57 protein-coding genes and 1 pseudogene (1 of these 58 cut by a window edge) are annotated in these 57,037 nt (G+C 59.5%); 25 read left to right on the plus strand and 33 right to left on the minus strand.

Going from position 1 to position 57,037, the window contains the following annotated elements; genetic code table 11:
* Positions 1-299: 299 nt before the first annotated feature.
* The gene (uraH, locus tag V0R60_RS21775) at positions 300-653 is read right to left on the minus strand and encodes a hydroxyisourate hydrolase (protein ID WP_038613230.1); all 354 of its coding nucleotides are present in this window, start codon (positions 651-653) and stop codon (positions 300-302) included.
* Positions 654-1,036: 383 nt separating this feature from the next.
* Here uraH and puuE point away from each other — a divergent pair, with 383 nt between their 5' ends.
* The 7 genes from puuE to V0R60_RS21810 all read left to right on the plus strand — a co-directional run bounded on the left by puuE (position 1,037) and on the right by V0R60_RS21810 (position 7,952).
* Positions 1,037-1,963, plus strand: coding sequence for an allantoinase PuuE (puuE, locus tag V0R60_RS21780; RefSeq protein ID WP_136477452.1), 927 nt, complete (start codon positions 1,037-1,039; stop codon positions 1,961-1,963).
* Positions 1,963-2,478, plus strand: coding sequence for a 2-oxo-4-hydroxy-4-carboxy-5-ureidoimidazoline decarboxylase (gene uraD, locus V0R60_RS21785; RefSeq protein WP_203475702.1), 516 nt, complete (start codon positions 1,963-1,965; stop codon positions 2,476-2,478). Before puuE ends, uraD begins: the two co-directional genes overlap by 1 nt.
* A gap of 48 nt (positions 2,479-2,526) precedes the next feature.
* The gene (locus tag V0R60_RS21790; protein ID WP_136477454.1) at positions 2,527-3,030 is read left to right on the plus strand and encodes an ureidoglycolate lyase; all 504 of its coding nucleotides are present in this window, start codon (positions 2,527-2,529) and stop codon (positions 3,028-3,030) included.
* A 50-nt stretch (positions 3,031-3,080) separates the two neighbouring features.
* On the plus strand, positions 3,081-4,406 hold the full coding sequence (locus V0R60_RS21795) for a urate hydroxylase PuuD (RefSeq protein WP_330079315.1): 1,326 nt from the start codon (positions 3,081-3,083) through the stop codon (positions 4,404-4,406).
* A gap of 119 nt (positions 4,407-4,525) precedes the next feature.
* Positions 4,526-5,881: a nucleobase:cation symporter-2 family protein gene (locus V0R60_RS21800; RefSeq protein ID WP_330079314.1), complete on the plus strand. Its 1,356-nt coding sequence runs from the start codon at positions 4,526-4,528 to the stop codon at positions 5,879-5,881.
* 134 nt (positions 5,882-6,015) lie between these two features.
* Entirely contained in the window at positions 6,016-6,801 is a 786-nt protein-coding gene (locus tag V0R60_RS21805) for an outer membrane protein OmpK (protein ID WP_136477457.1), read from the plus strand.
* A gap of 362 nt (positions 6,802-7,163) precedes the next feature.
* A complete protein-coding gene (locus tag V0R60_RS21810; protein WP_136477458.1) occupies positions 7,164-7,952 on the plus strand; it encodes an outer membrane protein OmpK in 789 nt (262 codons plus the stop codon).
* An 82-nt stretch (positions 7,953-8,034) separates the two neighbouring features.
* On the opposite strand, the gene V0R60_RS21815 is transcribed toward V0R60_RS21810, so the two are convergent.
* Positions 8,035-8,943, minus strand: coding sequence for a DUF808 domain-containing protein (locus V0R60_RS21815; protein ID WP_330079313.1), 909 nt, complete (start codon positions 8,941-8,943; stop codon positions 8,035-8,037).
* A gap of 144 nt (positions 8,944-9,087) precedes the next feature.
* On the opposite strand from V0R60_RS21815, the gene V0R60_RS21820 reads away from it, so the two are divergent.
* Entirely contained in the window at positions 9,088-9,696 is a 609-nt protein-coding gene (locus V0R60_RS21820; protein WP_136477460.1) for a TetR/AcrR family transcriptional regulator, read from the plus strand.
* 60 nt (positions 9,697-9,756) lie between these two features.
* On the opposite strand, the gene V0R60_RS21825 is transcribed toward V0R60_RS21820, so the two are convergent.
* Positions 9,757-10,197, minus strand: a complete 441-nt coding sequence (locus V0R60_RS21825; RefSeq protein ID WP_136477461.1) for a GlcG/HbpS family heme-binding protein — start codon at positions 10,195-10,197, stop codon at positions 9,757-9,759.
* Between the two features lie 256 nt (positions 10,198-10,453).
* On the opposite strand from V0R60_RS21825, the gene gcl reads away from it, so the two are divergent.
* The 12 genes from gcl (at position 10,454) to V0R60_RS21885 (ending at position 26,256) form a co-directional block, all read left to right on the plus strand.
* A complete protein-coding gene (gene gcl / locus V0R60_RS21830) occupies positions 10,454-12,229 on the plus strand; it encodes a glyoxylate carboligase (protein ID WP_136477462.1) in 1,776 nt (591 codons plus the stop codon).
* Between the two features lie 57 nt (positions 12,230-12,286).
* Positions 12,287-13,069: a hydroxypyruvate isomerase gene (gene hyi, locus V0R60_RS21835; RefSeq protein ID WP_136477463.1), complete on the plus strand. Its 783-nt coding sequence runs from the start codon at positions 12,287-12,289 to the stop codon at positions 13,067-13,069.
* A 52-nt stretch (positions 13,070-13,121) separates the two neighbouring features.
* Positions 13,122-14,015: a 2-hydroxy-3-oxopropionate reductase gene (locus V0R60_RS21840; protein ID WP_045200397.1), complete on the plus strand. Its 894-nt coding sequence runs from the start codon at positions 13,122-13,124 to the stop codon at positions 14,013-14,015.
* Positions 14,016-14,192: 177 nt separating this feature from the next.
* Entirely contained in the window at positions 14,193-15,467 is a 1,275-nt protein-coding gene (locus V0R60_RS21845; RefSeq protein WP_136477464.1) for a glycerate kinase type-2 family protein, read from the plus strand.
* Positions 15,464-16,879, plus strand: a complete 1,416-nt coding sequence (gene pyk, locus V0R60_RS21850; RefSeq protein WP_136477465.1) for a pyruvate kinase — start codon at positions 15,464-15,466, stop codon at positions 16,877-16,879. The genes V0R60_RS21845 and pyk overlap by 4 nt, the downstream gene beginning before the upstream one ends.
* A 153-nt stretch (positions 16,880-17,032) precedes the next feature.
* Positions 17,033-17,920 (plus strand): urea transporter, encoded by an 888-nt coding sequence (locus V0R60_RS21855; RefSeq protein ID WP_136477466.1) that lies wholly within the window; start codon positions 17,033-17,035, stop codon positions 17,918-17,920.
* A 44-nt stretch (positions 17,921-17,964) separates the two neighbouring features.
* Positions 17,965-18,789: an ion transporter gene (locus tag V0R60_RS21860; protein WP_136477467.1), complete on the plus strand. Its 825-nt coding sequence runs from the start codon at positions 17,965-17,967 to the stop codon at positions 18,787-18,789.
* A gap of 93 nt (positions 18,790-18,882) precedes the next feature.
* Positions 18,883-19,881 (plus strand): sulfate ABC transporter substrate-binding protein, encoded by a 999-nt coding sequence (locus V0R60_RS21865; RefSeq protein ID WP_330079312.1) that lies wholly within the window; start codon positions 18,883-18,885, stop codon positions 19,879-19,881.
* A 145-nt stretch (positions 19,882-20,026) separates the two neighbouring features.
* Positions 20,027-22,066: a mechanosensitive ion channel family protein gene (locus V0R60_RS21870; RefSeq protein WP_330079311.1), complete on the plus strand. Its 2,040-nt coding sequence runs from the start codon at positions 20,027-20,029 to the stop codon at positions 22,064-22,066.
* A gap of 43 nt (positions 22,067-22,109) precedes the next feature.
* Positions 22,110-22,496 carry a DUF2946 domain-containing protein gene (locus tag V0R60_RS21875; protein ID WP_136477470.1) on the plus strand — a complete coding sequence of 129 codons (387 nt, stop codon included), beginning with the start codon at positions 22,110-22,112 and terminating at the stop codon, positions 22,494-22,496.
* A gap of 87 nt (positions 22,497-22,583) precedes the next feature.
* Positions 22,584-24,752 carry a TonB-dependent receptor gene (locus tag V0R60_RS21880; protein WP_330079310.1) on the plus strand — a complete coding sequence of 723 codons (2,169 nt, stop codon included), beginning with the start codon at positions 22,584-22,586 and terminating at the stop codon, positions 24,750-24,752.
* 10 nt (positions 24,753-24,762) lie between these two features.
* Complete coding sequence (locus V0R60_RS21885) at positions 24,763-26,256, plus strand: PepSY-associated TM helix domain-containing protein (RefSeq protein ID WP_136477472.1); 1,494 nt, start codon at positions 24,763-24,765, stop codon at positions 26,254-26,256.
* 46 nt (positions 26,257-26,302) lie between these two features.
* Here V0R60_RS21885 and V0R60_RS21890 read toward each other — a convergent pair whose 3' ends face one another.
* A complete protein-coding gene (locus V0R60_RS21890; protein WP_330079309.1) occupies positions 26,303-27,226 on the minus strand; it encodes a class I SAM-dependent methyltransferase in 924 nt (307 codons plus the stop codon).
* 168 nt (positions 27,227-27,394) lie between these two features.
* A complete protein-coding gene (locus V0R60_RS21895) occupies positions 27,395-28,300 on the minus strand; it encodes a DMT family transporter (protein WP_330079308.1) in 906 nt (301 codons plus the stop codon).
* Positions 28,301-28,430: 130 nt separating this feature from the next.
* Here V0R60_RS21895 and V0R60_RS21900 point away from each other — a divergent pair, with 130 nt between their 5' ends.
* Positions 28,431-28,868 (plus strand): Lrp/AsnC family transcriptional regulator, encoded by a 438-nt coding sequence (locus tag V0R60_RS21900; protein ID WP_330079307.1) that lies wholly within the window; start codon positions 28,431-28,433, stop codon positions 28,866-28,868.
* 11 nt (positions 28,869-28,879) lie between these two features.
* Here V0R60_RS21900 and V0R60_RS21905 read toward each other — a convergent pair whose 3' ends face one another.
* From V0R60_RS21905 to V0R60_RS21915, 3 genes are all read right to left on the minus strand, one after another.
* Positions 28,880-29,542 carry a histidine phosphatase family protein gene (locus V0R60_RS21905; protein ID WP_330079306.1) on the minus strand — a complete coding sequence of 221 codons (663 nt, stop codon included), beginning with the start codon at positions 29,540-29,542 and terminating at the stop codon, positions 28,880-28,882.
* A gap of 212 nt (positions 29,543-29,754) precedes the next feature.
* A complete protein-coding gene (locus V0R60_RS21910; RefSeq protein ID WP_136477477.1) occupies positions 29,755-30,093 on the minus strand; it encodes an FKBP-type peptidyl-prolyl cis-trans isomerase in 339 nt (112 codons plus the stop codon).
* Positions 30,094-30,139: 46 nt separating this feature from the next.
* Positions 30,140-31,081 (minus strand): DMT family transporter, encoded by a 942-nt coding sequence (locus tag V0R60_RS21915; RefSeq protein WP_330079305.1) that lies wholly within the window; start codon positions 31,079-31,081, stop codon positions 30,140-30,142.
* A gap of 154 nt (positions 31,082-31,235) precedes the next feature.
* Between V0R60_RS21915 and V0R60_RS21920 the strand changes: the two genes are divergently transcribed.
* Positions 31,236-32,129 carry a LysR substrate-binding domain-containing protein gene (locus V0R60_RS21920; protein ID WP_330079304.1) on the plus strand — a complete coding sequence of 298 codons (894 nt, stop codon included), beginning with the start codon at positions 31,236-31,238 and terminating at the stop codon, positions 32,127-32,129.
* Here V0R60_RS21920 and V0R60_RS21925 read toward each other — a convergent pair.
* The 12 genes from V0R60_RS21925 to ccmA all read right to left on the minus strand — a co-directional run bounded on the left by V0R60_RS21925 (position 32,122) and on the right by ccmA (position 40,972).
* The gene (locus V0R60_RS21925; RefSeq protein WP_136477480.1) at positions 32,122-32,529 is read right to left on the minus strand and encodes a GFA family protein; all 408 of its coding nucleotides are present in this window, start codon (positions 32,527-32,529) and stop codon (positions 32,122-32,124) included. The two genes, V0R60_RS21920 and V0R60_RS21925, sit on opposite strands and share 8 nt — an antisense overlap.
* 88 nt (positions 32,530-32,617) lie before the next feature.
* Positions 32,618-33,556 carry a 2-hydroxyacid dehydrogenase gene (locus V0R60_RS21930; RefSeq protein ID WP_330079303.1) on the minus strand — a complete coding sequence of 313 codons (939 nt, stop codon included), beginning with the start codon at positions 33,554-33,556 and terminating at the stop codon, positions 32,618-32,620.
* A 45-nt stretch (positions 33,557-33,601) separates the two neighbouring features.
* Positions 33,602-34,018: a superantigen-like protein SSL4 gene (locus V0R60_RS21935; protein WP_136477482.1), complete on the minus strand. Its 417-nt coding sequence runs from the start codon at positions 34,016-34,018 to the stop codon at positions 33,602-33,604.
* A gap of 10 nt (positions 34,019-34,028) precedes the next feature.
* On the minus strand, positions 34,029-35,246 hold the full coding sequence (gene ccmI / locus V0R60_RS21940; RefSeq protein ID WP_330079302.1) for a c-type cytochrome biogenesis protein CcmI: 1,218 nt from the start codon (positions 35,244-35,246) through the stop codon (positions 34,029-34,031).
* Entirely contained in the window at positions 35,239-35,715 is a 477-nt protein-coding gene (locus V0R60_RS21945; protein WP_330079301.1) for a cytochrome c-type biogenesis protein, read from the minus strand. The genes ccmI and V0R60_RS21945 overlap by 8 nt, the downstream gene beginning before the upstream one ends.
* A complete protein-coding gene (locus V0R60_RS21950; protein ID WP_330079300.1) occupies positions 35,712-36,248 on the minus strand; it encodes a DsbE family thiol:disulfide interchange protein in 537 nt (178 codons plus the stop codon). The genes V0R60_RS21945 and V0R60_RS21950 overlap by 4 nt, the downstream gene beginning before the upstream one ends.
* Positions 36,245-38,218: a heme lyase CcmF/NrfE family subunit gene (locus V0R60_RS21955; protein ID WP_330079387.1), complete on the minus strand. Its 1,974-nt coding sequence runs from the start codon at positions 38,216-38,218 to the stop codon at positions 36,245-36,247. Before V0R60_RS21955 ends, V0R60_RS21950 begins: the two co-directional genes overlap by 4 nt.
* Before the next feature lie 11 nt (positions 38,219-38,229).
* Complete coding sequence (gene ccmE / locus V0R60_RS21960; protein WP_136477487.1) at positions 38,230-38,685, minus strand: cytochrome c maturation protein CcmE; 456 nt, start codon at positions 38,683-38,685, stop codon at positions 38,230-38,232.
* Entirely contained in the window at positions 38,682-38,858 is a 177-nt protein-coding gene (gene ccmD, locus V0R60_RS21965) for a heme exporter protein CcmD (RefSeq protein WP_136477488.1), read from the minus strand. Before ccmD ends, ccmE begins: the two co-directional genes overlap by 4 nt.
* The gene (locus V0R60_RS21970; protein ID WP_136477489.1) at positions 38,855-39,631 is read right to left on the minus strand and encodes a heme ABC transporter permease; all 777 of its coding nucleotides are present in this window, start codon (positions 39,629-39,631) and stop codon (positions 38,855-38,857) included. The genes ccmD and V0R60_RS21970 overlap by 4 nt, the downstream gene beginning before the upstream one ends.
* Before the next feature lie 43 nt (positions 39,632-39,674).
* Positions 39,675-40,343, minus strand: coding sequence for a heme exporter protein CcmB (gene ccmB, locus V0R60_RS21975; protein ID WP_136477490.1), 669 nt, complete (start codon positions 40,341-40,343; stop codon positions 39,675-39,677).
* Entirely contained in the window at positions 40,340-40,972 is a 633-nt protein-coding gene (gene ccmA / locus V0R60_RS21980) for a cytochrome c biogenesis heme-transporting ATPase CcmA (protein WP_203543928.1), read from the minus strand. Before ccmA ends, ccmB begins: the two co-directional genes overlap by 4 nt.
* 163 nt (positions 40,973-41,135) lie before the next feature.
* Between ccmA and fliK the strand changes: the two genes are divergently transcribed.
* From fliK to V0R60_RS21995, 3 genes are all read left to right on the plus strand, one after another.
* The gene (gene fliK, locus V0R60_RS21985; RefSeq protein WP_330079299.1) at positions 41,136-42,704 is read left to right on the plus strand and encodes a flagellar hook-length control protein FliK; all 1,569 of its coding nucleotides are present in this window, start codon (positions 41,136-41,138) and stop codon (positions 42,702-42,704) included.
* The gene (locus V0R60_RS21990) at positions 42,701-43,033 is read left to right on the plus strand and encodes an EscU/YscU/HrcU family type III secretion system export apparatus switch protein (RefSeq protein WP_136477493.1); all 333 of its coding nucleotides are present in this window, start codon (positions 42,701-42,703) and stop codon (positions 43,031-43,033) included. The genes fliK and V0R60_RS21990 overlap by 4 nt, the downstream gene beginning before the upstream one ends.
* 68 nt (positions 43,034-43,101) lie before the next feature.
* Entirely contained in the window at positions 43,102-45,873 is a 2,772-nt protein-coding gene (locus V0R60_RS21995; protein WP_330079298.1) for a dermonecrotic toxin domain-containing protein, read from the plus strand.
* Positions 45,874-45,911: 38 nt separating this feature from the next.
* Here V0R60_RS21995 and V0R60_RS22000 read toward each other — a convergent pair whose 3' ends face one another.
* The 13 genes and pseudogenes from V0R60_RS22000 to flhF form a co-directional block, all read right to left on the minus strand.
* A complete protein-coding gene (locus V0R60_RS22000) occupies positions 45,912-46,307 on the minus strand; it encodes a DUF2802 domain-containing protein (protein ID WP_136477495.1) in 396 nt (131 codons plus the stop codon).
* Between the two features lies 1 nt (position 46,308).
* Positions 46,309-46,788 (minus strand): chemotaxis protein CheW, encoded by a 480-nt coding sequence (locus V0R60_RS22005; protein ID WP_028945467.1) that lies wholly within the window; start codon positions 46,786-46,788, stop codon positions 46,309-46,311.
* A gap of 61 nt (positions 46,789-46,849) precedes the next feature.
* Positions 46,850-47,398, minus strand: a pseudogene (locus tag V0R60_RS27075) (CheW domain-containing protein); the annotation flags it as partial.
* Positions 47,399-47,715: 317 nt separating this feature from the next.
* Positions 47,716-48,504 carry a ParA family protein gene (locus tag V0R60_RS22015; protein ID WP_136477497.1) on the minus strand — a complete coding sequence of 263 codons (789 nt, stop codon included), beginning with the start codon at positions 48,502-48,504 and terminating at the stop codon, positions 47,716-47,718.
* A gap of 44 nt (positions 48,505-48,548) precedes the next feature.
* Entirely contained in the window at positions 48,549-49,436 is an 888-nt protein-coding gene (gene motD / locus V0R60_RS22020; protein ID WP_330079297.1) for a flagellar motor protein MotD, read from the minus strand.
* 3 nt (positions 49,437-49,439) lie between these two features.
* Entirely contained in the window at positions 49,440-50,180 is a 741-nt protein-coding gene (locus V0R60_RS22025) for a flagellar motor protein (protein ID WP_136477499.1), read from the minus strand.
* Positions 50,180-51,292, minus strand: a complete 1,113-nt coding sequence (locus tag V0R60_RS22030) for a protein-glutamate methylesterase/protein-glutamine glutaminase (RefSeq protein ID WP_136477500.1) — start codon at positions 51,290-51,292, stop codon at positions 50,180-50,182. Before V0R60_RS22030 ends, V0R60_RS22025 begins: the two co-directional genes overlap by 1 nt.
* A 45-nt stretch (positions 51,293-51,337) precedes the next feature.
* Complete coding sequence (locus tag V0R60_RS22035; protein ID WP_330079296.1) at positions 51,338-53,560, minus strand: chemotaxis protein CheA; 2,223 nt, start codon at positions 53,558-53,560, stop codon at positions 51,338-51,340.
* A 12-nt stretch (positions 53,561-53,572) separates the two neighbouring features.
* Positions 53,573-54,361 carry a protein phosphatase CheZ gene (locus V0R60_RS22040; RefSeq protein ID WP_136477502.1) on the minus strand — a complete coding sequence of 263 codons (789 nt, stop codon included), beginning with the start codon at positions 54,359-54,361 and terminating at the stop codon, positions 53,573-53,575.
* A 19-nt stretch (positions 54,362-54,380) separates the two neighbouring features.
* Complete coding sequence (locus tag V0R60_RS22045; protein WP_036990294.1) at positions 54,381-54,755, minus strand: chemotaxis response regulator CheY; 375 nt, start codon at positions 54,753-54,755, stop codon at positions 54,381-54,383.
* Positions 54,756-54,859: 104 nt separating this feature from the next.
* Positions 54,860-55,600, minus strand: coding sequence for an RNA polymerase sigma factor FliA (gene fliA / locus V0R60_RS22050; protein WP_136477503.1), 741 nt, complete (start codon positions 55,598-55,600; stop codon positions 54,860-54,862).
* Positions 55,597-56,430 (minus strand): flagellar synthesis regulator FleN, encoded by an 834-nt coding sequence (fleN, locus tag V0R60_RS22055; RefSeq protein WP_136477504.1) that lies wholly within the window; start codon positions 56,428-56,430, stop codon positions 55,597-55,599. Before fleN ends, fliA begins: the two co-directional genes overlap by 4 nt.
* Positions 56,431-56,549: 119 nt before the next feature.
* Positions 56,550-57,037: the 3' end of a flagellar biosynthesis protein FlhF gene (flhF, locus tag V0R60_RS22060; protein ID WP_136477505.1), read on the minus strand. 823 nt of this gene lie beyond the right edge of the window; 488 of the gene's 1,311 nt are visible here — the last part of the coding sequence; its start codon lies beyond the right edge, outside the window; its stop codon occupies positions 56,550-56,552.

Genomic DNA, 57,037 nt, shown 5'->3' on the forward strand with positions numbered 1-57,037 from the left:
GGCGCGGTCCCCGCGGGAGCAAGGGTGGAATGAGGGAACCCGGAGCGCAGCGTAGGGCCGAATGCAGGGACAGGGGGGTTTGCCCACTTTACACCCCGACAAAAGTGGGTCGCCGTAAAGGCGAAACCAGCCAGTGGTGCCACCACATCAAACGGATATGCCCATCGACACACGAGCCATACTCCGGTGCTCGCCCGCCAGCAGGCCCCGGTGCGTAGTTCCCGGAATTCCGTGAACAACCAAAAAAAAGCCCGCAGTGTGAGCGGGCAAGGACCTACGAAGATTCTTCTAGCGACCAACTAGCTTCCACGATAGGTCGAGTAACTGTACGGCGAGATCAACAGCGGAACGTGGTAGTGATCCTGCTCGGCGCTGATGCCAAAGCGCAGTACCACTACGTCCAGGAAGGCATGCTCCGGCAGTTGTACGCCACGGGCGCGGTAGTAGTCGCCGGCATTGAACTGCAGTTGGTAAACGCCACTGCGATAATCATCACCCTGCAGCAGAGGCGCGTCGCAACGGCCATCGCTGTTGGTCAGGGTGGTGTGCACCAACTCAAGCTGCTGGCCTTCAACCCGGTACAGCTCGACCTTGATCGAGCTGCCAGGGCAGCCATGAGCGGCATCCAGTACATGCGTGGTCAAACGTCCCATTGCTTGCGCGCCTCTGTTCTATCTATGGGCAAAAAACCCGAACGGCACCGGCAGAAGGCTCGGCAGCGTACGGCTGTCGGATTATTAAGACATTTTAATGTAAAATTGTACACAATAATTCGGTATTCTTTCCTGACACGCTCTCCACCCCCTGTAAATACGCCATCAGTCGCAAAACCACGCTACTGGCCGACGTCCGCGTCATTAACTGACCAAACAGGCAGGTTTCTTGCAAAGCCGTTGTGGGTCGAAAAGAGTGAGAAATTGAAAAAAACAGGCTTACAAACCGCAAACAAAGTTGTATACAATCAATCCATCGTCGTGGGCATTACCCTTCGCGGGCGCCACGCCATCCGTTTACACGTATAAGAAGGAAGACTGCAGTGAGCGCTGATTATCCTCGCGACCTGATCGGTTACGGCAACACCCCACCACATCCGCGCTGGCCGGGGAATGCCCGCATCGCTTTGTCTTTCGTGCTCAATTACGAAGAAGGCGGTGAACGCAACATTCTTCACGGGGACAAGGAATCGGAGGCCTTCCTCTCGGAAATGGTCGCCGCCCAGCCTCTGCAGGGTGCTCGCAACATGAGCATGGAATCGCTGTACGAGTATGGCAGCCGTGCTGGCGTATGGCGCCTGCTCAAGCTGTTCAAGGACACCGGCGTTCCGCTGACCATCTTCGCCGTGGCCATGGCCGCCCAGCGTCACCCGGATGTAATCCGCGCCATGGTCGAAGCCGGCCATGAGATCTGCAGCCACGGCTACCGCTGGATCGACTACCAGAACATGGACGAGGCGCAGGAGCGCGAGCATATGCTCGAAGCCATCCGCATCCTCACCGAACTGACGGGCGAACGTCCACTGGGTTGGTACACCGGCCGTACCGGGCTGAACACTCGCCGCCTGGTGATGGAAGAAGGTGGTTTCCTCTACGACAGCGACACCTACGACGACGACCTGCCTTACTGGGAACCCAACAACCCGACTGGCAAGGCGCACCTGGTGATCCCGTACACCCTCGACACCAATGACATGCGTTTCACCCAGGTGCAGGGCTTCAATTGTGGCGAACAGTTCTTCCAGTACCTCAAGGACGCGTTCGACGTGCTGTACGAAGAAGGCGCCGAAGCACCGAAGATGCTCTCCATCGGCCTGCACTGCCGCCTGATCGGCCGCCCTGCCCGCCTGGCTGCACTGAAGCGCTTCATCGAATACGCCAAGAGCCACGAGCAAGTATGGTTCACCCGGCGCGTGGACATCGCCCGTCACTGGCATGCCACCCACCCTTACAAAGCCGAGAACGCCTAATGACCGCTTTCAAAACCCTCAAGCCTTCGTCCCTGGAGCGCAGTGCGTTCGTTGAAGCCTTTGCCGATATCTACGAGCACTCGCCATGGGTAGCCGAGAAGGCCTACGACGTGGGCCAATTGCAGGAAGTCGATCAGATCGAGGCCCTGCACCAGCGCATGAGCGACATTCTCTTGAGCGCCGACCACGCCGCTCAACTGGCACTGATCAACGCTCACCCGGACCTCGCCGGCAAGGCCGCTGTCCAGGGTGAACTGACCGAATCGAGCACCAACGAACAGGCCGGCGCCGGTATCCACCAATGCACCGCCGAAGAGTTCGAGCGTTTCACTACGCTCAACGAAGCCTATAAAGAGAAGTTCAAGTTCCCGTTCATCATGGCGGTAAAAGGCAGCAATCGACACCAGATCCTCGCCTCTTTCGAGAAACGCATCCACAACTCGGTCGAGGCCGAGTTCAAGGAAGCCCTGGCGCAGATCAACCTGATTGCCTTGTTCCGCCTGCTGCAACTTTAAGGGAAGGCCCGGCCTTACCCTCCACAACACAGAATAAAGAGAATCCGCATGCGCACTTTAGTGATTGAGCCATTGACCAAAGAAGCCTTCGCCCCTTTCGGTGACGTGATCGAAACCGACGGCAGCGACCACTTCATGATCAACAACGGTTCGACCATGCGCTTCCACAAGCTGGCAACGGTTGAAACCGCCCAGCCCGAGGACAACGCGATCATCAGCATCTTCCGCGCCGACGCGCAGGACATGCCGCTGACCGTTCGCATGCTGGAGCGCCATCCGCTGGGCAGCCAGGCGTTTATTCCGCTGCTCGGCAACCCCTTTCTGATCGTGGTCGCGCCCGTTGGCGATGCACCTGTATCAGGTCTTGTCCGCGCCTTCATCAGCAATGGAAGGCAGGGCATCAATTACCATCGCGGCGTCTGGCACCATCCGGTGCTGACGATCGAAAAGCGGGATGACTTCCTGGTGGTTGATCGCAGTGGCACTGGCAATAACTGCGATGAGCATTTCTTCAATGAGGATGAGCAACTGATCCTCGCCCCCCACCAATAAGAGAAGGCCCGAGCACCCGGCTACAGGGTGCCAGGGTAGAGGTAAAGACTGTGGAAGCACATCTGTTGGAATGGCTGAACCTGAGCGTGCGTTGGGTTCACATGATCACTGGCGTGGCATGGATTGGCGCGTCGTTCTATTTCGTATGGCTGGAAAACAACCTCAACCGCGCCAACCCGCGCGATGGTCTATCCGGCGATCTCTGGGCGATTCACGGTGGCGGGATCTACCACCTGGAGAAATACAAGCTGGCTCCGCCGAAAATGCCGGAGAACCTGCACTGGTTCAAATGGGAAGCCTACTTCACCTGGATGTCGGGGATTGCCTTGCTGTGCCTGGTGTTCTACTGGAACCCAACCCTGTATCTGCTGGCCCCAGGCAGCTCTCTGAGCGGTGCTGAAGGAATCGCTATTGGTGTTGGCTCACTGATCGCAGGCTGGTTCATTTACGACTTCCTGTGCGACTCGCCACTGGGCAAGCGTCCTGGCCTTCTCGGCCTGGTGCTGTTCGTGCTGGTTATCGCTGCCTGCTACGGTTTCAGCCAAGTGTTCAGCGGCCGCGGTGCTTACCTGCACACCGGCGCGATCATCGGCACCATCATGGTCGGTAACGTGTTCCGCATCATCATGCCGGCCCAGCGACAACTGGTAGCCGCTATCGAAGCCAACCAGACGCCTGACCCGCTGCTTCCAGCCAAAGGCCTGTTGCGTTCGCGCCACAACAACTACTTCACCCTGCCGGTGCTGTTCATCATGATCAGCAACCACTTTCCGAGCACCTACGGCAGCCAGTACAACTGGTTGATCCTCGCTGGTATCGCAGTGGCTGCAGTCTTGGTTCGTCATTACTTCAACACCCGTCACGACAGCAACAAGTATGCATGGACCCTGCCGGTCGGTGCCCTGTCGATGATCTGCCTGGCTTACGTCACTGGCCCTGCGCCAATGCCAACCGCACCTGAGCAGGCCGCTGCCAAAGTCGAGTACCAACCACTGCCGGAAACCGCACTGGGTGGCAAGACCGCTGCCGAAAAAGCTGCAGAGAAAGCCGCCGAGCCTGCCCAGGCTGCTGCGCCTGTCGAAGCCCCCGCTGCTAACGTTGCCCAACTCGACGATGCCGGGTTCAACAAGATCCACAGCGTGATCCAGGAACGTTGCGCCGTGTGCCATTCGGCCAAGCCGACCAGCCCACTGTTCAGCGCTGCACCTGCCGGGGTAATGCTCGACACCCCGCAGCAGATCCAACAGCAAGCTGCGCGCATTCAGGCACAGGCTGTCGCTACCCAGATCATGCCCCTGGGCAACATCACACAGATGACCCAGCAGGAACGTGAACTGATTGGCGCGTGGATCGCCAAGGGTGCACCAACGAACTAAGCAACAGGTTCCAAGCAACAAGCTACAAACTGCAAGCCAGGCGCGTATTCCTGCTTCTACTCGAAGCCTGGCGCTTGAGCTTGCAGCTCTAAAGAATAAAAACAAAACCGAGGTGTTGCATGTCCGAGTCACGCAAGGCGTACATCCCTGTTGCGCCCCCACGACAGCCACTACCAATGTTCCAACTGTTCCTGGTGGGTCTACAACATGTCTTGCTGATGTACGGGGGTGCGATTGCCGTACCGCTGATCATCGGCCAGGCCGCCGGCCTTTCTCGTGAAGAAGTCGCTTTCCTGATCAATGCCGACCTGCTGGTCGCTGGTGTCGCCACCATCGTCCAGTCGTTCGGCATTGGCGCAGTCGGCATTCGTATGCCGGTGATGATGGGCGCAAGTTTTGCTGCAGTCGGCAGCATGGTAGCCATGGCCGGTATGCCCGGTGTCGGCCTGCAAGGCATCTTTGGTGCAACCATTGCCGCCGGCTTCTTCGGCATGCTGATCGCCCCGTTCATGTCCAAAGTAGTGCGCTTCTTCCCGCCGCTGGTGACCGGCACGGTCATCACCTCGATTGGTCTTTCGCTGTTTCCGGTAGCAGTCAATTGGGCCGGTGGCGGCGCTGAAGCGGAAACCTTCGGCTCCCCTATCTACTTGCTCGTAGCCGCGCTGGTGTTGATCACCATCCTTCTGGTCAATCGTTTCATGCGCGGCTTCTGGGTCAATGTCTCGGTGCTCATCGGCATGGGCCTGGGCTACATACTGGCTGGCTCTATCGGCATGGTCGATCTCTCCGGCCTCAACGAAGCACCTTGGGTACAAGTCGTGACGCCGCTGCACTTCGGCATGCCGACCTTCAGCCTCGCGCCGATTCTGTCCATGTGTCTTGTCGTAGTCATCATCTTCGTCGAGTCCACCGGCATGTTCCTGGCACTGGGCAAGGTTACCGACCGTGAGGTCACCCCTGGCATGTTGCGCCGCGGCCTGATGTGCGATGCCGGTGCCTCCTTCGTCGCTGGCTTTTTCAACACCTTTACCCACTCCTCCTTCGCCCAGAACATCGGTCTGGTGCAAATGACCGGCGTGCGTTGCCGTTACGTCACCGTCGTTGCCGGGGGCTTCCTGATTCTGCTCAGCCTGCTGCCTAAGGCTGCCTTCCTGATCGCATCAATTCCGCCTGCAGTGCTGGGCGGGGCGTCGATTGCCATGTTCGGCATGGTCGCAGCCACCGGGATCAAGATCCTCCAGGAAGCGGACATCGCCGACCGCCGCAACCAGTTGCTGGTTGCCGTCAGCGTAGGCATGGGCCTGATTCCGGTGGTCCGTCCGGAGTTCTTCGCGCAAATGCCACAGTGGATGGAGCCGATCACCCATAGCGGCATCGCCATGGCGACGGTCAGCGCGCTGATCCTCAACCTGTTGTTCAACATCCTCGGCGGCGCCGAGCGTGCGGCGCATAACGACGCCGCCCACCAGCACTGAGCCTTTGGGCGGCGCTTGCCGCCCGGTTTCACCCGAGCAACACGCAGGACCGTCGATTCGTAGGAGCGAGTCGACCGGGGCGCCTAGCGCCGAAACAACCCAAAACCAACAATAACAATGCCGGGAATCACAACATGAAAGGCATCACCACTTCCCTCCTGTTGGGTAGCAGTCTGCTGGCCGCTTTGCCAGCCACCGCAGGAGACCTGCTGCTCTGGCACACCGAAAGTCTGACGTATCTCTACGGCAAAGACTTCAAGGTCAACCCTGCCATCCAGCAGACCGTGACCTTCGAGCACGCCAACAAGTGGAAATACGGCGACACCTTCCTGTTCATCGACAAGATCTTCTACAACGGCGGTACCGACCGCAACAAGGGCAGTAACACCTACTACGGTGAGTTCAGCCCACGTTTGTCGCTCGGTAAGATCTTCGATCGCAAATTCGAGTTCGGCCCGATCAAGGACGTGTTGATTGCCATGACCTACGAGTCTGGCGAAGGCGACAACGAGGCCTACCTGATCGGCCCCGGCTTTGATCTGGCGATTCCCGGCTTCAACTACTTCACCCTCAACATCATGCAACGCAACACCGAGGGCAGCCGCCCAGGTGACGGCGTTTGGCAGATTACTCCGACTTTTTCCTACACCATTCCAATGGGCAAATCCGACATCCTGTTCGATGGCTACATTGATTGGGTAGTGGACAACGACGAGAGCCGACGGGGCACCTACCACGCCAACCTGCACTTCAACCCTCAGGTCAAATACGACCTGGGCAAGGCCTTGGACTTCGGTGCCAAGCAGTTGTACGTAGGTATCGAGTACAGCTATTGGAAAGATAAATACGGCATTGAAAACAATGGGCGCCTCGACACCAATCAGAACGTGACCAGCGCCCTGGTTAAGTTTCATTTCTAAAACCTGACCAAACGCACAGTTTTAGCTATACCTGCTCCATGACGGAGCACTTGAGGACCAGCGCGCAAGCCAGTAATCTGCGCGCCCTCTCGATCAGGGCAAGAGGGATCTTGCCTGCGTTTGCTGACCGCTCAGTCAATGAATTCGGGCGGTTGGCAAGCGTTACGCCAGCCTGAAACACCCTTTTCATCTGTTCAGAACGAAGTCGAGCAGGATTGTTGCGCCGTACGCGGAGAGTTGGCGCAGCTCTTGCCAAATAGCTGTGGGTAATCGAAAAAAACTGACTCAAAAGACAAGTATTTGGCCCAACGGTGCCACTCAGAGTACCGACCAACAGATTCAATCAAGGGAGCAACACAGCGATGCGCATGACCAATAGCCTGATTCTTGCCGGCAGCTTGCTGGCGGCCAGCACGGCCGCCACCGCCGGTGATCTGCTGCAATGGCAGAACAACAGCCTGACCTATCTGTGGGGCAAGAACTTTGCCGTCAACCCGGAAGTTCAGCAGACCGTGACCTTCGAGCACGCCGATGGCTGGAAATACGGTGACAACTTCTTCTTCGTCGACAAGATCTTCTACAACGGTGACAAGGACTTCAACAACGGTCCCAACACCTACTACGGCGAATTCAGCCCACGCCTGTCGTTCGGCAAGATCTTCGATCAGAAACTCGAATTTGGTCCAATCAAGGACGTGCTGCTGGCCATGACCTACGAGTTTGGCGAAGGCGATACCGAGTCCTACCTGATCGGCCCTGGTTTCGACCTGGCAATCCCGGGCTTCGATTACTTCCAGCTGAACTTCTACCAGCGCAATACCGAAGGCAGCCGTGCCGGTGACAATGTCTGGCAGATCACCCCGGTATGGTCCTACACCATTCCTGTGGGCAAATCCGACATTCTCATCGATGGTTTCATGGACTGGGTCGTCGACAACGATGCCACCAGCCGCCGTGGCACCTACCACGCCAACCTGCACTTCAACCCACAGGTCAAGTATGACCTGGGTAAAGCGCTGAACTGGGGTGAGAAGCAACTGTACGTCGGTTTTGAATACGACTACTGGAAGAACAAGTACGGGATCAAAGATAGCGACGCCTTCGATACCGATCAGAACACCGCCAGCTTCCTGGTCAAAGTGCATTTCTGATAGTTGTAATCGCGGGGCTAGCCCCGCTCCCACACTGAACCAACCGTTCTGTGTGAGAGCGGGCTTGCCCCGCGATAGGCGATCAGCCCTTCAGCGCTCGCCAGAGCTTGCCGACAACTGCGACCACCGCCAGCACCGCGGCACCCGCGACGATCCCTATGCCGGCATTGAGCAAGGCCCCGGTCAAGGCCCCGCCCCGCCCTTCACTGAATGCTTCGATGGCATGATGCAAGGGTGCAACGCCGTGCACCAGAATCCCACCGCCGACCAGAAACATCGCTGCAGTACCAATCACTGACAGACTTTTCATCATGTACGGTGCCGCGCGCAGGATGCCGTTGCCCAATGCCTTGGCCGCAACGGAAGTTTTCCGGGTCAGCCACAAGCCCAGGTCATCGAGCTTGACGATACCGGCGACCAGGCCATAGACACCTATGGTCATGACTATGGCAATGCCCGACAGCACGATGATCTGCTGTGTCAACGGCGCGTCAGCCACGGTTCCCAGAGTAATTGCGATGATTTCTGCCGAGAGGATGAAATCGGTGCGAATGGCGCCTTTGATCTTGCTCTGCTCGAACGCCACAAGATCGACCGCAGGATCAGCCACTGCCTCGACCAAAGCGGTGTGTTCGGCCTGATCCTGTTCCTTGCTGTGAAGAAACTTGTGCGCCAGTTTTTCAAAGCCTTCAAAACACAGGAAGGCGCCACCGACCATCAACAGCGGCGTGACCGCCCAGGGAATGAAGGCACTGATCAGCAGCGCTGCCGGCACCAGAATCAGCTTGTTCAGGAATGATCCCTTGGCCACCGCCCAGACCACCGGAATTTCCCGCTCGGCGCGCACCCCGGTCACTTGCTGGGCGTTCAGGGCCAGGTCGTCGCCCAGTACACCTGCGGTCTTTTTCGCTGCGACCTTGGTCATCACCGAAACATCATCGAGTACCGTGGCGATGTCATCGATCAACACCAAAAGACTGCTTCCTGCCATGTTTGCTTGATTCCAGCGGGTTGAGAGGGGTCAGTCTAGCTCAAAGTCGCCACCTTGAGCCCTTCACAAACGCGGTGCTACCATGCGCAACCGCCTTACAGGCCCGGCGCCGCCTACGGCCCGACACGAGGAACAGCGTCAACCATGAGCAGCATTCGCGAGCGCAATAAAGAACTGATCCTGCGTGCGGCCAGTGAAGAGTTCGCCGACAAGGGCTTCGCCGCCACCAAGACCAGCGATATCGCGGCCAAGGCCGGGCTGCCCAAGCCAAACGTGTACTACTACTTCAAATCCAAGGAAAACCTCTATCGCGAGGTGCTCGAAAGCATCATCGAACCGATCATGCAGGCGTCCACGCCGTTCAATGCCGCCGGCGATCCGAAAGAAGTCTTGAGTTCCTACATCCGCTCGAAAGTGCGTATCTCCCGCGACTTGCCCTTCGCCTCGAAAGTGTTCGCCAGCGAGATCATGCACGGCGCCCCGCACCTGAGCCCTAGTCAGGTGGAACAGCTCAACGTGCAGGCTCGGCACAACATCGACTGTATCCAGGCCTGGATCGACCGTGGACAGATTGCCTCAGTCGACCCGCACCACCTGATGTTCAGCATCTGGGCGGCGACCCAGACCTACGCTGATTTCGATTGGCAGATATCGGTGGTCACGGGCAAGGCCAAGCTTGAGGACAGCGACTATGAGGCTGCTACGCAGACCATTATTCGTCTGGTGCTCAAGGGGTGTGAGCCGGATTTGTAGTGTTTTATCGCGAGGCAAACCCACTCCCATGCTGGCGGTGGGCTTGCCTGGTGATGGGTTTTAAGCCGCTACACCGGCATCCGCCGTCAACCCCGCCTCTTCGATCGCACTGATCGCGCACTGCTCATCGATATCCGATGTGTCGCCACTGATACCAATCGCCCCCAACACCACGCCCTGTTGATTGCGAATCAGCACGCCACCGGGCGCCGGCACTACCGGGCTCTGACCCAGGCCATTGAGCGCAGCGAAAAACGCTGGGCGCTGCTGTGCGTCCAGCGCCAGCAGGCGTGAGCCCTTGCCCAGGGCGATAGCACCCCAGGCTTTGCCCATTGCCACTTGCGGACGCAATAGGCTGGCGCCGTCTTCGCGTTGCAGCGCCAACAGGTGGCCACCGTTGTCGAGCACCGCCACCGTCAACGGTGCGGCGGAGATCTTGCGACCCGCTGCCAGCGCGGTGTTCACCAGGCTGACAGCAACTTTCAGGGTCAATGCGTTCATGGAAAGGTCCTCTTATTGTTAGAAGCCCTGAGGGCAGGTGTGAAAGCAATAGAACAAATAGAACACAATGGCGAATATTTTTGTATACAATATTTACATCGCGACAAACCAATTCTGACGAAATGCCTTTTTTAAGGCGTTCCCGACGAAAGCACCTGCCGCTGATGAAAATGGATTGACCAGAGTCGCTTGGCGTGAATACACTCTGACGAAAAGCCACTTGTATACAATTACAAAATCAATGAGGCACAAAACCATGAGCAAAATGAGAGCAATTGATGCAGCCGTTCTGGTGATGCGCCGCGAAGGTGTTGAAACCGCGTTTGGTATTCCGGGTGCTGCAATCAACCCGCTGTACTCGGCACTGAAGAAAGTCGGCGGTATCGATCACGTCCTCGCTCGTCACGTTGAAGGCGCCTCGCACATGGCCGAGGGCTACACCCGCACCAAGGCCGGCAACATCGGCGTGTGCATCGGCACTTCCGGCCCTGCCGGCACTGACATGGTCACCGGCCTGTACAGTGCTAGCGCCGACTCCATCCCAATCCTGTGCATCACCGGCCAAGCGCCGCGTGCCCGTATGCACAAGGAAGATTTCCAGGCCGTCGACATCACCAGCATTGTCAAGCCGGTGACCAAGTGGGCGACAACCGTTCTGGAACCAGGCCAAGTGCCTTACGCCTTCCAGAAAGCGTTCTATGAAATGCGCTCCGGTCGTCCAGGCCCTGTATTGATCGACCTGCCGTTCGACGTACAGATGGCCGAGATCGAATTCGACATCGATGCCTACCAGCCGCTGCCCGTGCAAAAGCCTGCGGCCAACCGTGTGCAGGTCGAGAAGGCCCTGGCCATGCTCGACACCGCCGAGCGTCCACTGCTGGTCGCCGGTGGCGGCATCATCAACGCCGACGCTTGCGACAAGCTGGTCGAGTTCGCCGAACTGACCGGTATTCCAGTCATCCCTACCCTGATGGGCTGGGGCATCATTCCTGACGATCACCCCCTGATGGTCGGTATGGTCGGTCTGCAGACTTCGCACCGCTACGGCAACGCCACCATGCTCAAGTCGGACGTGGTCCTGGGTATCGGTAACCGTTGGGCCAACCGCCACACCGGTTCTGTCGATGTCTACACCGAAGGTCGTCGCTTCATTCACGTCGACATCGAGCCAACCCAGATCGGCCGGGTGTTCACCCCTGACCTGGGTATCGTTTCCGATGCCGGTGCGGCGCTGGATGTGTTCCTGGAAGTGGCGCGCGAGTGGAAAGCTGCTGGCAAGCTCAAGGATCGCGGCGCCTGGCTGGAGGATTGCCAACAGCGCAAGTCCAGCCTGCAGCGCAAGACTCACTTCGACAACGTGCCAGTCAAGCCACAGCGCGTTTACGAAGAAATGAACCAGGTATTCGGCAAAGACACCTGCTACGTCAGCACCATTGGCCTGTCGCAGATTGCCGGCGCCCAGTTCCTGCATGTGTACAAGCCGCGCCACTGGATCAACTGTGGTCAGGCCGGCCCGCTGGGCTGGACCATTCCTGCTGCCCTGGGCGTAGTCAAGGCCGACCCAAGCCGCAAAGTCGTGGCGCTGTCGGGCGACTATGACTTCCAGTTCATGATCGAAGAGCTGGCCGTAGGCGCGCAGTTCAATCTGCCGTACATCCACGTACTGGTGAACAACTCGTACCTGGGGCTGATCCGCCAGGCTCAACGTGGCTTCGAGATGGACTACTGTGTGCAACTGGCGTTCGAGAACGTCAACGCACCGGAACTCAACGGTTATGGTGTCGACCACGTTGCTGTCGTCGAAGGCCTGGGTTGCAAGGCCCTGCGCGTGACCGAACCAAGCGAAATCGCCCCGGCCCTGCTCAAGGCGCAGAAGCTGGCCGAAGAGTTCAAGGTTCCGGTGGTGGTCGAGGTTATCCTCGAGCGCGTGACCAACATTTCCATGGGCACTGAAATCAACGCGGTCAACGAATTCGAAGACCTCGCTCTGGTCGGCAATGACGCGCCAACCGCAATTTCCATGCTCGACTGATCGCAGCAAAGGCCCTGTCGCGACATGCACAGGGCCCACTTTTGCAAGGAGACAACCATGCCACGTTTCGCCGCTAACCTGTCCATGCTGTTCACCGAGCAGGACTTTCTCGCCCGTTTCAAGGCTGCAGCCGACGCCGGCTTCAGCGGTGTCGAATACCTGTTCCCGTACGACTTCAGCTCGGCTGAAATCAAGCAGCAGCTCGATGCCCACGGCCTGACCCAGGTGCTGTTCAACCTGCCTGCCGGTGACTGGGCCAACGGTGATCGCGGCATCGCGTGCGATCCGGCTCGCGTCGAGCAGTTCCGTGCTGGCGTCGACCTGGCCATTGCCTACGCCCAGGTGCTGGGCAACACCCAGGTCAACTGCCTGGCGGGTATTCGTCCTCAAGGCCCGGATTGCGCCACCGTACGCAAGACCTTCGTCGACAACCTCAAGTACGCTGCCGACAAACTGCAAGCCGCCGGGATCAAGCTGGTCATGGAAATGATCAACACCCGTGACATCCCAGGCTTCTACCTGAACACCACCAAGCAGGCCCTGGAGATCCAGGCCGAAGTTGGCAGCAGCAACCTGTTCCTGCAGTACGACATCTACCACATGCAAATCATGGAAGGGGATCTGGCTCGCACCATGGAAGGCAACCTGGCCAAGATCAACCACATCCAGCTTGCTGACAACCCAGGCCGTAACGAGCCGGGTACTGGCGAAATCAACTACCGCTTCCTCTTCGAACACCTGGACCGCATTGGCTACCAGGGCTGGGTGGGCTGTGAATACAAGCCGCTGACCACCACCGAAGCAGGCCTGGGCTGGTTGAAAACGCACAACGCGATCTAAGTACCCGCTCGCATCGGGTCACCCTATCGAACAATTACAAGAGGCATCTCTCATGGCTAAAATCGGATTTATCGGCACCGGCATCATGGGCCGCCCAATGGCGCAGAACCTGCAGAAAGCCGGTCACAGCCTGTTCCTGTCCACCCATCACGATGCAGCCCCGGCTGACCTGGTCGCCGCAGGCGCCGTCGCCCTGGCCAACCCGAAGGAAGTGGCTCAGGAAGCTGAATTCATCATCGTCATGGTGCCCGATACCCCACAGGTTGAAGCGGTACTGTTTGGTGACAACGGTGTTGCCCAGGGCGTGGGCCCGAACAAGGTCGTGATCGACATGAGCTCGATCTCCCCTACCGCCACCAAAGCCTTTGCCGAGAAGATCAAGGCTACCGGCGCTACCTACCTGGACGCCCCTGTTTCCGGTGGTGAAGTCGGTGCCAAAGCCGCGACCCTGAGCATCATGGTCGGTGGTTGCCCGAATGCCTTCGAGCGCGCACTGCCGCTGTTCCAGGTCATGGGCAAGAACATCACCCGCGTGGGTGGTAGCGGCGACGGCCAGACCGCCAAGGTTGCCAACCAGATCATCGTCGCCCTTAACATTCAGGCCGTAGCCGAAGCTCTGCTGTTTGCCGCCAAGAACGGCGCAGACCCTGCCAAGGTTCGTGAAGCACTGATGGGTGGCTTCGCTTCTTCGAAGATCCTCGAAGTACACGGCGAGCGCATGATCAAGGGCACCTTCGATCCAGGTTTCCGCATCAGCCTGCACCAGAAGGACCTGAACCTGGCCCTGCAAGGCGCCAAAGAGCTGAACATCAACCTGCCCAACACCGCCAACGCCCAGCAAGTGTTCAGCACCTGCGCAGCTATCGGTGGCGCCAACTGGGACCACTCGGCGCTGATCAAAGGCCTCGAGCACATGGCGAACTTCTCCATTCGCGGCGAAGAGTAAGTAAAAACAGTAAGTAGCAAGCTTCAAGCGGCAAGAAGAGGCAGGCCGCGCATCGATCTGCCGCTCTTGCAGCTTGGAACTTGACGCTAAAGCGCACCACCGCCCCTGGGTATGCCTGCACGGAGGTCTGCCCAGGGGCGTTTTCGGTTTTGAAGAATAATAAGATTGGAGCCTGCCATGTCGGTCGATCCGCAACACTTTCTGCGCGAGTTGTTCGCCACGGCCATCGATGCCGCACACCCTCGCCAGGTGCTTGAAGCACACCTGCCCAGCGACCGCAGTGGTCGCGTCATAGTCATCGGCGCCGGCAAGGCCGCAGCGGCCATGGCTGAAGTGGTCGAACGCAATTGGCAAGGCCCGGTTTCCGGCCTGGTTGTGACCCGCTACGGGCACGGCGCCAGTTGCTCGAAGATCGAAGTAGTCGAAGCGGCGCACCCGGTTCCCGATGCCGCAGGCCTGGCGGTCGCCAAGCGTGTGCTGGAGATGGTCAGCAACCTCAGCGCTGACGACCGGGTCATTTTCCTGCTCTCCGGTGGTGGCTCTGCGCTGCTGGCACTGCCCGCCGAAGGCCTGACCCTGGCCGATAAGCAGCAGATCAACAAAGCGCTACTCAAGTCCGGCGCCACCATCGGCGAGATGAACTGTGTGCGCAAGCACCTCTCGGCGATCAAGGGCGGCCGCCTGGCCAAGGCCTGCTGGCCTGCCACGGTCTACACCTATGCAATTTCCGATGTACCTGGCGACCTGGCCACGGTCATCGCCTCCGGCCCTACCGTGGCCGACCCGAGCACTTCAGCCGAAGCGTTGGCAATCCTCAAGCGCTACAACATTGAAGCTCCTGCTGCAGTCACCGCCTGGTTGAACAACCCAGCCTCGGAAACCGTCAAGGCGGATGACCCTGCATTGGCGCGCAGCCACTTCCAACTCATCGCCCGCCCCCAGCAGTCGCTGGAAGCTGCAGCGGTCAAAGCCCGCCAGGCAGGCTTCAGCCCACTGATTCTCGGCGACCTGGAAGGCGAATCACGGGAAGTCGCCAAGGTTCATGCCGGCATTGCCCGTCAGATCGTGCTGCACGGCCAACCGTTGTCGCCACCCTGCGTGATCCTTTCCGGTGGTGAGACCACTGTCACCGTACGCGGCAATGGCCGTGGCGGACGCAACGCCGAGTTCCTCCTGAGCCTGACCGAAAGCCTGAAGGGATTGCCCGGTGTCTACGCCCTGGCCGGCGACACCGATGGTATCGATGGCTCGGAAGACAACGCCGGTGCCCTGATGACCCCGCAAAGCTATGCACGCGCGGCAGCCTTGGGGCTGTCGGCCAGCGATGAACTGGACAACAACAATGGCTATGGCTACTTCGCCGCGCTCGACGCCTTGATCGTCACCGAGCCGACGCGGACCAACGTCAACGATTTTCGCGCCATTCTGATCCTTGAGAGTGCCAAACCATGACGCCTGACAAAAAAGTCAAAATCCTCGCTACCCTGGGCCCTGCCATCAAGGGTATCGATGACATTCGCCAACTGGTCGAGTCGGGAGTGAACATCTTCCGCCTCAACTTCAGCCACGGCGAGCACGAAGACCACGCCCTGCGCTTCCAGTGGATTCGCGAAGTAGAGAGCCAGCTCAACTACCCGCTGGGGATTCTCATGGACCTGCAGGGGCCGAAGCTGCGCGTCGGCCGCTTCGCCGAGGGCAAGGTCCAGTTGCAACGTGGCCAGGCCCTGCGCCTGGACCTGGACAGCACCCCCGGGACCCTCGAGCGGGTCAACCTGCCGCATCCGGAAATCATCGCGGCCCTGGAACCTGGCATGGACCTGCTGCTCGATGACGGCAAACTGCGTCTGCGGGTTACCGCCAAGCACGATGACGCCATCGAGACCGAAGTACTCAATGGCGGCGAGCTGTCCGACCGTAAAGGCGTCAACGTACCGCAAGCCGTGCTGGACCTCAGCCCCCTGACCGCCAAGGACCGCCGCGACCTGACCTTCGGTCTTGAGCTGGGTGTGGACTGGGTGGCATTGTCGTTCGTGCAGCGCCCGGAAGACATCGTTGAAGCACGTCAGTTGATTGGCGATCGCGCCTACCTGATGGCCAAGATCGAGAAGCCGTCGGCCGTCACTCAATTGCGTGCCATTGCCGAGCTCAGCGACGCAATCATGGTCGCCCGTGGTGACCTGGGTGTGGAAGTGCCGGCCGAAAGCGTGCCGCAGATCCAGAAAAGCATCATCAACACGTGCCGCGAGCTGGGCAAACCCGTAGTGGTTGCCACGCAGATGCTCGAATCGATGCGTTTTTCCCCAGCCCCGACCCGCGCTGAAGTTACCGACGTGGCCAATGCTGTGGCGGAAGGTGCCGATGCGGTGATGCTTTCGGCTGAGACGGCCTCCGGCGATTACCCGCTTGAAGCCGTGCAGATGATGAGCAAGATCATCCGTCAGGTCGAGAACGGTCCGGATTATCAGGCCCAACTGGATGTGGGGCGGCCCAAGGCAGAAGCAACGGTTTCCGATGCCATCAGCTGTGCGATCCGTCGCATTAGCGGCATCTTGCCTGTGGCGGTGCTGGTCAACTACAGCGAGTCGGGCGCATCGACCCTGCGTGCCGCTCGCGAGCGGCCACGGGCACCGATCCTCAACTTGACGCCGAACCTGGCCACCGCCCGACGCTTGAGCGTGGCTTGGGGTGTGCACTCAGTGGTCAATGATCGCCTGCGCCAGGTCGATGAAATCTGCTCCACCGCACTGGAAATCGCCCAGGCCCAAGGCATGGCGAGCCGTGGCGACACCCTGTTGATTACTGCAGGTGTGCCTTTTGGCAAACCTGGATCGACTAACACGCTGCGGATCGAAACCTTGGTCTGACGTAATAATCATCGCGGGGCACGCCCGCTCCCACAGGCACATGATGCCTTGCCGGGAACGAGCTAGCCCCGCGATGGCTACGACACACTATCCACGTGGGAAAACCCAGCCCGATAGAGGCTGCCCCACTCCACATCAACCCAGACTGCCCCCATGTACACCAAGAATTTCGTCAATCCGTGCCCCGACTGGGCCACGGCCTTGCTCAATGGCTTCAGCCAGGTGCTGCTGCAGCGCAACCCGCTGTGCGGCCTGTCATGCCTGCTGGCTATCACCCTGACTGCCCCCGACCTGATCGGCGGTGCCTTGCTCGGCGCCCTCGCCGGCCTGCTCACCGCCCAACGTCGTGGCTACAATCGCACGGATCGCCAAGCCGGCCTGTATAGCTACAACGGCGTACTGATCGGCCTGCTGCTCAGCTACGCACTCCCCTGGTCGGCCATCCTGCCACCGCTGATCATCGCTGCTGGCGGCCTGAGCAGCATGATCGTGCATCAGTGGCTCAAGCGCGCCAGCTCCAACCTACTGCTGCCCGCCTACACGGCACCGTTCGTGTTGATCGGCTGGGCAGTGCTGCTGGTCAGTGAACCGAGCGCCGCCGCTTCCAGCCCGATCGAGCACAACGCGCTTTATGCCCTGGCATGCGGTCTCGGTCAGGTCTTCTTGCTGGACAGCCCTTTCGCCGGCCTGTTGATCGCCATCGGCTTGTTCATCTCCAACCGCTACGCCGCTGCCTGGGCATTACTCGGCGCAGCGCTGGGTGGAAGTGTCGCCCTGCTCGGCGGTGAAGCCAACGCAGCCTATGCCGGTCTGTACGGTTTCAATGCCGCCCTCGCCGCCCTCGCCTTCAGTCAGACGCGCAAACAGCCGTGGCTGCCACTGCTGGCAATTATCCTGGCAATCATTCTGCAACCGCTGGTTGCGCAACTGCCGGTGCCAGGTCTGACCGCCCCCTTCATTCTTGCCTGTTGGCTGGTACTAATCGGCCAGCGCCTGACACGTCAGCCGCTCACCCGCAGGACCGGCCGCTTGCATAGCTGAAGCGCTGCCCCTAGGCTCAGCTGCATTGTGCAATGGAGCTGAGCATGGACACCCCTTCGAGCTGGCGCGAGCGGCTCTTCGTTATCGTTTTTCAAACCGACACCGTGGCCGGCCGACGTTTTGACAGCATCTTGTTGCTGATCATCCTGGCCAGCCTGATCACTGTAATCCTCGACAGCATTGATGACGTCCACCAGAACTACGCCGGACTTCTGGCCTCGATCGAGTGGGGTTTCACCGCCATCTTTCTGGCTGAGTATCTGGTGCGCTTGTACTGCTCACCCAAGCCGCTGCGCTACGCCTTCAGCTTTTACGGGCTGGTTGACCTGTTGGCCATCGTCCCGGGGATCATTGCCCTGTACTACAGCGACGCACAGTATCTGCTGATCATTCGGGTCATTCGAATGCTGCGGATCTTTCGCGTGCTCAAGCTCAGTCCTTACCTCAAGCAAGCGCATTACCTGCTTTCAGCCCTGCAAGGCAGCAAACAGAAAATCATCGTGTTTCTGGTCAGCGTCTCTACCCTGGTGACCGTATTCGGCACCCTTATGTATGTGGTCGAAGGACCTGAACATGGCTTCAGCAGCATCCCCAAGGGTATTTACTGGGCGATCGTGACCCTGACCACGGTCGGCTTTGGCGACATCGTCCCGAAGACGCCACTGGGCCAGGTGATTTCCTCGATGGTGATGATCACCGGTTACTCGATCATTGCCGTACCCACGGGCATTTTTACCGCTGAACTGGCCAATGCCATGCGCGGTGAGCAACTCAAGCACGATTGTCCGGTCTGTCACAAAGGCCACCATGAACATGGCGCGGCCTTCTGCTCGCGCTGTGGCAATGCACTGTTCAAGAAAATGGAATAAGCAAAGCACTTTTTAATCTTTTAGCGCCTAAGCTTCACCCGCTATAGTCGCTGGCATAATGCCTTTAACGCTAATTCGAACAAGGAATGCGCAGTGAAAAAACTCTTTAGTGCCTCGCTCCTGGCTGCCGGTCTTGCTGTCAGCGCCCTGGCTCAGGCCGCGCCGCCCCTGCTGAACGTTTCTTATGACGTAATGCGCGACTTCTACAAGGACTACAACGTCGCCTTCCAGAAGCACTGGGAAGCCGAGCACAAAGAGAAGCTCACCGTACAGATGTCCTTTGGTGGTTCGAGCAAACAAGCGCGCTCGGTGATCGATGGCCTGCCAGCTGACGTCATCACCATGAATATGGCCACCGACATCAATGCCCTGGCTGACAACGGCAAACTGGTCCCGGAGAACTGGGTAACCCGCCTGCCGAACAACAGCGCGCCGTTCACTTCGGCCACCGTGTTTATCGTGCGCAAAGGCAACCCCAAGGCCCTCAAAGACTGGCCTGACCTGCTCAAGGACGGAATTCAGGTCATCGTGCCGAACCCGAAAACCTCCGGCAACGGCCGTTACACCTACCTCTCTGCCTGGGGCTATGTCCTGAAGAACGGCGGTGACGAGAACAAGGCCAAGGACTTTGTCGGCAAGCTGTTCAAGCAGGCCCCTGTACTCGACACAGGCGGTCGCGCGGCGACCACCACGTTCATGACCAACCAGATCGGCGATGTGCTGGTGACCTTCGAGAACGAGGCCGAGATGATCGCCCGCGAGTTCGGTCGTGATCAGTTCGAGGTTATCTATCCAAGCGTTTCCGCCGAAGCAGAGCCACCCGTGACGGTAGTCGACAAGGTCGTGGACAAGAAAGGCACCCGTGCCACTGCCGAGGAATACCTCAAGTACCTGTGGTCGCCAGAAGCCCAGGAAATTGCCGCCAACAACTACCTGCGTCCGCGTGATGCAACCGTGCTGGCCAAGTACACCGACCGTTTCCCGAAAGTCGACTTTTTGTCGGTGGAGAAAACCTTTGGTGACTGGCGCACTGTGCAGAAAACCCACTTCAACGATGGTGGCGTGTTCGACCAGATTTACACCGGGCAGTAATGCCTGAACAGCACCGGCAGGGGCAGGCCGCCCCTGTCGGTTGCGTCTTTAGCTGCATTGAAAATGCCTTCAGTTCTGCGCTATTTCCAACCTGCCAGCGTTCATTGACTACCCTTTCCGTGGTCCACGGTTTAAGGAGTACCCAGTGATCCGATCATTCCTCGCCTTTGTGCTTGGCTGCCTGCTGAGCCTCCAGTTGGCGACCGCCGCCCCTCTGCTACCCACCGCGGATAAAACCGCAAAGCCCGCTGAGCCTGTGGTTCAAGGGGGCCTGCTGGGGGCCATTGCCGATGGTTTGGATGATGTCAGTCAGGAACTGGATGTCGACAACCACCTGGTCGACAACTGGCGCCTGCGTGCCGATCGTGCCGCCGATGAAGTCGATCAATTGGTCAGTCAACCTTCAGGGCTCAGTTCACTGGAGCTGTGGCGCGATTTTGCCACCCTCACGGTCACCTGGCTGATCGCTTTTGTGGTGCTTACCAACCTGGGCCGAATGCTCGCCCGTCTCTGCAGCCGCTCCCGCCTGCTTCGGACCCGACCGCGCCCCAGCCGCGTCTGCAAGGACTTGCTGGCCTACACCTTGCCCGCCCTGGCGAGCCTGGTGATAACCCTCTATGTCAGCCACTTTCTGGCCATATCGCCTGGACGTGCCTTGGGCATGAGCCTGGCCTACGCGACCAGCAGCGGGATTTTCTCGACCTCGATCATCCTTTGCCTGATCACCCTGTTCGACACCGGCCACAAACGCACAGCCGTGCGCATCATTCGTCGCTTGGGGCCACGGCCGTTGTTCCTGATCGGCTTTCTCGCCGCCTGGAGCGATGCCCTGACCAGCCCGCAGATCGCACGCCAACTGGGCGGCAACATCACCAGCAGCATCGCCGCCTTTACCGGTTTGCTGGCAACCCTGGCCTTCGCTGTACTGATACTCAAACTGCGTCGACCGGTGGCTCATCTGATTCGCAACCGGGCACTGCCCGACCGCCTGCAACACCGCGCCGTGCAAGAGACACTGAGGATATTCTCGGCGCTGTGGTTCCTGCCGATCCTGATGATGATCCTGGTGTCGGCGATTCACTTGATCGGTGCCGGCGAAGAGAGCCAGCGCGCCCTGCAAAAAGCCCTGCTGACCTCGATCCTGCTGATCGGCACGGTGTTTCTCAGCACTGTCCTGCAACGTATGTTCAAACCGGAGGAGCACGGAGATAACCGGCAACGCTTACGCCCCTACAAGGAACTGCTGCGCAACCTGGTCCATGCGCTGTTGCGTATTGCCATGGCGATAGCGTTCATCGAACTGTTGGGACGTATCTGGGGCTTTTCGGTGCTCGACTTCGCCCTGCGCAACACCCTGGGACGCGCTATCAGCGATTCTCTGAGCAGCATCGGTCTGATTTTGCTGGTCACCTGGCTGCTCTGGGTGGTAATCGACACCGCAATCCAGGAAGCACTCAAACCCACACCCGGGCGGCGCACCTCGCGCCAACCCAGCACCCGGGTGCGGACCATTCTGCCGATGCTGCGCAATGCGATAAAAATTATTCTGGTGGTCATCTGCACCATCACCACCATGGCCAACCTGGGGATCAACGTTTCGCCGTTCCTAGCGGGCGCCGGGGTGGTCGGCCTGGCCATCGGCTTTGGCTCCCAGCAACTGGTACAGGACGTGATCACCGGCTTGTTCATCCTCATCGAAGACACCATCGCCATCGGCGATTGGGTGGTGCTCGATTCCGGCCATGCCGGTACGGTCGAGAGCCTGACTATCCGCACCCTGCGCCTGCGCGATGGCAAGGGCTTCGTGCACTCGGTGCCGTTCGGTCAAATCAAGGCGGTAACCAACCAGTCCAGACAATTCGCCTACGCGTTTTTCTCGGTGCAGTTCAGTTACGAGACCGACATCGACAGCGCCTTGAAATTGATTCGTGAAGTCGGTCACTCCATCAGCGAAGACCCGATGCTGCGCCACAGTCTGCAAGGCCCTCTGCAGGTGTTCGGGGTCGATAGCATGAACCTCAATGGCATTACCCTCACCGCACAGTTTCGCACCACATCCGGCGGGCAGTACGCCGTCAACCGTGCGTTCAACGAGCGTCTGAAAAAGCGGGTGGACCAGACTGACGATGTCAGCTTTGCACAATACAACCCACCCCCTGCGCGAGGCGCCGATGGCCCAGCCTGATTCGGCTTTCTTGTGCGCAAATATCAGTGCTAAAGTCGCGCCCATGAACGCCTCGCCCGCCAACCGCCCACTGATTGCCTGGACCCTGTATTTCTGTGTCCTGTTCAATCTGTTCGCCTGCGGTATCGGCCACGGGCAAATGATGGGTTTGAAACTCAACGGCATCGGTGGCGCGTACTGCTCGGCCATGGGCAGCGCAGGGCCCACCCTGAAAAGTGATTTCAGTGACCAGTCGGTTGCGGGCTGGGACAGCATGCAAAGCTGTCCAGTGTGCGCCGCCGCGGTGGTCTGCCTAGGGCTGGTACTGGTCATTGGCTGGCTCCTGGCGGCTGCACGCACCCGCCGCTATCACCGTGAACTGCGTAGCAAAGCACCGCCGCGCTACTGCTGGCCTGCCGCCAATCCGCGTGCCTCTCCGTTTCTGGCTTGATCCATACAGCTGTCTGTAATCGGCCTGTTTGCCGTGCCTGACTGACACGCACGGCTGGCCGTTGGCTCAAATTCCAGAGTTCGACTCATGCCCCACACCTATCGCCTTTGCGGTTGCGCGACACTGCTGTGTGCGCTGTCCTTCAATACCTCGGCACAAGTTCCGTTGACCCTGCCCGACCTGCGCATCGACGGCCGCGCCGAAAACGACGAGGGCGTGCTCCTCGACACCCCCTCGCAAACCGGCTCGCGTCTTGGCTTGACCCCACGGGAAACACCCGCTTCGGTGAGCATCGTCAATCGCCAGCAAATCGAACAGCGTGGCGTCCAGACCACCCAGGACATGCTTGCCGGGGTGCCAGGCATGACTGCTGCCTCACCTCCCGGTTCGGCCGGCTCGGTTGCCTATCGCGGCTTTTCCGGGGCACAGATCACCCAGCTGTTCAACGGCATCAGCGTGCAGTACGACGCTATTGCCGCACGTCCGGTGGACAGCTGGATCTACGACCGTGTCGAAGCCATAGGCGGGCCTTCGAGCTTTCTCTTCGGTGCCGGCGCTGTGGGCGGCTCGATCAACTACATCACCAAGCTGGCCAACCGCGACGAAGACTTCAACGAAGGACGTATCAAGTACGGCTCCTACGACAGCAGCGAAACCTCGTTTGGTTTCAACCATGCCCTCGATGAGGGTGACGGCATGCGCAATTACGCACGCCTGGACTTCAGCCATACCCACAGCAATGGCTACGTCGACCGTGAGGAACGGGACGCCTGGAGCGTGGCCTTCTCGCTGCTGACCGACATCAACGATCAGCTCTCCCATACCCTGGCGCTGGAGTATCAGAACGAAAGCGTCGACAGCCCCTACTGGGGCAGCCCGGTGCTCAACCCGCTTGGCGGGGAGATGAAGGTCGACGAGAGCCGACGCTTCGAAAACTACAATGTCGAGGACGGCCGCTACGAGCAACGCGTGCGCTGGCTGCGCTCGATCACTGAATACCGCTTCAACTCGGACACCTCGTTGCGCAACACCCTTTATCACTACAACACCGAGCGCAACTTCCGAAACCTCGAGGCCTACGCCTACAACGCCGACAACAGCAAGGTGAACCGTTCCAACGCGTTGCTGCAGCGTCATGACCAGGAACTTAACGGCAATCGCATCGAACTGCTGCACCAGAACCAACTGTTTGGCATGAACAGCCAATGGTCGAGCGGCATTGACTACAGCCACAACGTACAAACCAACTATCCGCGTTCGGTAACCGGCGTGTTCGACAGCGTTGATCCAGACAACTTCGACCCCGGGCATTTCTATGATCTGAAGGGTATGGTCCCGGGCTATCAGAAAAACCGCCAGAACACCGTCGACACCTGGGCAGCATTTGTCGAAAACCGCCTGCAACTCACTGACCGACTGTCACTGCTGACGGGCCTGCGCTACGACCATATTGACCTTCAGGTACACAACTATCGAGTCGTTGATGCCAATAATCCGCGCGATTTCAAACGCATCTATGAACCCACTACCGGACGCGTCGGCCTGGTCTATGAACTGACGCCTGCAGCCAACGTCTACGTGCAGTACAGCACCGCAGCCGACCCACCTGCCGGCATACTTACTACCGCCAGCTTCGCCCAGGTACGCGACTTCGACCTGAGTACCGGAAAGCAGGTCGAGGTGGGCAGCAAGTTCAGTTTTCTCGAAGGACGTGGAGTTGCCACGGTTGCCGCTTATCACATCGAGCGCAAGAACCTGGCCACTGCCGACCCTGCCAACCCTGGCACCACCCAGCCGGTGGGCAAGCAATCGTCACGCGGTATCGAACTGGCGGCGTCGCTGCGCGTCACGCCGAAGCTACTGGCAGAGGGCAACTTCGCCTATGTCGATGCCCAGTACGATGAATTCAACGAGAACGTCGGTGGCACCAGCGTTTCACGCAAGGGCAATACACCGACCAACATCCCCGAGCGCGTGGCGAATTTGTGGCTGACCTACGACATCGACCCCAGTTGGCAAGTAGGCGCCGACAGCCGCTACGTGTCGTCGGTATATGCCGATGCCGCCAATACTCGCCACGCACCTGCCTCCACCGTGTTTGGCGCCTTTGTCGGCTACAAGGTCGACGAACACACGCGTGTCACCGCACGGGTGCGTAACCTCACCGATGAGGTCTACGCCCGCTGGACCAGCTCGAGCATGCTTTACCTGGGGGCGCCACGCACCCTGGAAATAGCCTTGCAGACTCGTTTCTAGGACACGATCGATGAAGCGCTACCTGTATCTCTGGCATCGCTGGCTTGGCATCGGCCTGTGTCTGTTTATGGCCATGTGGTTTTTCTCGGGCATGGTCATGCTCTATGTCGGCTATCCCAAACTGACGCAAAAGGAGCACCTGGCGCATTTACCCGTCCTGCGCCAGACCGATTGCTGCGTAGACCTAGCCACTGCTTTGCGCGCAGCCGACCCACAGCGCAACCCGGCAAGCATTCGCCTGAGTACGGTAGCGGGAGAACCGCGCTACCTGTTCAGTTACTCAGGACGCAGCAATGTCGCGGTGGATGCCCGCACCGGCGTGCGAGTTGGCTTTACCGGGCGCACGCAGGCCTTGGTCGCCGCCTACCAGTATGACCCACTGGCATTGCCCAGCTATCAGGGGCCGGTACAGGAAGACCTGTGGAGCCATTCGCGTGCCCTGGACGCAGACCGACCGTTGCAACGGGTGCAGCTTGATGATGCCGAAGGCACCCTGTTGTATATCTCGGGGCAAACCGGCGAAGTGGTCCGCGATGCCAGCTCGCTGGAGCGTGGCTGGAACCTGGTAGGGGCCTGGCTGCACTGGCTGTATCCACTGCGCGGCATCGGCCTGGACGGTTTGTGGGGCAACCTGGTGATCTACCTGTCGCTGGCCGCCACGCTGATGGCCGTCCTCGGCGCGGTGATCGGGGTGCTGCGCTGGCGTATAAGAAAACCTTACCGCAGCGGTTCGCGCACACCTTACCGTGGGTTTGCTCGCTGGCACCATATTGGCGGCTTGCTGTTCGGTGTGCTGGCTATTACCTGGATTTTCAGTGGTCTGATGTCGATGAACCCTTGGCGAATCTTCAGCAGTTCAACGCCTCTGGACACAGCGGCGTACCAGGGTGGCCCGTTGCAAGCTCAGGCCTTTGCAATTTCCGCCCCCCAGGCACTTTCGCGCTTTGCCGATGAAGGACTGCTCGCGCGGGAATTGGAGTGGCGCTTGATTGGCGGCCAAGGCTACCTCATTGCACACGGCCGCAGTGGTCGCACCCGCGTACTTTCCATGGCCGATGGGCAAGTGCTTGAACGCTTGCCTGTAGAGGTACTGCAACACGCAGCGCAAGCAATCCGGCCACAGGAAGCAGTGCACAGCGAACAGCTGCAAGCCTATGACTTTTACTACTACGCCCGAGCTGAACACAGCATGCTGGGGCACCTGGAAAAACGCCTGCCGATGCTGCGGGTGCGCTTTGATGATCCGCAACGGACCTGGCTGCACCTGGACCCCTACACCGGCGAAATAGTGGCGGTACTGGATCAACCCAAACGGGCGTCGCGCTGGCTTTTCGCCTTGTTGCACAGCTGGGACTGGCTACCGTTGCTGCAACGACGCCCGATCTGGGATATATGGATGATCGCTTTCAGCCTCGGTGGCATGGTACTGAGCGTCAGCGGCGTAGTGCTGGGCTGGCGGCGACTGAGCTCGAAAGCATTGAACAACACGCGACTTCGCCGGTAGGAACGGGCTTGCCCGCGCCCTAGCAGTTGTCCGCCGGGACATCCCCCTACTGACGGAACACCAACGCCTTGAGCCCACCTGCCGGATCGTTATCGGGAAACTCCGGCGGGTTGGCCAGGCGCTCGACAAACTTCAGCGCCGGGGCTTCCTCGGCCATACCTTCGATGAGAAATTGCGGTCCGATGGCGGGGTCGTTCACGCAGGCCAGTACCGTCCCACCTTCATTCAACAGCTCAGGCAGGCGGCGCAGAATCTTGCGGTAGTCCTGGGTCAACACAAAGCTGCCTTTCTGGAAGGTCGGCGGGTCGATGATGATCAGGTCGTACGGGCCGGACTTACGCACCTTGCCCCACGACTTGAACAACTCATGCCCAAGGAAACTCACCCGTCCCACGTCGTGACCATTGAGCCTATGGTTGTCGCGCCCACGACTCAGGGCCGAACGCGCCATGTCGAGGTTGACGACCTGCTCGGCGCCACCAGCAATCGCTGCTACGGAAAAGCCGCAGGTATAGGCGAACAGATTCAATACGCGCTTGCCCGCGGCCTGCTCGCGTACCCAGCGCCGCCCATAGCGCATGTCGAGGAACAAGCCTGTGTTCTGCTTCAAGCCAAGGTCGAGTTGATAGCGCAAGCCGTCCTCATCGATTAGCCAATGCTCGCTGGACTCGCCCAGCAACCACTGACCCGGGCTGTCTGGCAGGTAGCGGTGCTGAAGCAAAATTGCCTGCCCGCTCCAGCATGGCGCCTTGGACAAGGCCGCCAACATCTGCTCCAACTCCGGCAACTGGCCTGCGGGCGGCTCGCGAAACAGGGACACCAACAGCACACCTTGCAACCAATCCACAGTGATTTGCTCAAGCCCCGGCCAGCAACGGCCACGGCCATGGAACAAGCGACGGGTTTCGGCCGGCGCCGGGTCAAGCGCCAGCAGCAAATGTTGCGCGAGGGTGTCGATCACAGAAGTCATGGGCAGATTCAATACGGGAAAGCGCCCTATTCTACCCTGACCACACGCCGTCGGTGACTCATCTCGAAGGTCGGCAGGCTGGTCTACACTGGCACTCCCTACTTCCATTGCGGGACGACCATCATGAGCGAACTGCCGAAGTGGCAGCGCTGATCGATCGCGCAGCCGTCAGTCTGGCTTGACCGCAGCCACCTTCGTCCCAGGCTTGAACCACCAGCCTTGTTGCATGCCGGCGGCGGCCAACAGGATCGCCGCCACGCCCAACCACTGCAGGGGTTCCAGGCGATGGCCGAAGGCGAACCAGTCAACCAGGATGGCTGCAATCGGGTAAATGAACGACAAGGCCCCGGTCAAGGCGGTCGGCAGTTTCTGGATTGCGCCATACAGCAACACGTACATCACCCCGGTGTGAACGACCCCAAGGGTGATCAGCGAGGCCAGCGCGCCAGCGTCGCTCGGCAAGCCCGAGGTATTGGCCCAAGGCGCCAGCAGCAGGATGCCGGTGCACACCTGGATCAAGGCAATCAGATGAGGTGGTGTGCCGCTGAGGCGCTTGATGACCAATGCCGCTATTGCGTAGAGCAGCGCTGCCCCCAAGGCCAGGCCGATGCCCAGCAGGTAGTCACTGCCGCTGCCACTCTGACTACCGTGGGCACTGACAATCGCCAGCATTCCGATAAAAGACAGGGCAAGCCAGAACACCTTCTGCAGGGTGATTTTCTCGCCGAGAAACACCGCAGCCAGCCCTACCAGCATGAAGGGTTGCACGTTGTATACCGCGGTACCAATGGCGATCGACGCCCGCGAATAGGAGGCAAACAAGAACACCCAGTTACCGACGATTGCAACGCCACTGAGCACCGCCAGGACAAAGGTCGCCAGCGTCAAAATGCCGGGTTTGAGAAAACCCAGGGCCAAGCAGATGAGCAATAACGTTGCGGCGCCGAACACGCAGCGCCAGAACACCACATCCAGCACCGCCTGTCCGGACACCAAGACGAACCAGCCGATGGTCCCCGAAATCAACATGGCGGCGACCATTTCCAGCGAACCGCGACGTATTGAACTGTCCATCACTCACCTCCTCGACAATGGCTAAATTATGCGAGTCAGATGAACGCCGCTCCAGCGTATAAATCAGGCTAAACTGCCAATCTACCTTTACTATCAAGGCAAATCACACCCACCACCTAACGAGGCCAGCATGACCGACGATATCGACCAGTTGCTGATCAAGGCGTTGATGGAAGACTCGCGCCGCTCGCTCAAAGCGTTGGCGCAATTGAGCGGCCTGTCCTCGCCCAGTGTCAGCGAGCGCTTGCGCCGCCTTGAAGAGCGCGGCGTGCTCAAAGGCTACACCGTGGAGATAGATCCACGCTGTTTTGGCTATCAGCTTCAGGCCATCGTCCGGGTGCGGCCGTTGCCAGGGCAATTGCAGGTGGTCGAGCGCCAGATCATGGCCATTACCGAATTCACCGAGTGCGACAAGGTCACCGGTGACGACTGCTTTATCGCCCGCCTGCATGTACGCTCGATGGAGCAATTGGACACGCTGCTGGACAAGCTCAACAGTCATGCCGAGACCAACACCGCTATCGTGAAAAAGACGCCGGTAAAGCGGCGCCTGCCGCCCATGGCCTAGGTGTTGGCGAGTCAACTCGGGCAGCTGTGCTCGCCGTTGTTCAGGCCTTGCTTGTAGTTGCGGCTAAGCAGGCTGGCTTTGCCATCGTGCCAAGTCAGGGTCAAGACATACAGCGAGTCGAAATCGCCGCCATCCCAATCCTCGGTGATCACCTGCTTTTCACCCACAGCCTTGCCAGCCACGGTATTGATCAATTCAGGCAGGTAGCCATGGGACCAGGCGGTGTACACCGTAGCGTTGCGGTATTTGTCTTGAAGCAGTTCCTCAGCCAGTTCGCCCGTGTCATTGGCACCGAAGTCGATGTTCACCGGCAAGCCCAGTTTGATTGCGCTGGGACTGATCGTCATCAGTGGACGAATGTAACTGTAGGCGTCGTCCTTACTGCCCTCTTCAACATGGCGAGAGGGGTTGGCAGCAAAGACATAATCGGCTTTTCCGAATTTTTCCGGCAGCAAGGTGGCCAAGTCCAACGCACGATTCAAACCTTGGCAATTGAGCTGCCCGAGGCCTTCGCCAGGTTTTTCGGCATGGCGCAGAAATACCAGGGTCTGGGTACCATCCATCGGTTCGGCGCGGCTTTCGACGGCTTCCAGTGCCAGCATGGTCACACCACCGAGCACGGCCAAGGAACACAACGCATGGCGGTGACGTTTGAACAGGGTCAACAACTTCATGGAGCGGGCTCTTCACGGCAAAAAGGAGGTGAGGCTGACCCGCCTATGACACGCCGCGGCCGAAGCCGCGGGTGATCCCTGTCTGTTGTTCCATCCGTGGAGCGGGGCTAACTAAGAGTGCGTCAATCCCGTTTGGTTCGATCCCTGAATGCTCTACCCTGAGCAAGAACCACTTTAAAGTCGTGTTGTTACCGAATAAAGACAAGTGCGGGTCAATCATCGCGGGTAAGCACTTCCAGCAATTCGATTTCAAACGTCAGGTGCGAATGCGGCGTTATCGCCCCCATGCTGCGCTCGCCGTAGGCCAGGTGCGACGGCACCTCCAGCTTGCGCTTGCCGCCTACTCTCATGCCCATGAGGCCCAAATCCCAACCCTTGATTACCCGTCCGGTGCCAATCACACATTGGAACGGTTTGCCGCGATCGTAGGAAGAATCGAATTTGCTGCCGTCTTCCAGCCAACCGGTGTACTGGGTGGTAATCAGGGCCCCCTTGACCGCCTCCTTGCCTTCACCCAGTTGGATGTCGGTGATTTGCAACTCGCTGCTCATGCTTGACCTCATTGACGCGTGGACGCTGTTTCGTGGCAGCCTTTTCTCAAGAATGAACCGGTTTGGCAAGCGTCGCCGGGCTGCCATGCTGGCGCATCGACCAACACACGCCGCCAATAACCAGGATAATCGCCAGAGCCTCCAGTAGTGTCGGTCCGCTTTGCCGCCAAATAAAGGCATAAAGCAAGGCGAACAAGGTTTCGAAGACGATCAGTTGGCCACTCAAGGTCAATGGCATGCGCTTGGAGGCCGCGTTCCAAAGCAATGCGGCCAGCCACGAACCGAATATTGCGCAACCCAGGCTATACGCCCAGAACAGCCACCAGCGCTCAGCGGGTACTTCGACCTGCAATTGCGCAGGCTGCCACAGGGCGAGAATTACCACCAACATCAGACTGAACACCCCCGTCATCACCCCACACAATACGGACCACTGGTGGCTGTCAAAATGTCCGCACTGCTTGAGATAGCGGCTGTTATTGACCGCGTACCAGGTCCAACACACGAGTGCCGCCAGGGCATAGAGGACGCCGACGAATTTGTCGCCTGTCTCCCCCGGTTCAACCGCAAAGGTCTGCAGATTGATACACAGCATGCCGGCCAGAATCAGCAGTAATGGCCCAACCAGCTGCTTGAGCGCAACGCCGCCGCTGTCATGGCGACCATACAGGGTGATGGTCAGCGGCAGGACACCGACAATCAATGAGGCCGGTGCCACCCCGAGGCGCTGGATTGCGGCTACCAGGCAAATGAAATACAACACGTTACCGATCAGCGCCAAGCGTCCAAGCATCCACAGGTCGGCGAAAGTCAGTCGACCCACCGCTTTGCGCATTGGCACTGCCAATACCAGTGTCACCAGGCCAAACAGCACAAAACGCGCGCAAGTGAGCAGCACCGGACTAAATTCTGGCAACCACTGCGGCACCATCAGCACCAGTCCCCACATCGCTCCGGCTAACCCGGCATAGGCCACACCCTGTTTCACTTGCCTGCTCCTGTTCGAATATGAGCGCAGGCTATCCTTTGGTACACGCCGAAACAAAAGATCATTGGGCATGCAGACATTCCCAGGGGGAATACCTTTAAGCTTCAAGGCTTCGACTCTATGATGTAGCCATTCCTCAAGTCGGACCATCAGCATGAGTCGATTCAGTCGTCACCTACCTCCACTGGATACTTTGATAGCCTTTGAAGCCGTGGTGCGCACCGGCAGTTTTACCCGCGCCGCCGGTGAGCTTTACTTGACCCAAAGCGCTGTCAGCAAGCAGATCAAACTGCTGGAGGAGCATCTTGGCGCAGTCCTGTTCGAACGTCGCGCCCGCGGTATCGCCCTGACGTCGGCTGGGGAAGGTTTCAGCGCGATCGTCGAACCGATGCTGGAGAGCCTGCTGAACAATGTGCTGCGCCTTAAAGCCGGTCACAGCAGCCGCAACGTCAGTGTCATCTGTACGCACGCTGTGGCCCAGTACTGGCTGTTCCCGCGATTGCTGCGTTTCAACGAGCAGCACCCTGAATTGACTGTGAATATCCATGCCAGTAATGAAATCAGTGAGCGTGATATTGCCGACTACGACTTCGGCATTCTGTATGGCCATGGCCACTGGAGTTCACTCAAGGCCGACAAGCTATTCGATGAGGTCATCTACCCGATCGCCAGCGTCAAACGTAGCCTTCCTGACGTCGATTCGCTCGAACAACTGCGAACCCTGCCGCTCATTCAACTGGATGCCTCAGCCTGGAATTGCCTGGACTGGCAGGACTGGTTCAGCCACCAGGGCCTGCGTTACCAAGCACCTGCAGAGGCGGTGACGTTCAATCAGGTCAACCTGGTCTTCGAAGCCGTGTTGCAAGGCATGGGAGTAGGTTTGGGCTGGGAGTTCATGGCACGTGAGCGAATTGAACAAGGGGCGATCCGCCAGGTTTCGGCCTTTGTCGTGCACACCGGGCAGGCCGACTATCTGGTGCACGACAAACAGGTGTCCCGCTCGGCCGCCGCACAGGTGTTCGCTGACTGGCTGCTGGCACTCAGTTGAACAGTGCCTCTACTTCGGCGCGGGTCATGGTCGGTGTGTCGTTGGCGAAGCAGTAATAGTTCGGCTTCTCATCGATGTACACCTGCAAGTCAAAGACCCAATCAGTGCCACCTTGCAGAACACCGACCGAGACAGAATCGAACTGGCCGTTTTTCAGTCGATACAAAAGATGTGTGCCGCACCGGCCACAGAAGCAGCGCTCTGCCCATTCGGAAGAGTCATAGACCACCGGCTGACCGGCAGTGAACGTTACCGGCTGCGAACAGTGCACGGAAAACAACGGCCCACCTCCCCACGTGCGGCACATGCTGCAATGGCAAGTACTGACGCTGGCCTTCTCCAGGTTGGCACTCAGTTTGACTGCGCCACACAGACAACTGCCGTTTTTTATCAGGGACATGGTCAAGGTTCCTTGCAGAGGTGAGTTGGACCTGAAGTCTAGCAGCAGCACAGCCCAGCCTCTTCCTGCTCGAAAGCGCCCGAACGAATCACATGGGCACTGGCGTCAACACCGTTTCTCCAGCAAAGAATGCATTCAGGTTGCGCAGCACCAACGCTACCGTGTCACGCGCAGCTTCCGGGGATTGACCCGCAACATGAGGGGTCAGCACAGTGTTGCCCAGTGCTTTCAGTGCCTCTGGCACATCGGGTTCGTCATCGAAAACGTCCAACCCCGCACCGGCAATAATGCCTTGCTGCAAGGCCTGCACCAGGGCATTGGAATCGACCACACTGGCGCGAGCGATATTGAGCAGATAGCCCTCGCGGCCCAATGCAGCGAGCACCTGAGCATCCACCAGGTGCTCAGTGCCCGCTCCGCCCGGCGTTGCCACTACCAGGATATCCACGGCTTCAGCCAGCCTCAGCGGGCTGTCGTAGAAGCTGTAGGGCACAGCCTCACGCGGGCGGCGGTTGTGATAGCTGACAGTCATGTCAAAGCCTAGCGCCGCACGCTTGGCAATGGCCAGACCCACCGCACCGAGGCCGATAATGCCCATGCGCTTGCCCGATACCGAAGGACTGATCACCCGATTCCATTCGCCTCGTCGGGTACTGGCATCCGCGCGAGGAATGTCTCGCAGCAGCGCAAGCAGCATGGCCATGGCATGGTCGGCCACTGCCGTGGCGTTGGCGCCCGCACCATTGGTAACGGTAATGCCACGGGCTGCGGCAGCGGCAAGATCCACCTGTTCATAGCCGGCACCGATCACGCAGATGATTTGCAGCCCCGACAACGCGCCGATTTCCGCGGCGGTCAGCCCCAATGGACCACGGGTCAGTACCGCGTCGATTTCGTCGGCATGACGGATAACAGCTTCGGCACGCGACAGGGGGGTCTGGGCTCGAATCAGACGATACCCAGCCTGCTCCAGCAACGGCAGGTAATCGTCAACGGTTTCTACCAGTACCAGGACTGTCTTACTCATGCCACCCTCCGGATCAATGCGAAGGGGCATTATGCGGGCTTGTGCTTACTGGGCGAAAGCCCGTCCCAAACCACCCGGAACACCACTGCTGTCGGTTTCCTGCCAAGGGCCGTTGAGGTTGGTCGACCAGCTCCAGCCGTTGTTCCAGCGATAATAGGTGCGCTGGCGGTAGAACGTGTTGGTCTGGCCTTCAAGCACGTAGACGCCCATGCGCGGATCCCAGTGGCTGGCACCACCTGGGGGTGGCGCAAAGCTTGCCGAGGTTCGCGGCATGGGCTTGGGCGCCGGGGTAACGACCGGTGGTTTGCTCGGCACCGTGCTTGGGCGCGGAGTTGGTTGGGTACCTGGTCCCGACGGCAACCGCTCGATCGGCGGTGTCGTCGGCTCCGAGGGCTGATGAACAGTACACGCACTCAGGCCTACGGCCAGTGAAATAAGGGCAAGGCGAGCGATACTGTTCATAGTGGTTCTCTTACTGGTCCGGGCTGTCGATGGTCAGGTGCTGCGCTGCGGTAGTGCTGCTGGCCAGCGGGCTGCTTTGACCGATCCACTCACCCTGGGTCGGCTGGCCAGCGCGAGACACGCGCGCAACCAGTTGGACTTCAGGGAAGCTCGACAGTTTCATGCTCGGCATCATTGCGTCGCTGTCGCCAAGCTCCACCTCGATGGGCAGTTGGGCAACGGTCACGCGCTTGGCCGCCAGTGGCATGGGTGGACCGGAGCTGGCACGGGCAAAGATAAACACCGTGTCGTCCGGTTTGACCTTGTCCTTGAGCGCAGCTGCAAGCTCCACGCGCACCTTGAGCCGGGCCCCCGTCGTCGCTACTGCCGGGGCCGTTGCCGGTGCTTGGGCAACGTTGCCTTCACCCGCCTTGAGCTTGTCCTGGGCGCGTTCTATACCGCCTTGCAAGGCGGCACGTGATGCATCGCCTTCGGGCAACTGCGCCAGCAACCGGTTCCAGTAAACGATAGCCTGCTGGAAGTGCTCACTCTCGAACGCTGCGATACCGAGCAGGCCAAGGCTGGTGACCTCGTTTGGATCGGCCTTCAGTGCCTCATCGGTAAGCGCTTGCAGTTGCTCGTTCCACTGTTTGCCGTTAGCGAAATACAGCGCCTGGGCCCACTGCCCGAGCAACTCCGGCTGACGACCCGCAAGGTTGGCGGCGCGCTCGAAGACTTTCGCGGCATCGGCAGGACGCTCCTGGGCCATATAGGCACGACCGAGGAAGTACAGACCTTCAGCCGAATCGGGTTGCATCTCGACCGCTCGTTCAAGACGTGCGGTGATCTCCTCCATGGACTGCGGCGCCTTGGCAAACTGCTGGGTCAACTCGACCTGCTCGCTGGCGCCAAAATGCAGGTACAAGCCCAGGCCCATCAAGGGCACCAACACCGCAGCCAGCAACGGCAGTGGCTTGCCCAGGCGCCCCAGGCGCTGGGGTTCCGCATTTTCGGTGTCGCTCAGCAGCTCGCGAGCTGCTTCGTCGCGCCCTTTGGCCAACTGGGCGTCATCGAGCACGCCTGCGGCCTGTTGCGCGGTCAGTTCAGCGACCCGCTCCTGGTAAAGCGCAACGTTGAGTGCGGTGCGGTCTTCTTCCAGTTGCGCACGACGGCCACGCAACACCGGGATCAGCAAAAAGCTCAGGGCCACCAGCAACAGCAGGCCTGCAGCAAGCCAGAAATCAGTCATGGGTCTGTTCTTTGTCCAGCAATTTGGCGAGGCGCTCACGCTCCTCGGGGGAAAGGTCGACAGGGCCACCAGCGCTCTGCGCCCGACGCTTGCGCACGATCAGCGCCAACAAGCCAAAGCCGCCAACCAGCAATACGCCAGGGCCGAACCACAGCAGCCAGGTTCGTGCGGTTAACTCGGGCTTGTAGCGCACGAAATCACCATAGCGATCGACCATGAAGTCGATGATCTGCTGATTGCTCTTGCCCTCGCCAAGCATGCGGAAAATCTCCCGACGCAAGTCGGCGGCAATCGGTGCGTTGGAGTCAGCGATATCCTGGTTCTGGCACTTGGGGCAGCGCAACTCCTTGGTCAGGTCGTGATAACGCGCGCGCTCGGCATCATCGGCGAACTGATAGGTGTCGATGGCCGCCTGGGTCACTCCGGCCAGGCTCAGGCCGAGCAATGCTCCGGCTAGCCAGCGCTTCATGGTTTGGCCTCATCGACCAGTCCCTGGTACATAGGCGCCAGTTGCTCGCGCCAGACTGTCGCATCGACGACACCGACGTGCTTGTAACGGATGATGCCCTTGGCGTCGATCAGGAAGGTTTCCGGCGCACCGTACACGCCCAGGTTCAAGCCCAGCGAGCCCTGATCATCCTCGATATTGAGCTGATAGGGGTTGTGGAACTCGGCCAGCCATTTGATCGCAGCGGCGTTATCGTCCTTGTAGTTGACCCCATGGATAATCACGCCCTGCTCGGCCAGCTTATTCAAATACGGATGCTCGACCTTGCACGATGGGCACCAGGTCGCCCAGACGTTGACCAATGCCGGCTTGCCGATCAGGTCTGCCTGGGTAAGCGCCTTGCCGTCCTGCACCGACTTGAGTGCAAAGGCCGGGAATGGCTTGCCGATCATTGCCGAAGGCAGCTCGGTGGGGTCGAGGAACAGGCCCCGGTAGAGGAACACCGCCACCAGCAGAAACACTGCCAGCGGCAGCACCATGATCCAACGCTTCATGCAGTTGCTCCAGACATGCCCAGTACTTCACGTACGCGGGCTTTGACCTTGACTCGATAACGTCCGTCCATGGCCGCCAGCAGGCCACCGAGGCCGGTCAGCAGACCGCCCAGCCAGATCCAGCGCACGAATGGCTTGACGTGTACCCGCACCGCCCACGCACCGTTGTCCAGCGGCTCGCCAAGGGCCACATAAAGGTCACGGGTGAAGCCGGCGTCGATGCCCGCTTCCGTCATCATCGATTGCTGCACGGTATACAGGCGTTTTTCCGGATGCAGCACGCTGATCTCGCGGCCATCCTCGATCACCCGCACGGTGCCCTTGTCGGAGGTGAAGTTCGGCCCTTCAAAGTGCTTGGCGCCCTCGAAGACGAACTGATAACCCGCCAACTCAACCGACTCGCCCGGCGCCAGGCGCAGGTCGCGCTCGGCACTGTTGTTGCTCGACAACACCACACCCAGCGCACAAACCGCCAGGCCCAGATGCGCAACGTGCATGCCCCAATAGCTGCGATTGAGACCCCGCAGTCCCTTGAACAACCCTTTGTGACGGGTCTTGTCGAGGATGTCCCGAGCACCTGCGAGCACGATCCACGCCGCCAGGGCGAAGGTGGTCAGTACTTGCCAATCAAAGTCATCGACCAGCAGGCCACCAACCGGCGCCAGTACGGCGCTGCCAATCAGCACGGGGGTCAGCATGCCCAGCAGCCATTTGCTCGGGGTGTCTTTCCAGCGCACCAGCACACCGATTGCCATGACCACCATGAGCAACGCCATGAGCGGAATGAACAACGCATCGAAGTACGGCGGGCCGACGGAGAGCTTGGCGCCGGTGAGCGCATCAAGAATCAACGGATACAGCGTGCCAAGCAGAATCATCGACGCCGCGACAACCAACACAATGTTGTTGGCCAGCAGCAATGTTTCTCGCGACCACAAGGCAAAGCCAACCTGGCTCTTGACCACCGGCGCGCGCATGGCGAACAGCGTCAGCGAACCGCCGACGACAAACAGCAGGAAGATCAAGATGAACACGCCGCGCTCCGGGTCGGAGGCGAAAGCATGCACCGAGGTCAGAACACCGGAACGAACCAGGAAGGTGCCAAGCAGGCTCAACGAGAACGCCGCGATGGCCAGCAACACAGTCCAGCTTTTGAACACCCCACGCTTTTCAGTGACGGCCAGGGAATGAATCAGTGCCGTGCCCACCAGCCAGGGCATGAACGAGGCGTTTTCCACCGGGTCCCAGAACCACCAGCCGCCCCAACCCAACTCGTAATAGGCCCACCACGAGCCCAGGGTGATACCAATACCCAGGAAGGCCCAGGCGACCAGCGTCCACGGTCGTGACCAGCGGGCCCAGGCGGCGTCCAGACGGCCGCCGAGCAAGGCGGCGATGGCAAAGGCGAAGGCGACTGAGAAACCTACATAGCCCATGTACAGCATCGGCGGGTGAACGATCAGGCCAATGTCCTGCAACAGCGGGTTGAGGTCGGCACCGTCTGTCGGCACCTGCGGCAGCATGCGCTGAAATGGGTTGGAGGTGACAATCAGAAACGACAGGAATCCGACACTGATCATGCCCATGACGGCCAGCACCCGCGCCAGCATGACCTGTGGCAACTGCCGGGAAAAAATCGACACGGCGAACGTCCAGCCACCGAGGATCATTGCCCAGAGCAACAACGACCCTTCGTGGGCACCCCATACAGCACTGAACTTGAAGTACCAGGGCAAAGCACTGTTGGAGTTGTTGGCAACATAGGCAACCGAGAAGTTGTCGGTCATGAACGCATGAGTCAAACAGCCAAAGGCAAACGCCAGGAAAGCGAATTGCCCCCAGGCCGCCGGCCGTCCCAGGCTCATCCACAAGCTGTCGCCACGCCAGGCGCCGAGCAGCGGCACGGTGGCTTGCACACACGCAAAGCAGATGGCCAGAATCATCGCCAGTTGGCCGAGTTCGGGAATGATCAGCGCCGCGTTCATGGTTTGGCTCCGGCATCGTTGGCAACCTGGCCGCTTTCCTGCAGCGCCTTGGTCACTTCCGGTGGCATGTACTTTTCATCGTGCTTGGCCAGCACTTCGTCGGCCACCACTACGCCTTCGGCATTGAGTTTGCCCAGGGCAACAATGCCCTGCCCTTCACGGAACAAGTCCGGAAGAATGCCGCGGTAGGTAATCGGTACCGACTTGCTGAAGTCGGTCACTACAAAGCGTACGTCGAGCGAGTCGCCCGAACGTTGCAGCGAGCCTTTCTCGACCATACCGCCCGCCCGAATGCGGGTATCGAGCGGCGCCTCGCCATTGGCGATCTGGGTCGGGGTGTAGAACAGGTTGATGTTCTGCTGCAGGGCGCTCAAGGCCAGGCCTACAGCGATGCCTACCCCGGCCAGCAGGCCGAGGATGATGAACAGGCGCTTCTTGCGTTGCGGATTCACTGTTTGTTCTCCCGGCGCAAGCGACGCGCCTCTTCTTGCAGGTAACGGCGCCGGGCCTGCAAAGGCATGGCAACGTTCAAGGCCAGTACCAGCAGGCAAATGCCGTAGGCCGACCAGACGTACAGGCCGTGATGGCCCATGGCGAGAAAATCACTGAAAGAGGCAAAACTCATCGTGCCATCTCCCGACCCAGGCTGTTCAATACCTCCTCCCTGACCCAACTGGTGCGCGCCTCGCGCTTGAGTACTTCAAGGCGCATGCGCAGCAACAGCACCGCGCCAAAGAAACAGTAGAAACCCACCACCGTCAGCAACAATGGCAGCCACATCTCGGCTGGCATGGCCGGTTTCTCGGTAAGGGTGAAGGTGGCCCCCTGGTGCAAGGTGTTCCACCACTCCACCGAGTACTTGATGATCGGGATATTGATCACCCCGACAATCGCCAAGACCGCACAGGCCTTGGCCGCGCTTTCACGATTGGTGATGGCATGCCCCAGGGCGATGAGACCGAAGTACAGGAACAGCAAAATCAGCATCGAGGTCAGTCGGGCATCCCAAACCCACCAACTGCCCCAGGTCGGCTTGCCCCAGATGGCACCGGTAACCAGCGCCACCGCAGTCATCCAAGCGCCAATCGGCGCTGCACACTGCAAGGCAACGTCGGCAATCTTCATCTTCCATACCAGCCCGACCACACCGGCCACCGCAAGCATCACGTAGCAGGACTGCGCCAGCATGGCAGCCGGTACGTGAATGTAGATGATGCGAAAGCTGTTGCCCTGCTGATAATCCTGAGGGGCAAAAGCCAATCCCCAGATGGCGCCAATGCCGATCAACAGGATCGCGGCGACCGCCAGCCAGGGCAGCATGCGGCCGCTGATGGAATAGAACCACTTGGGCGAACCCAGTTTATGAAACCACGTCCAGCTGATTACGCTGCTTTTCATCACGGTACATCCAGGGTCTTTGCTGGGCGGGGCCCAGACCTCATTATTCGCCGACGCTGATCTTCAGGCCAGCGGCTATTGCAAAGGGTGCCAGAGTTACTGCCAAGGCGGTCAGGCTGCCAAGCCAGAGCAGATAACCGGTCGCCGGCATAGCTTGCAGTGCCGCCTGCAAAGCGCCACTGCCCAGGATCAATACCGGGATGTATAGCGGCAAAATCAGCAGCGCCAGGAGCAAACCGCCACGTTTCAAACCGACTGTCAGGGCCGCACCTACAGCGCCCAACAGGCTCAGCACCGGAGTACCGAGCAACAACGATGCCAACAGGACCGGCAGGCACGCCGAAGGCAAACCTAGCATCAGCGCCAGCAAGGGTGCCAACAATACCAGTGCCAGCCCGGAAAAGGCCCAGTGTGCCAGTACTTTCGCCAGTACCAGAAGAGGGAGGGGGTGCGACGAAAGGACCCACTGCTCCAGCGATCCATCCTCGAAATCACTGCGAAAAAGCCCGTCCAGCGAGAGTAAAACCGACAAAAGTGCCGCTACCCAGACCAGTCCTGGAGACAAGGTTTGCAACAATTGAGTCTCAGGACCGACCGCCAATGGAAACAATGCGACAACAATTGAGAAAAATACCAAGGGGTTGGCAAGTTCTGCCGGACGCCGGAACAACAGTCGCGCTTCACGGCGCAACAACAAGACGAAGACACTCATGCGGCCCACTGCCCCAAATTGAGTTCACGGTAACCGGACGGCTTGCGCGCCAGGGTGTGGTGGGTGGTCAGCACGACCATTCCGCCCTGCTCGCAATGGGCGGCCAGGTGTGCCTCGAGCTGGGCCACGCCCTGCTTGTCGAGGGCAGTGAAAGGTTCATCGAGAATCCACAAAGGCGGACTGTCCAGGTACAGGCGCGCCAAGGCCACACGACGCTGCTGACCCGCCGACAAGGTATGGCACGGCACGTCTTCGAAGCCGCGCAGGCCGACGGTCTCAAGCGCCTTCCAGATGGCCGCAGGCTCGGCGGGCGTGTGCAGGGCGCAGAGCCAGGCAAGGTTTTCTTCCGGGCTGAGCAGATCCTTGATCCCTGCTGCGTGACCAATCCAGATCAGAATCCGCGCCAGTTCGCTGCGTTGTTCGGCCAGAGGCTTGCCGTCGAGGCGAATCTCTCCGGCAGTGGGGCTCATGAGCCCGGCCAGCAGGCGCAACAGGCTGGTTTTGCCGCTGCCATTAGGGCCGCTGATCTGCAGCATGTCGCCTGCGCTCAGGTGCACTTCGAGGTTTTCGAACAGCATTCGCCAGTCGCGCTCGCAGGCCAGGCCCACGGCTTGGAGATGAGGGGTCACAGTTTCGCCTTATGCTAGGGATGCCTGTCTCAAGTCGGTCCCGGCCCTGCCGTTATACTGGCAGTGGAGATACAGCCCGGCCGCTCGGATCGCGAAAGATCGGGCGGCATTATACATGCGATGTCCTACTGCAAAGAGGGCTATTTCAACAGGTTGCAAGCTGATGACAGGCGAAATCAACAACCTTGGCGCGCAGGTTCCAGCGTCTACCCAGTTACGCCCGGCAATGACCGGTGAACTGCTACGCCTGTTGCAGCCGCAACAAGCCCTGCTTGCCCCGGGCGAAACCGCCAAGGCCGAAGTACTGGCGTTGCGTCAGGTCGGCCAGGACTTCCAGATGTTGCTCAAGTTGACTCAAGACAACGGCAAGCAAATCAACGTCCAGACCAGCAGCAATCAACCACTGGCCCAAGGCAGCCTGTTGGCGGTAAGCCAAAGCAGCGCATCGAACCTGACCATTACCGTGCAGCAAGCGCTCGCCAACAGCATCGCCAGCCTGACCCGCATCGACACCCGGGAACTGCCTGTTGGCACGCTGCTTCAAGGCAAAGTCCTGACCAGTCAGGCGCTTCCCACGGCCAACGGGCAACTGGCGCAGTTCCGCTCGTTGGTAACCTTGCTCAGCGGCCCCCAGGCCGGCGCCACCTTGACCATCGACAGCCCTCGTCCATTGGCGGTAGGCAGCCTGCTCAGTGCAAGGGTCGATGGCAACCAATCGTTGAGTTTCATCCCGTTGAGCGGGCGCAAGGACCAACTGGCAATCTCGCAGCAGCTAAGTACCCAGCAAACGCGCCAGGCGTCGCTGCAAGGTTTGCTTGGCGCGCTGCAGCAGCTACGCCAAAGCACTGAAGTGCCCGACGAACTGCGCGCCACGGTGGACAAGCTGCTGGCCAGCCTGCCTGACGTACGCCAACTTAGCGACCCCAAAGGCGTGGCGCAGGCCATAAACAACAGCGGCGTTTTCCTCGAGGCCAAGTTGCTGGCTGGCCTGCCTTCCAACCTTGCCCCCGATCTCAAGGCTCAGGTGGTACGCCTGGTAGCCCAATTGCTGCCGGGTTCGCCGGGGAACATGCCGTTCAACCCAGGCGTTGCAGCCAGCACCCTTGCCCAGGTAATGCCTGGCATGGTGCGTACTGCCCTCGGCATGCTCGGTCAGGTCAGCCCCCGCCCACATCCTGGCGGCTTTCCCCTACCCTCGCGATCACTCAAGAGCCAGGAGGGTGAAGCAGACCTGGAACATTTGTTGCGCCTGGCAGCCTCCGCCATCTCCAGGCTGCAGAGTCATCAGTTGACAAGCCTGGAGCAGACCGGCACCACCGCCGATGGCAACCTGCAAACCACTTGGCAATTAGAGATTCCGCTACGCACCGGGCAAGACTTCATGCCCGTGCAAATGAAATTACAGCGCGAAGAAACCCCCGAGCAGCAAAGCGATCCGGAGCGTGAACACCGCGATCCGCTGGAAATGCTCTGGCGCGTGGAATTGTCATTCGATTTACATCCGCTGGGCCCCTTGCAGGTTCAAGCGCAGATAAGCCAAGGCAGCCTTTCAAGCCAGCTGTGGGCAGAACTGCCAAATACCGCTCGACTGATTGAGAGTCAGCTTGGCAGCCTGCGCGAACGCTTGCTTGCGCGCGGCCTGAGCGTCGGCGAGCTGCATTGCCATCAGGGAACACCACCACAGGGACCGCGTACGCGCCTGGAGCAACGCTGGGTAGACGAAACAGCATGAATAATCAGAATCCGCGCCAGGCCATTGCCCTGAACTACGACGGCCAACAAGCGCCGACATTGACCGCCAAAGGCGATGACGAACTGGCCGAGGCGATTCTGGCAATCGCGCGCAAGCACGAGGTTCCCATCTATGAAAATGCCGAGTTGGTGCGCTTGCTCGCGCGCATGGAATTAGGTGAGCAAATTCCGGAAGCACTGTATCTGACCATCGCCGAAATCATCGCCTTTGCCTGGCAGCTTCGCGGCAAAGTGCCGGAGGGCTTCAACGCCAGCCCCGCGTCGGAACGGGATATCTCCCAGCCGCGATTGAGCCCGCCAGAGCAATAGCACTATTTAACACCTTGAGCCCCATACCGGGGGTGAGGCTGTAGGTCCCGCACATAAAGGTGACCGACATGCCCACAACCTGCATCAACTCCGCTGGCGTTCAATACATCCGCGACCACCTGGCACACGTTCCTCGGCCGGACCGCGAAGCCGCGCGCGCCATTCAGCGCTGGCTGGTTGGCAATAACCTGACGCTCGACGCCGATCAGGTCGATATCGTAACTCTGCACTACCAACCTGATGGCCCAAACGGATATCGAGCCGTCATCACCCAGCGCATGAGCCTGACTCAAGCAGTGCTGTCCAACTGGCAAGGTGAATCCAATAACGACGTGTTCGGCACGCTGTTTTCAACACCCTGGGCAGGCGCATTTCCGAATGGTTCGGTCAGGATCGTCGAGCGTCTGTCCGACCCGGGACTGAATCACTACGGCGCCTCTTTCCAAGTGTTCAATGGGCTGTTCAGGCGTACTGAACCCGCGCGCTATGACGCTTCGACACACGTGCAGTTTCCGGCCGAAGGTTTCCAGCTGTTCATCGAAACGCTGGACTTTCAAAAACATTACAAAGCCACCTTGGATAGCTATTGGCGCGATCATCTGGAAGGCCATCGTGTGTCGGCCAAACTCAACTTTGTGGCCGCCTGCAACAAGCAGGTTGTCGAGGGCACATTGAGTGACGCGGCCAGGAAGCTTGTCTGGCGCACGGCAGGACTGGCCCCGCGCGGTCGCAAGCTGCGTCTGAGCACCCTGAGCGTCTATGGCTATGCAGCCACGGACCTGTTGTACATCAACGACGCCAGTAGCGATCTGACCGTGCTGTACATGCCTGGCAACAGCTCGCCCTTGCTCGAATTCGCCAGCCAAGCGCAGCTCAAAGATTGGTTTGGACAGCAATGCCAGGACCCCCGCAAACGCCAGGCACTGAAACAACACTTCAACATGGCCGATGGCCCTGACGGGTTGGATTTCAGCGGCCTTGATACCGCCCTGGCAGGGCTGGGCGATTACCCTGCTGTGCACCGCCTGCCACCTGAACGCCCTGGCTTCACCACCGATGGGCGCTGGGCGCCGCGCGACTATGTCAATTACCGGCCCAGGAAATACAACCCGAAACTCACCGGCGATGTATTCCAGGCCCTGGCAGAGCGCCAGCGTGCGCGGAGCTATGCCGATGCCGACTTCATCATCACCAGCAACAGCGAAGTGACCAAGGCCAGATGGCGCGGATACCTCACCTCGACGCTCAACCTGCTGACGCCGCTGGTCTTCGTAATGCCAGAACTGGGGGTACTGTTTGCGCTAGGCGGTATTGCGCAAATGGGCCTGGGTCTGGACCAGACGATCAATGGCAAAAACGCAGACGAACAGGCCGATGGCGTTGGCAATGTCATCTACGGCCTGTTCAACGCTACGCCTCTGGCCGTGGAAGGACTGGCCAAACGTGGAGCATTGTTCCGCGTTCAAAGCGAAGGCTTCGTTCCACCGATGCGCATCAACGAACAATGGGGCTATCCGCTAGGCCCCATTGATCCACCGCGCCTGCCACAATTGGATATCGCTCCTTACTTCCATTCCCCCAACCGCATCCTGCCGTTGGAAAATAGTGATATCGCGGTCGCCAATGCAGTGAAAAGGCGCCCCCGATACAGCCGTAGCCTCGACAGGCTAAGCGGGGTTTACGAGCCACAACCCGGGTATGGAATAAATCTGGAGCTAGTTTATGACATGGAGTTCGACTTGTTTCTCGATGCAACAACCGAGAATGAGGTGCAACCGTCCTACTTCACCGTCAATACCGAAAGCCACACGTTGCAATGTGCGAATCCGCAAACACGTGCAGTGACCAATCAGATGCGCACCGCCACCCTCCGCGCCCTGGGCATTGATATGCCATTACCGGCGCAACTTCCGGTACTTACACAAGACATCCGTCCGATTCCAAAAACCATCACCTCGCTGTGGGTGGGTGACAAAGTGATCAATTCCGAGCTGGTGGCCAATCTTGCGCAAAACGTGGATCGGTTGAAAAACAGCGCATATCAATACCGTCTATACCTGTCCAAGTTAAACCCGAGCGCCTACGCCGAAAATGTACGTCAGCTAAGCGCCCAGGTACCAGGCCTGACCGTGCTGCCGTTGGAGGAGCAGCCGTTTTTCAGTGCTTTCGAACAAAGTAAGAATTTCGACCAGTATCAGGCGGCGCTCGATGGCAATGGTGGGGTAGCCAGCAACTACGCCTCTGCTTCAGACGTCCTGCGTTTTTCGATGTTGCATCACGAGGGTGGCCTGTACATGGACGTCGACGACCTGTTGCTCGAAGCTGGCGCAGCCGATCCGGCTTGTGCAGGTTCGCAGCCCGCTTGCTTGACCGAGGCCATAGACGAGGTGGCGCTGACCACAACCAAGACGGGATTACTGTTACACCCACCCATGTCCAATGAACGACTTGGCATGAACCAACTGTTCAACAACAGCATGATCGGCAGCCATTCCGGCAACCCCACGTTACTCGCCATCTGCGATGAAATGCATGGGCGCTACCAGAGCAAAATGGATTTCTACCACCATAAACCGAACCCGGTTGACGACCCGAAGGGCTTTGCCGAATACGCCCATCGTTTGAGCTGGCTGACCGGCCCGGGCATGCTGACCGACATGGTCGATCGCCTGCTGCCGGACCTGGGTCGACTACGCCAGTTTCGGAATCTGTACATGATACCGCGCACCAAAAGCTGGTTGTACATGGACCTGGAGGCCTGGAAACTGGCCGAAAATCAACTACTGCCTCTGGACCGTTTCGCCAAAGTGGGTGGCCAGCATTCGTGGGCACATACCTGAGCGATAAAAAAGGCGACCTGTGTAGGTCGCCTTTTTCCTCACTCGCTGCGATGCACCTTGCTCATCAACTCCGCCTCGGCCTGAGTCAAGCCGCAGGACTGCGTCAGCTCATCGACACTGGCCCCCATTCCCACCAAACGCGCAGCTTGCGCGAAGGACAGGCTATTGGGGTCACGCTGCTCCAGTTGCAGAAGTTTGTCTGGCAAGGGCGCGACGGTTGCGCGCAGCTCATGCAACGCTTCACCCATGCGCACGCTGCCGTTCTGGTAATCGTCCAGGCGCTTGGCCAGGTCTTTGATGCGCTGGTCACGCAACGCATCACCCTGTGCCTGCTGGGCTGCCAGCTCACGCTGGCGCTTGCTGTAGCTCAGGAAGAACCACAGGCTGAGCGCCCAGAGTAGCGCCAGAAATATGACTGCAGCCTCAAGGATCAACTCAGATGTTCTCCAGCTCGGACCACTCTTCCTCGGTCATCATCTTGTCCAGCTCGACCAGGATCAGCAGTTCGTTGTTCTTGTTGCACACACCCTGAATGAACTTGGCCGATTCCTCGTTACCAACATTCGGCGCGGTTTCGATTTCCGACTGACGCAGGTAAACCACTTCGGCAACGCTGTCGACCAGAATACCGACCACTTGCTTGTCGGCCTCGATGATCACGATGCGGCTATTGTCGGTGATCTCGCTCGACATCAGGCCGAAGCGCTGACGGGTATCGATCACCGTGACCACGTTGCCGCGCAGGTTGATAATGCCCAGCACATAACTTGGAGCGCCCGGGACCGGGGCGATCTCGGTGTAGCGCAGAACCTCCTGCACCTGCATGACATTGATGCCGTAGGACTCGTTGTCCAGCTTGAAGGTCACCCACTGCAGGATCGGATCTTCGGAACCTTGTGCAGACGATTTTTTCATTCCCCTATCCCTCAAAATCCGCCATCGACGGTGTGCTCAGTGCGGTCGCAGGCGCGACCAATTATTTATGCGCGGCGTGCATCTGCTTGACGGCGCCACTGGCGATCAGCTCGGCCAGTTCAGCAACATCCAGCAGTGCACACATATGTTCGATTACGGTTCCAGCCAACCAGGGTCGCTGGCCGCGCTGGCTTCGCCATTTGATCTCGTTGGGGTCAAGGCGCAGCGAGCGGCTGACCTGATGCACAGCCAATCCCCACTCATAGCCCTGGACCGAAATCACATACTGCAGGCCCTGACGAAAGTCCTCGCGGTAGCGATCCGGCATGACCCAGCGAGCGGTGTCCAGCACTTTGAGGTTGCCACTCTGGCTCGGCAGAATGCCGAGAAACCAGTCGGGCTGGCCAAACAACGGCGTCAGCTCATGACCGGCCAGCGAATAGATCGAGCCCAGGCACACCAATGGCACTGCAAGGGTCAACCCGGCCACGTCGAATAACAGGCATTCGAACGGCTCGGCTGCCCACGCCGGACGCCCGTCAACGCTTGCTGGCGGCACGGGTTGATCAGACGCTGGAGGCAGATGGACCTCAACCAGCGGCTCGACCGGGGCAAGCTGCTCACACGCAGCTTCCAGCGGTTCAGGTTTGATCACAGGTGCTGGTGCTACTGCTGGCATCACCGTCGGCAGGAGCACGTCAGCAGGATCGGCGTATGGCAACGGCGCCAATTGCACCGCTACCGGCTTGGGCCGCTGCGCGACCAGTGCGTCACGTGCCTGCTCTTCACGCACGGCCAGCTCGAAATCATCGTTCGCCACCGAAGGTTCCAATGACTCGAGCACTTCGGTGGCTTCGTGGAGCAAGCCATCGAGGTAGGACTGCAGCGCCAGTTGTGGGCCAGTAGCAAGTTTTTGCGGACGATTCATCAGGCCACCTGCTGGGCGACGTTATGCGTCAACAAATGTTTGAGCAGGGCGCGGTAAGCCACCACGCCGCGGCTCTTGCCATCGAACTGCGACGGCGTGAGCCCTGCCCGGCTGGCATCACGCAGGCGCGTATCGACCGGGATATACCCTTGCCAGATGTTCTGTGGATAGGCATCGCGCAGCACACGCAAGGTGCCCATCGAGGCCTGGGTGCGCCGGTCGAACAGCGTTGGAATGATGTGATAGGGCAAGGCCTGCTTGCGTGAGCGATTGACCATGGCCAGGGTACTGACCATACGCTCCAGGCCCTTGACCGCCAGGTACTCGGTTTGGACCGGGATCACCAACTGCTGGCTGGCTGCCAGCGCGTTGACCATCAGCACCCCGAGCAGCGGTGGGCTGTCGATGATGGCGTAGTCGAAATCCTGCCATAACTGCGCCAGAGACTTGGCGATCACCAGGCCCAGGCCACTCTGCCCTGGCGACTGGCGCTCAAGTACAGCCAGCGCAGTGCTCGAAGGCAGCAGCGATATCTTCTCGTCACTGGTCGGCAACAGCAATTGACCTGGCAGACCCTCCGGGACCGTGCCCTTATGCAGGAACAAGTCATAACAACTGTGCTCCAGCAGGTCCGGGTTGTGTCCGAAGTAGCTGGTCATGGACCCGTGTGGATCAAGGTCGACCACAACCACGCGCTTGCCCGCCTCGGCCAGCAAACCGGCAAGCGCGATGGACGTGGTGGTCTTACCGACGCCACCTTTTTGATTGGCTACTGCCCAGACTCTCATTGCGTTGCTTCCTCCCGACCGGCAAAAGGCCTGACCGGGAATGGTTATAGGGTCGGTGACGGTGGATTGACGCGATTGCCCCCCACCGTCGGTGATACCGCTGGCGGTGCAGTTTGTGTGCCAGCCCGCTTCATTGCCGCATCCGGCGTTGCATTGGCGCTGCCAGTACCGGTCAGGCTGCGGCGCACTTCAAGGTTGCGCGATATAACCAGCACCACCCGACGATTGCGCGCGCGCCCCTCGGCGGTGTCGTTACCGGCTATAGGCTGGAACTCGCCATAACCCACCGAGGCCATGCGCGCAGGGTTGACCCCTTCCATCGCCAGCAGACGGACAATACTGGCAGCACGTGCCGACGACAGCTCCCAGTTGGTGGGGTACTGTGCGGTGCGGATCGGCAGATCATCGGTGAAGCCTTCGACATGCACCGGGTTGGCGAACGGCTTGAGGATGTTCGCCACCTTCTCGATGATGCTGAAGGCAACGTCGCTGGGCATGGCATCGCCGCTGCCGAACAGCAAGGCGGAGTTGAGTTCGATCTCGACCCAAAGCTCATTGCCGCGCACCGTCATCTGGTCGGACTTGATCAGATCGCCAAAGGCATCGCGCACATCATCGGTGATGGTTTTCAGCGGATCGCTACTGGCTTGGGCAAGCCCGGCATCGACCTGCTCGCTGTCCTTGATCAACGGCTCTGCGGGCCTCACCGACAGCGGCCGCTCCTCGCCGATGGGGATCGGCCGCATGCTTTTGTCCGGGTCGTTGAACACCCCGATCAGCGCCTGGGAGAGGATCTTGTACTTACCCTCGTTGATCGAGGAAATTGAATACATGACCACGAAAAACGCGAACAGCAAGGTAATGAAATCGGCGTATGACACCAGCCAGCGTTCGTGATTTTCATGTTCCTCGGTTTGTCGACGGCGCGCCATGTATTACTCCATGAAGCCCTGAAGCTTCAGCTCGATCGAGCGTGGGTTTTCACCTTCGGCAATCGACAGCAAACCTTCGAGGAGCATTTCCCGGTAACGCGACTGGCGCAGGGCCAAAGCCTTGAGCTTGTTGGCAATCGGCAACAGAATCAGGTTGGCGCTCGCCACACCGTAGATGGTGGCAACGAACGCCACGGCAATCCCGTTGCCCAACTGCGAAGGATCGGCCAGATTGCCCATGACATGAATCAGCCCCATCACCGCACCGATGATACCGATGGTTGGCGCATAGCCGCCCATGCACTCGAATACCTTCGCCGCCTGGATATCACGGCTCTCCTGGGTATAGAAATCCACCTCCAGGACGCTGCGAATAGCTTCGGGCTCGGCGCCATCGACGAGCAATTGCAAGCCTTTGCGCGCATAGGGGTCGGGCTCCGCGTCGGCCACGCCTTCCAGGCCCAGCAGCCCCTCCTTGCGCGCAGTCAGGCTCCAGTTGACGACCCGGTCAATGCCACCGGCCAGGTCCACGCGCGGCGGGAAGAGAATCCAGCGCACAATCTGTAACGCACGTTTGAACGCGCTCATGGGCGATTGCAGCAATGCCGCAGCCAACGTACCGCCAAGCACGATCAGGGCCGCAGGACCGTTGATCAGTGCCGACAGATGACCGCCTTCCAGGTAGTTGCCACCAATGATCGCAACGAATGCCAGAATGATCCCGATCAGGCTCAAGACATCCATCAGACGCAGGCCTCGACCAGGTGCCTGCCAATCTCGTCCAGGCTGTAGACGGCATCAGCCAGGTTGGCCTTGACGATGGCCATGGGCATACCATAAATCACGCAACTGGCTTCATCCTGAGCCCACACGGTGCTGCCGCATTGCTTGAGTAAGCGTGCCCCCTCACGGCCATCGGCGCCCATGCCAGTAAGCACGACCGACAGCACTTTGTCGCCATACGACTTGGCTGCTGAACCGAAGGTGATATCGACACAGGGTTTGTAGTTGAGGCGCTCATCGCCCGGCAGGATTTTCACTGCGCCGCGAGCATCGACCATCATCTGCTTGCCACCCGGCGCCAGCAGCGCCAGGCCAGGGCGCAGAATGTCGCCATCTTCTGCTTCCTTGACACTGATCTTGCACAGTTTGTCCAGGCGTTCGGCAAACGCCTTGGTAAAGGCTGCAGGCATGTGTTGCACCAGCACGATCGGTGCCGGGAAGTTGCCGGGCAACTGCGTCAGCACCCGCTGCAACGCCACCGGCCCACCCGTGGAGGTACCAATGGCAACCAATTTGTACGGCTTGCGCTTTGGCGCAGGCGCAGCAGGCGCTGCCGGCGCGCGGGCCGCTGGCGCAGGACGCGATGCCGGGCTTGCCCCCAGGCTGCTGACAGGCTGGCTGTGAGCGGCTGGCAGCGGGGCTGGCGCAGGACTGGCGTAGCTGCCCAGCCTGCGATTGCTGCGAGAAAGGGTATGGACCTTTTCGCACAGCATTTGCTTGACCTTCTCCGGGTTGCGCGAGATGTCTTCGAAGTTCTTCGGTAGATAATCGACCGCACCGGCATCCAGGGCGTCGAGGGTCACTCGCGCGCCTTCGTGGGTCAGGGAAGAGAACATCAATACCGGAGTTGGGCAACGCTGCATGATGTGACGCACAGCGGTGATGCCATCCATCATGGGCATTTCGTAGTCCATGGTGATGACATCGGGCTTGAGCGACAGCGCCTGGTCGATCGCTTCTTTGCCGTTGGTCGCGGTACCGACGACCTGGATAGTCGGGTCCGCTGAAAGAATTTCCGAGACTCGGCGGCGGAAGAAACCGGAATCATCCACCACCAGGACCTTGACTGCCATAAACACTCCATTAGGTGGCGCGGCGTGCAGGCCGCGCCACCAGAATCAAATACGCCGGGCGGCGTAACGCTTGAGCATGCTCGGAACGTCGAGGATCAGCGCAATGCGCCCGTCACCGGTAATGGTGGCGCCCGACATGCCTGGCGTACCCTGGAGCATCTTGCCCAGCGGTTTGATGACCACCTCTTCCTGGCCCACGAGCTGATCGACGACAAAGCCGATTCGCTGAGTGCCTACCGAAAGGATCACCACGTGCCCTTCGCGTTGCTCTTCATGAGCGGCGGAACTGACCAGCCAGCGCTTGAGGTAGAACAGCGGCAAGGCTTTGTCACGAACAATGACCACTTCCTGTCCATCGACCACGTTGGTGCGTGACAAGTCGAGGTGGAAAATCTCGTTGACGTTGACCAGCGGGAAGGCAAACGCCTGATTGCCGAGCATGACCATCAGGGTCGGCATGATCGCCAGGGTCAGCGGCACCTTGATGACGATCTTCGAGCCCAGGCCCTTGGTCGAGTAGATGTTGATCGAGCCATTGAGCTGAGCGATCTTGGTTTTCACCACGTCCATGCCCACGCCGCGCCCCGACACGTCGGAGATCTCGGTCTTGGTCGAGAAGCCCGGGGCGAAAATCAGGTTGTAGCATTCGGTGTCGCTCAGGCGGTCGGCGGCATCCTTGTCCATCACGCCGCGTTTTACCGCAATGGCGCGCAGGACATTGGCATCCATACCCTTGCCATCATCGGAGATCGACAGCAGGATGTGATCGCCTTCCTGCTCGGCCGAGAGCACCACCTTGCCACCGCGGGACTTGCCCGCCGCTTCGCGTTCTTCGGGCGTTTCGACGCCGTGGTCCACGGCGTTGCGCACCAAGTGCACCAACGGGTCGGCCAGGGCCTCGACAAGGTTCTTGTCGAGGTCGGTTTCTTCGCCAACCAACTCCAGGTTGATTTCTTTCTTCAACTGCCGGGCAAGGTCGCGAACCAGGCGTGGGAAACGCCCGAAGACTTTCTTGATCGGCTGCATGCGCGTCTTCATGACGGCGGTCTGCAGGTCGGCCGTCACCACGTCCAGGTTCGACACCGCCTTGGACATGGCTTCATCACCACTGTTCAGGCCCAGGCGTACCAGCCGATTACGTACCAGCACCAGTTCGCCGACCATGTTCATGATCTCGTCCAGGCGTGCGGTATCGACGCGTACGGTTGTTTCCGTCTCGCTGGCGGGGTGTTTCTCTGCAGCCGGTGCAGCTTGACGTGCAGACGCAGGTGCCGCGGCCTTGGCCGGTGCGGCAGCAGCTTTGGCTACCGGTGCCGGCGCAGGCGCCTGGGCTGGAGCGGTTGCAGGTTTGGCGGCCACGGCGGCAGCGGGAGCAGCGGCGGTCGCAACGCTGTCGGGTGCAAACTTGCCTTTGCCATGCAACTCATCGAGCAGGGCTTCGAACTCATGCTCGGAAATATGATCGCCGGCTGCTGCCGCGTCTGCTTGCGGTGCCGGTGCAGACGTGGCGGTCAGGGCCTCGACGGCAAAGCTGCCCTTGCCATGCAACTGGTCAAGCAGCGCTTCGAACTCGTCATCGGTGATTTCATCGCTTGCACCCTGGGCCGATGGCTCCACAGGTGCAGGCGTGCTGACGCTGTCGGGTGCGAACTGCCCCTTGCCATGCAACTGGTCGAGCAGCGATTCGAACTCGGCGTCGGTAATCTCGTCGCTGGCTGCGACAGGTGCCTGTTCTTGCGCTTGTGCCTCAGCCTTGACGGCATTAAGCGAATCAAGCAGTTGCTCGAATTCGGTATCGGTGATGTCTGCTTCGGCCACTGGCTCAGGCGCTTGCTCAAGCACCGGTGCCGGCTCGGGCTTCGCTACCGGCTCGGCCCCTGCAGGCTCGGCCAGGCGAGCCAGTGCCGCCAACAACTCAGGTGTAGCGGCAGTGACATCACTGCGTTCACGCACCTGGCCGAACATGCTATTGACCGTATCCAGCGCTTCCAGGACCACGTCCATCAGCTCGGAATCGACGCGTCGCTCACCCTTGCGCAGGATGTCGAAGACGTTTTCGGCGATGTGGCAGCACTCCACCAGCTCGTTGAGCTGGAGGAAGCCGGCGCCCCCTTTTACAGTGTGAAAACCGCGAAAGATTGCATTGAGCAGGTCGGCATCATCGGGACGGCTTTCCAGCTCGACCAATTGCTCGGACAGTTGCTCAAGAATCTCGCCGGCTTCTACCAGAAAATCCTGGAGGATTTCTTCATCGGCGCCGAAGCTCATTAAACGTGCTCCCTAAAAACCCAGACTGGACAGCAGATCGTCGACATCGTCCTGACCGGACACAACGTCTTCACGCTTATCGGCATGAATCTGCGGACCTTCACCCCGAGTCGGATGTTTTTCTTGATCTTTTTCAGCACGCAACTGCTGGTGGTCATGTTCGATACCGGCAAAACGGTCGACCTGACTGGCCATCAGCACGAGCTTGAGCAGATTGCTTTCTACTTCGGTGACCAGTGCCGTAACACGTTTGATCACCTGACCGGTCAGGTCCTGATAGTCCTGAGCCAGCAAAATATCGTTGAGGTGGCCGGCGACCTTGCGACTGCCTTCCTCGCTGCGCTCCAGAAACCGATCGACGCGGTGCATCAGCTCGCGAAACTCCGGCGCAGCCACTTCGCGGCGCAAGAAGCGCTGCCAATCGGCACGCAGGTCACGTGCTTCATCACTGAGTTCGTGCAGTACCGGGGTGCTCTCCTCGACCAGGTCCATGGTGCGATTCGCGGCACCCTCGGTCAGCTTGACCACATAGGACAAGCGCTCGGTGGCATCGGTAATCTGCGAAACTTCCTCGGCCTGAGGCATGTGCGGATCGATCTGGAAACTGACGATCGCGCTGTGCAACTCACGAGTGAGCTTGCCCACTTCCTGGTACAAGCCGAGGTCACGGGTCTGGTTCAGCTGATGGATGAGTTGCACCGCGTCGCCAAATTTCCCTCGTTCGAGGCTGTCGACCAGTTCGTGGGCGTGCTTTTTGAGTGTCGACTCAAAGCCGTCCAACGATGATTGTGTTTGCTCCATAGCGCCCCCGTGGCGTGTCTCAGCTATTGACGCGCTCGAAGATCTTCTCGATCTTTTCTTTCAGCACCTGGGCAGTGAACGGCTTGACCACATAACCGTTGACGCCGGCCTGTGCCGCTTCGATGATCTGCTCGCGCTTGGCTTCGGCGGTGACCATCAGCACCGGCAGGTGCTTGAGACGCTCATCGGCGCGCACTTTGCGCAGCAGGTCGATGCCGGACATGCCAGGCATGTTCCAGTCGGTTACGAGAAAATCGAAGTGACCGCTTTCGAGCATCGGCAGCGCCGTGTTGCCGTCGTCGGCTTCCTGGGTGTTGGTAAAGCCCAGGTCACGCAACAGGTTCTTGATGATCCGCCGCATCGTCGAAAAGTCGTCGACGATGAGGATTTTCATGTCTTTGTTCAATTAGACCTCCAAGCAGTCTTTAACGCGCTCAGCGCTGAACGCGCATTCAATCAATTCGGGTACTTCGTTTCACGACTGCATTGAACCTGCGTTCAACGCGCCCGCCATTCTCCCAGGCGACTACGCAAACGCGCCGCACACTGGCTGTGCAACTGACTGACGCGCGACTCACTGACACCCAGGACCTCACCGATTTCCTTGAGGTTCAGTTCCTCGTCGTAGTACAGCGCCAGCACCAGACGCTCGCGTTCCGGCAGATTGGCGATCGCGTCGGCCAAGGCTGCCTGGAAGCGCTCGTCTTCCAGATCGCGCGAAGGCTCGAGTTGGGCGGTGGCGCCGTCCTCGTGCAGGCCTTCATGTTCGCCGTCCTGCAACAGGTCGTCGAAACTGAACAGGCGACTGCCCAGGGTGTCATTCAAAATCCCGTAATAATCATCGAGACTCAATTGAAGTTCGGCAGCAACCTCGTGATCTTTAGCGTCACGGCCGGTTTTTGCTTCAATTGCACGTATCGCGTCACTGACCATGCGGGTATTGCGGTGGACCGAGCGCGGCGCCCAATCACCTTTACGTACTTCGTCAAGCATTGCCCCGCGGATACGGATACCGGCGTAGGTCTCGAAACTGGCACCCTTGCTCGCGTCGTACTTGTTGGAGACTTCAAGCAGGCCGATCATGCCGGCCTGGATCAAATCCTCCACCTGCACACTGGCTGGCAAACGTGCCAGCAAGTGATAGGCGATACGCTTGACCAGCGGCGCATAGCGCTCGATCAACTCGTACTGTCCATCGCGAGAAGCCTTGCTGTACATCCGATAACCGCTGGCGTTCATAGCACAGGTCCCGCACTCGTCGGTTGCACCAGGCGCTCGACAAAAAACTCCAGGTGTCCACGCGGGTTTGCCGGCAGCGGCCAGGTATCGACCTTCTGAGCAATGGCCTTGAATGCCAGCGCGCACTTGGAACGCGGGAAGGCTTCATAGACCGCTCGCTGCTTCTGCACAGCCTTGCGCACGCACTCGTCGTAAGGCACCGCGCCGACGTATTGTAGGGCTACGTCAAGGAAGCGATCTGTGACCTTGGTCAACTTGGCGAACAGGTTGCGGCCCTCTTGAGGGCTTTGTGCCATGTTGGCCAGGACGCGGAAGCGATTCATGCCGTAATCGCGGTTGAGCAATTTGATCAAGGCATAGGCGTCGGTGATGGAAGTGGGCTCGTCGCACACCACCAGCAACACTTCTTGCGCCGCGCGCACGAAACTGACTACCGAGTCACCAATACCCGCAGCGGTATCGATCACCAGTACATCGAGATTGTCGCCGATCTCGCTGAATGCCTGGATCAGGCCTGCGTGCTGGGCAGGCGCCAGGTGCACCATGCTCTGCGTGCCGGAAGCGGCCGGCACAATGCGCACGCCCCCCGGCCCTTGCAGCAGCACATCGCGCAGCTCACAACGACCTTCGATCACATCGGCCAAAGTGCGCTTGGGCGCAAGGCCGAGCAATACGTCGACGTTGGCCAGGCCGAGGTCGGCATCGAGCAGCATGACCCGACGGCCAAGCTCTGCCAATGCCAATGAAAGGTTCACTGACACGTTAGTCTTGCCGACGCCACCTTTGCCGCCAGTTACGGCGATCACCTGTACGGGATGCATGCTACCCATGTTTGTTCATTACCTTGTCTTGCTTAGACTGAGGCCACATGACCGGCTGCGCTTTCAACACCTGAAAAATGCCTGGCAGTCCATCAATGCAGATACTTTGCAACGTCTTCACAATCACCTCAGCCAACACGCTTGCCGGGGCTGTGGTAGAGATCAGCGAACATATCGGCCATCGCCTCTTCGCTGGGCTCCTCCTGCATCTGCACACTCACCGCGCGGCTGACCAACTGGTGTCTGCGCGGCAGGTGCAGATCGTCAGGAATGCGTGGACCATCGGTTAGATAGGCCACTGGCAATTCATGACTGATGGCCAGGCTCAGTACTTCCCCGAGGCTGGCTGTTTCATCAAGCTTGGTCAGGATGCAGCCTGCCAGCCCACAGCGCTTGTAGCTGTGATAAGCGGCAGTCAGCACCTGCTTCTGGCTGGTCGTTGCCAACACCAGATAATTTTTTGACGCAATACCGCGCCCGGCAAGCGTTTCCAGTTGCATGCGCAAGGCAGGATCACTGGCTTGCAGGCCTGCGGTATCGATCAGCACCACGCGCTTGCGCAGCAGTGGCTCAAGCGCCTGGGCCAGGGACTGCCCCGGATCGACGTGGGTCACTG

It is taken from the genome of Pseudomonas auratipiscis, from assembly GCF_036324085.1.
Classification (GTDB): domain Bacteria; phylum Pseudomonadota; class Gammaproteobacteria; order Pseudomonadales; family Pseudomonadaceae; genus Aquipseudomonas; species Aquipseudomonas auratipiscis.

Excerpts from the sequence above, each read along its gene's own strand:
- uraH (WP_038613230.1), bottom strand. The coding sequence starts at position 653 with ATGGGACGTTTGACCACGCATGTACTGGATGCCGCTCATGGCTGCCCT.
- uraD (WP_203475702.1), top strand. The coding sequence starts at position 1,963 with ATGACCGCTTTCAAAACCCTCAAGCCTTCGTCCCTGGAGCGCAGTGCG.
- V0R60_RS21790 (WP_136477454.1), top strand. The coding sequence starts at position 2,527 with ATGCGCACTTTAGTGATTGAGCCATTGACCAAAGAAGCCTTCGCCCCT.
- V0R60_RS21800 (WP_330079314.1), top strand. The coding sequence starts at position 4,526 with ATGTCCGAGTCACGCAAGGCGTACATCCCTGTTGCGCCCCCACGACAG.
- V0R60_RS21805 (WP_136477457.1), top strand. The coding sequence starts at position 6,016 with ATGAAAGGCATCACCACTTCCCTCCTGTTGGGTAGCAGTCTGCTGGCC.
- V0R60_RS21810 (WP_136477458.1), top strand. The coding sequence starts at position 7,164 with ATGCGCATGACCAATAGCCTGATTCTTGCCGGCAGCTTGCTGGCGGCC.
- V0R60_RS21815 (WP_330079313.1), bottom strand. The coding sequence starts at position 8,943 with ATGGCAGGAAGCAGTCTTTTGGTGTTGATCGATGACATCGCCACGGTA.
- V0R60_RS21820 (WP_136477460.1), top strand. The coding sequence starts at position 9,088 with ATGAGCAGCATTCGCGAGCGCAATAAAGAACTGATCCTGCGTGCGGCC.
- V0R60_RS21825 (WP_136477461.1), bottom strand. The coding sequence starts at position 10,197 with ATGAACGCATTGACCCTGAAAGTTGCTGTCAGCCTGGTGAACACCGCG.
- gcl (WP_136477462.1), top strand. The coding sequence starts at position 10,454 with ATGAGCAAAATGAGAGCAATTGATGCAGCCGTTCTGGTGATGCGCCGC.
- hyi (WP_136477463.1), top strand. The coding sequence starts at position 12,287 with ATGCCACGTTTCGCCGCTAACCTGTCCATGCTGTTCACCGAGCAGGAC.
- V0R60_RS21840 (WP_045200397.1), top strand. The coding sequence starts at position 13,122 with ATGGCTAAAATCGGATTTATCGGCACCGGCATCATGGGCCGCCCAATG.
- V0R60_RS21845 (WP_136477464.1), top strand. The coding sequence starts at position 14,193 with ATGTCGGTCGATCCGCAACACTTTCTGCGCGAGTTGTTCGCCACGGCC.
- pyk (WP_136477465.1), top strand. The coding sequence starts at position 15,464 with ATGACGCCTGACAAAAAAGTCAAAATCCTCGCTACCCTGGGCCCTGCC.
- V0R60_RS21855 (WP_136477466.1), top strand. The coding sequence starts at position 17,033 with ATGTACACCAAGAATTTCGTCAATCCGTGCCCCGACTGGGCCACGGCC.
- V0R60_RS21860 (WP_136477467.1), top strand. The coding sequence starts at position 17,965 with ATGGACACCCCTTCGAGCTGGCGCGAGCGGCTCTTCGTTATCGTTTTT.
- V0R60_RS21875 (WP_136477470.1), top strand. The coding sequence starts at position 22,110 with ATGAACGCCTCGCCCGCCAACCGCCCACTGATTGCCTGGACCCTGTAT.
- V0R60_RS21880 (WP_330079310.1), top strand. The coding sequence starts at position 22,584 with ATGCCCCACACCTATCGCCTTTGCGGTTGCGCGACACTGCTGTGTGCG.
- V0R60_RS21885 (WP_136477472.1), top strand. The coding sequence starts at position 24,763 with ATGAAGCGCTACCTGTATCTCTGGCATCGCTGGCTTGGCATCGGCCTG.
- V0R60_RS21890 (WP_330079309.1), bottom strand. The coding sequence starts at position 27,226 with ATGACTTCTGTGATCGACACCCTCGCGCAACATTTGCTGCTGGCGCTT.
- V0R60_RS21895 (WP_330079308.1), bottom strand. The coding sequence starts at position 28,300 with ATGGACAGTTCAATACGTCGCGGTTCGCTGGAAATGGTCGCCGCCATG.
- V0R60_RS21900 (WP_330079307.1), top strand. The coding sequence starts at position 28,431 with ATGACCGACGATATCGACCAGTTGCTGATCAAGGCGTTGATGGAAGAC.
- V0R60_RS21905 (WP_330079306.1), bottom strand. The coding sequence starts at position 29,542 with ATGAAGTTGTTGACCCTGTTCAAACGTCACCGCCATGCGTTGTGTTCC.
- V0R60_RS21910 (WP_136477477.1), bottom strand. The coding sequence starts at position 30,093 with ATGAGCAGCGAGTTGCAAATCACCGACATCCAACTGGGTGAAGGCAAG.
- V0R60_RS21920 (WP_330079304.1), top strand. The coding sequence starts at position 31,236 with ATGAGTCGATTCAGTCGTCACCTACCTCCACTGGATACTTTGATAGCC.
- V0R60_RS21925 (WP_136477480.1), bottom strand. The coding sequence starts at position 32,529 with ATGTCCCTGATAAAAAACGGCAGTTGTCTGTGTGGCGCAGTCAAACTG.
- V0R60_RS21930 (WP_330079303.1), bottom strand. The coding sequence starts at position 33,556 with ATGAGTAAGACAGTCCTGGTACTGGTAGAAACCGTTGACGATTACCTG.
- V0R60_RS21935 (WP_136477482.1), bottom strand. The coding sequence starts at position 34,018 with ATGAACAGTATCGCTCGCCTTGCCCTTATTTCACTGGCCGTAGGCCTG.
- ccmI (WP_330079302.1), bottom strand. The coding sequence starts at position 35,246 with ATGACTGATTTCTGGCTTGCTGCAGGCCTGCTGTTGCTGGTGGCCCTG.
- V0R60_RS21945 (WP_330079301.1), bottom strand. The coding sequence starts at position 35,715 with ATGAAGCGCTGGCTAGCCGGAGCATTGCTCGGCCTGAGCCTGGCCGGA.
- V0R60_RS21950 (WP_330079300.1), bottom strand. The coding sequence starts at position 36,248 with ATGAAGCGTTGGATCATGGTGCTGCCGCTGGCAGTGTTTCTGCTGGTG.
- ccmD (WP_136477488.1), bottom strand. The coding sequence starts at position 38,858 with ATGAGTTTTGCCTCTTTCAGTGATTTTCTCGCCATGGGCCATCACGGC.
- V0R60_RS21970 (WP_136477489.1), bottom strand. The coding sequence starts at position 39,631 with ATGAAAAGCAGCGTAATCAGCTGGACGTGGTTTCATAAACTGGGTTCG.
- ccmB (WP_136477490.1), bottom strand. The coding sequence starts at position 40,343 with ATGAGTGTCTTCGTCTTGTTGTTGCGCCGTGAAGCGCGACTGTTGTTC.
- fliK (WP_330079299.1), top strand. The coding sequence starts at position 41,136 with ATGACAGGCGAAATCAACAACCTTGGCGCGCAGGTTCCAGCGTCTACC.
- V0R60_RS21990 (WP_136477493.1), top strand. The coding sequence starts at position 42,701 with ATGAATAATCAGAATCCGCGCCAGGCCATTGCCCTGAACTACGACGGC.
- V0R60_RS21995 (WP_330079298.1), top strand. The coding sequence starts at position 43,102 with ATGCCCACAACCTGCATCAACTCCGCTGGCGTTCAATACATCCGCGAC.
- V0R60_RS22005 (WP_028945467.1), bottom strand. The coding sequence starts at position 46,788 with ATGAAAAAATCGTCTGCACAAGGTTCCGAAGATCCGATCCTGCAGTGG.
- V0R60_RS22015 (WP_136477497.1), bottom strand. The coding sequence starts at position 48,504 with ATGAGAGTCTGGGCAGTAGCCAATCAAAAAGGTGGCGTCGGTAAGACC.
- motD (WP_330079297.1), bottom strand. The coding sequence starts at position 49,436 with ATGGCGCGCCGTCGACAAACCGAGGAACATGAAAATCACGAACGCTGG.
- V0R60_RS22025 (WP_136477499.1), bottom strand. The coding sequence starts at position 50,180 with ATGGATGTCTTGAGCCTGATCGGGATCATTCTGGCATTCGTTGCGATC.
- V0R60_RS22030 (WP_136477500.1), bottom strand. The coding sequence starts at position 51,292 with ATGGCAGTCAAGGTCCTGGTGGTGGATGATTCCGGTTTCTTCCGCCGC.
- V0R60_RS22035 (WP_330079296.1), bottom strand. The coding sequence starts at position 53,560 with ATGAGCTTCGGCGCCGATGAAGAAATCCTCCAGGATTTTCTGGTAGAA.
- V0R60_RS22040 (WP_136477502.1), bottom strand. The coding sequence starts at position 54,361 with ATGGAGCAAACACAATCATCGTTGGACGGCTTTGAGTCGACACTCAAA.
- V0R60_RS22045 (WP_036990294.1), bottom strand. The coding sequence starts at position 54,755 with ATGAAAATCCTCATCGTCGACGACTTTTCGACGATGCGGCGGATCATC.
- fliA (WP_136477503.1), bottom strand. The coding sequence starts at position 55,600 with ATGAACGCCAGCGGTTATCGGATGTACAGCAAGGCTTCTCGCGATGGA.
- fleN (WP_136477504.1), bottom strand. The coding sequence starts at position 56,430 with ATGGGTAGCATGCATCCCGTACAGGTGATCGCCGTAACTGGCGGCAAA.